Origin of the sequence: Burkholderia sp. Bp8998 (genome assembly GCF_003854235.1) — a bacterium.
Taxonomy (GTDB): Bacteria; Pseudomonadota; Gammaproteobacteria; order Burkholderiales; family Burkholderiaceae; genus Burkholderia.
This window is the reverse complement of sequence record NZ_QTQF01000045.1, coordinates 1-54896: the sequence shown is the minus strand read 5'-3', so window position 1 is coordinate 54896 and position 54896 is coordinate 1. Positions and strand designations below refer to the sequence as shown.

The window sequence follows — 54896 nt, the reverse complement described above, 5'->3', positions numbered from 1 at the left end:
GCCGTCCAGCGATACGGCGATCCCAAGGTGCTTCAGTTCATCGTTCGCTTCGATGACCTTGCCGCCATGGTCGGTCACGTCGCCAAGACGGACCATGTCGCGACCCCGTGCGTCTCGCATGACGTCTACCTCGCAAGAGAAATGAAATTTTTCTCTTGTACCTAACTTCAAATCGACACGCAATTTTTGAGATTGATTTCCAAGTTTTTCAGCCCATTGAATCAATCAATCGCGAAGGCTGTAGTACTTATACGAGCCCTAACACGCAGATTCAGACAACTCCGACCATGCTTGCTTCACCCCCTCGGCCTCACGCGTTTCGCCCGCACGATCGGATTCGATCGCGACGTCAGGCTCATCGCGCCGCGCAAATGCTCGAACGCGACATCCTCCTTCCGCCCGAAACGGCCGACCGCCGGCCATGCGAGCACTTCATCGAGCCACCTCCCCCATGCGTCGCCGTGAAAGCGGCGCGCGAATTCGCGCACCCTGTCCGGCGCGGAGATCACGATACCCGCCAGCAGGTAATACGCCCAGAAACTGCCCGCGCCGACGAGCCGGTCGAGCCGGCACACGGACACCGCCGCGAGCAGACCGTCCACCGACGCGAGATCGGCGCGCCGTTCGCGAATCGCGCGCGCAACGAGATTGTGCTGACCGCCGTACGCGGCGAAGGACATCCCCTTGCCGGCTGCAAGCGCCGCGCCGAACATCGCGAGCGCGGCCATCTCGTCAATGCGCGCGGCATCGTCGCGCGGCCCGCAGACGCGCAGCACGATCGCGTCGATGATCGCCCCGGGCCGGGCCGACGGCTCCACGCAGGCCGCCGCGACGGCCGCGCGTCGTTCTCTCAGGTTCTTCGCGGGCGGCGCTTCGCCGTTCGCGGATTGTTCTCGTCCTTCGGGTTCGTCGGCCTCATCGCCGCCGGGTGCGACGCCGACGGCAATCCGCTCGAGCGCGGCCCAGCCGTCGTCGGGATCGTCGAAGGCCCACGCATCGACGAATCCGTGCGCCGACTCGAATACCGCGCGCGATCCCCGGCAGCGTCGCTCGCCGTGCGCGAGCTGCCGCGCGTCGGGAACGTGCGTGCATGCGCCGAGCGGATCGCTCGCATCGCACGCGCACCCGCCGCCGTCCGTTGCAATCCACGGCGCGAGTTCGTGCAGGACGGCGGTCGCGTCGTGCGACAGGTTCACGCCGGCTCGCACGCGCGCCATGCGCGACGGCAGGACGGCCATTGCGCCGGCATCGTCCGTCGCCACGCAAGCCGCTTCGTCCAGGTGTTCGATCAGGTACTGCAGCCACGCGGCCGTGCGCAGCCGGTCAGGCGTCGCACCGCGGGCATCGCCATACTTCGCTGGGTCGGTGAGCATGGGGGGTCCGGAATGGTTGTTTGGTGTCGGCCGAAGCAGGCGGCACGGTGCGTCGCACCGGCCCCCTGCATGGCCGCCCGCGTCGGATCGCGAAGCAGGCGGCGAGCCGGTCGTCGCACCGATACGCGCGACGACGCACATGCATCGCGAAACCGGAACGCCCGCCGCGCATCCCTGCACGGCCCTCGTCCAAGGCAGGCGTCCGGCCTCGATCACGCGACGCTTACTGCACGTGGAACTTCGGCGACGTGGCGACCGTGCCGCTGACCGTACAGTCCGGCGTCAGCACCGCATTGTTGAACGTCAGCGACGAGTTCGGATCGCTCCACGTCGTCACGACCTTGCTCGGCCCGCAGGTGCCGAGCAGCGTCACGGTCACCTTCGCGTTGTTGATCGACAGCTGCGTCGTGCTGTCGGCCTGCCCCGTCCACGGCGCCGCGCTGGTCGCGCTGCCGCTGATCAGGCCGCACGTCGCGCCGCCCGCGAACGTCGTCGACGTGATGTTGACGATGCCGGTCGAGCTGATCGTGCCGTTGAACGTCGCGTTGCAGCTCGCGTTGATCGCCCCCTTGGCCAGGACCGTGAGGCCCGTCGCGGAGAACGGCTCCCCGTTCGGATTCATGGCCTGACCGTCGGCGCGCGACACGCTCACGGCGTAAGCAGGCGCGGCCGACACCGCGGTGAATGCCACTGCAGCCACAAGCGATACGATTTTGCGAATGCTCATTTGAACTGCCCCCTCTCTCTTCACAGATGGCGGCACGCCGCCAGGAACGCGACACCCCGGCCGGCGTGACCCGGCCGCCCGGTCGCAGGAAGCCGCCGGCGCGCGTGCTGCGCGCCGGACGGCTCAGAACTTGTAGGAAATCCCGACGAACGTGATCAGCGGGTCCGCCTTCAGCCGCGTGCGCGTGGTCGCGAGCGTCGACCCGTCGGCGGCCTTGATCACGAGCGACGAATAGGTCTTCAGCGGCATGTAGGTCAGCGTCGCCGTAAGCCCCCAATGCTTGTCGATCGCATAGCTCGCGCCGACGTTGTAGACCGGCGTGAACGACGACGACGCCTTGCCCTCCACCGACGTCGGCCCCGGCTTGCCGGCGCCGGCCGCGAGCACGCTGCCGAGGTTCTCGTTGATGTCCTTCGCGAAGTTGCCGTTCAGTTCGATGTTGCTGAACCAGCTGTAGGCCACGCCGATCCCGACGAATGGACGGAACTTCGCGGTCGGCGCATTGAAGTAGTACTGCAGGATGATCGTCGGGCTCCACTGCCGCGCATTCTTCACGGCCGGCTGGTTCGACGGGTTGTCCATGTCGACGCTGCCGAGCGAGCCGGCCGGGCCGGGCGGCCGGATCACGCCGTGCCCGGTCAGCGTGAACTCGGGCGGCACGCCGAGCACCGACGTCACCGCGATGTGGTCGGTGAAGAAGTGCGTGAGCGTGAGGCCGACCGTATCGGCGTTGTTGACCGTCAGGCTCGTGCCCGGCGACGTGAACGATCCGGGCAGCCGCAGCGGCCCGTTGATCGGCATGCTGGCGAGATTCGTCGTCAGCCCGTTGGTCGAGTCCTGCGGCATGATGTGCAGCCAGCCCAGCGTCGCGACGTTGTCGCCCGCCTGCTGGGCCGATGCGAGTGTCGACACGCCCGCGACGACCCCCGCGACAATCAGCTTCTTCATTGAGTCTCCCCCTCGTTCTGTCCGGGCGCCGCGCTGCCGCGCGCGACGCCACCGTGTCTCCATCCATGCGCGGTCACTGCACGAACGCGCCGACCGTGAAGTACGGACTGCTCGTATCGGCCATGTCGAGGAACCCGAACACGCCGCCGGTGAACACGAACTTGCCGGTCGCCGGCCCTGACGCCGCATCCGCATGCACGGTCGTCACGACGCCCGGCACCTGCTGCGTGTAATCGAGGTTCAGCGCACGCGTGAGCGCGGCCTGCGACGCGTTGAACGGATCGAGCAGCGTGGCCTGCGCGCCGACCAGTGCGGTCGCGCGATAGTTGAATGCGCTGTCGACGCCCGTGTACTCGCCGTTCTGCGAGCCCGGCGCGATCGCCGTTCGCGGGCTCAGGAACGAGATGCCCGATTCGTCGTCCGCGCTCGGCGGGCCCTGCGTGAGGTCTGCGTTCGCGGCACCGGTGCGGATGAAGATCGGCACGAGCTGGTTGCGCAGCTTGCCGACGATCATGATTCCCTTGCCGGCCTTCGCCGGATCGAGTGCGGCAAGCGTCGGCGGAATCTGCGGCTGGTAGTTCAGCGACTGGAACGCCGGCGCATCGGCACGCAGCGTGAACGGCTGGTTCACGGTCGCGCTCGACGCCAGCGGCTGGCCGCCGTTCTTCTTCCCGAAGTTGTCGGTCTCGACGTAGCTGCCGTCCGCATGGATCGTCACCTGCCGGTCGAGCGCCACCGGCTGGAAGCTCTGCGACGGCACCTGGTGGTAGCCGAGCTGGTTGTACGTGCCGGCGATCTTCGACAGATCGGTTTCGAGCGACGAGAAGCTGATGAACGGGTAGTAAGGGAACGTCGTCTTCGGAATCCTGCCGACGCCGATCACGCCGTCGAACTGGATCGTCGCGCCCGGAATCGCGCCGCCCAGCACGCCTTCGCCGAGGAACAGGCGCGCCGGCCGGCTCGGGTCGAGGCTCGCGTTCTGCATCCGGAACGTGCACTGGTTCAGCTTCACCGTCGGCAGGCCCGTCTCGTCGGCCAGCGTGCCGTCGACGACGTTGGCCGGCGCCGTGTCGCGCGTCGGCTGGACGGTGCCGGTGGTCGTCGGCACCGGCGACGCGAGGTAGGTCATGCGGTACGTCATCTTCGTCGTGTCGAGCTGCACCTTCACGAGTTCGCCCGAGCCGGAGCCGCCGATGAACACCGTGTTGTAGTCGATGGTCTGCGGGCACAGCCGGACCACCGGCGCGGGCGGCGGGTCGCCGTCGCCGCCGCAGGCGACCAGCACGGGCGCGAGCGACGCCGCGGCCATCCAATTCTTCACATTCATAGGAATCCTCTTGAATTTCGATTCGCCGGCGGCGACGCGTGCGCCGCCCGTGTTCCGTGTTCCGTGTTCAGTCCGCCGTTACTGGACGAACGCGCCGACCGTGAAGAACGGGTTGACCTTGTTGTTGTTGACGACCATCGCGTAGATGTTCCCGGCCGTCACCAGCCAGCCCGTGTCGCCCTTGCCGAAGATCGCGACGTTGCCGTTCGCCCCCTTCGCGTTGAAGTCCTGCGAGACCGTGACCTTGATCTTGCCGGGTGTGGCCTGCGTGTAGTCGAGCGCGAACCGCGACGTGACCGACGACGTCTGCGGATCGATGAACGCCGCGGTGGCGCCCTGGAACAGCGTCGACGTGTAGTTCGCGGCCATCGTCGACACGGCGGTGCCGTCGTTGCAGCTGCCCGCTTCCGGCATGAAGAACGTGCCGTTGAACGTGCCGGGCAGATCCGGATGCGGGATGTTCGGATTGAAGCTCGGGCCCGGCAGCGCGATGGAGTTCCCGACGCCGGTGGACGTCACGACGCCGCACGCCGACGCGCTGGTCGCGCCGATATAGCCGCCCTTCAGGGAATTCGCGGCGATCGCGGTGGTCGACGACAGCATCGAGATCCCGACTTCGGCATCGGCGACCGATGCGAGTGCATTGCTCTCGTCGACATGGGTGTAGCCGACACGAATCACGATCGGCACCCGCACGCCGTTCAGCTTGCCGACGATCATGATGCCCTTCGCCTGGCTCGGCGTCAGGATCACGATGCCCGGCGCCGGTCCGGCAACCGGATACACGATCGTGCCGAACTGGTTCGCCGCCGCATTGCTCACGAACACGTTGTCGGCCGATCCGTCGGCGTTCTTGCGCAGGGTCCACGGCGAACCGGTCGTCTGGCATGAGTAGTCGCTGCCTGGCGTGATCGTGCACGACCCGTCCGCATTGAACGTCTGGTTCCAGTTGACGACGTCCGGCTCCCAGCCGACGGCACCGTTCGCATCCTGCGCGGTACCGCCGACGGGCGACAGGTGAATGCCGACTTCGTTGTAGTTGCCCGCGACCTTCGTGAAGTCGGTTTCCGTTTCGGTAAAGCCGATGAACGGATAGAAATCGAACGTGCGTGACGGCACCACGCCAAGCACGAAGCCGGGGAACGGTTCGAGCCCCTTGAACGCGATCGTGGCGCCCGGAATCCCGCCGCCGACGACCCCGTTGCCGACGAACAGCATCGGCGGGTCCGCGCGATTGATCGTCACCGCATACGCGCCGTCGCTCGTCGCGCCGCTGTCGAGCACGAACGCGCAGCGGTTCTGCTCGGCCGTCGGCAGGTTGGTCGGATGATGGAACGCGCCGCTGATCGTCAGGCCCGCACGCGTGTTGTTGACCTGCCCCGCCGACGTCGGCACCGACGACTCGATGAACTGCATCTGGTAGGTGAGCTTCGTCGTGTCGAACTTCACCTTCACGTATTCGCCGCTGCCGGAACCGCCCGTGTAGGTCGTCGTGTAGTCGAGCGAATCCGGACACAGCTTCGTCACGACGGGCGGCGTCGTTTCGGCGCCGCTCGGCCCGCATGCGCTGCCCGAGCACTGCGGCACGTTGATCGGGCCCGGATCGTCGCCGCCGCCGCAACCGGCGACGAACGGCAGCGCCAGCACGGCGCACGACAGGATCGCCTTCCGCCATTCAGGAATGCAAATCATCAACCCCTCCTTTTGAGGTACGACAAGTCTCGCCCGGACGGGCTGCATGGCCCGCCGGTTGGTATCGCGCCGTCGCGACCGCGCGCGGCGCATGACGATGCGCGCCATGCGCGCCGCGTTGCCGGTCAGGCAGATGCGATCAGGACCGCCGCGGCAGGCAAGCGCTATCCGGCGGCGCCGTCATGCGGCAGGGCGCCATCGGGGAATTCGAAACGGAATGGGGTGCGTCGCTACAACGACAACGCGATGCGATGATGCAGGCATGCGACTCGCGTCGCGCCCGCATCCGGCGAAAAGCAGGAAAACGGCAGTCCGGCTGGCCCCTCGGATAGGACTCTCATGGTGTGGTCTCCATACGTACGCTTGATTCGTTATCGTGATGCGTCGTTTGTCGAGACTATGATCGGACGATACGCACAAGTAAATGGATGCAGAGTTCCAAACGCGCCGAACCGCGCGATCCAAGTGCGAGCAGGATGTTTGACAATTTTTCAAACAGCCTTCAATTTATTTGCTCAGACAAATACTCGGGCTGCACAACGCACGCGCGATCGCAGTCCGATCGAACGAGAACGACGCACATTGTTCGCTCGATTCAAATAAAGCACCGCATTGTTGAATGACGCCCAAGCATTTCCCGCAAATCCCGCACCGGCATCGCATGTCCTTGCCGTCGCAATGCATTTCCATCTTCCGATTGCTAATATGGCGGTCCTGCGATCCCGCACCACAACGCCGTTCGACATGACGCCCGTTCGCCATGCCGCCCCCGACACCGGCCGCTCCGCCGCGGCCGCACCGGGCACGCGCGGCGCGCAGCGTCGAACCGACCGGCCGTGCCATCCGTGAGCATGCAACCGATCCTTTCCGTCTCCGACCTCTCCAAGACTTACGCGTCCGGCTTCCAGGCGCTGAAGCACGTGACCCTCGACATCCGCCCCGGCGAGATCTTCGCGCTGCTCGGGCCGAACGGCGCGGGCAAGACCACGCTGATCGGCTCGATCTGCGGCATCGTCACGCCGACCGAAGGCCGCGTGACGGTCGGCGGCCACGACATCCGCGATCATTACCGCGCCGCTCGCGAAATGATCGGCCTCGTGCCGCAGGAACTGACGACCGACGCGTTCGAAACCGTCTGGGCGACCGTGTCGTTCAGCCGCGGCCTGTTCGGCAAGGCGCCCGATCCCGCGCACATCGAGAAGACGCTGAAGGCGCTGTCGCTGTGGGACAAGCGCGACAACAAGCTGATGACGCTGTCGGGCGGCATGAAGCGCCGCGTGATGATCGCGAAGGCGCTGTCGCACGAGCCGCGCATCCTGTTCCTCGACGAGCCGACGGCCGGCGTCGACGTCGAACTGCGCCGCGACATGTGGAAGCTGGTCGACTCGCTGCGCGAAAGCGGCGTGACGATCCTGCTGACCACGCACTACATCGAGGAAGCCGAGGAGATGGCCGACCGGATCGGCATCATCCTCGGCGGCGAGCTCGTGCTCGTCGAAGAGAAGCGCGAGCTGATGCGCAAGCTCGGCAAGAAGCAGCTGACCGTGCAGCTCGAGCATCCGCTCGCGAACGTGCCGGCCGATCTCGCCGCGTTCGGGCTCGAACGCGCGGACGACGGCGCCGCGCTCGTCTACACCTACGACTCGCAGCGCGACGACGCGAGCATCGCGAAGCTGATCAACGCGCTCGGTTCGGCCGGCATCGGCTTTCGCGACCTGCATACGACGCAGAGCTCGCTCGAGGATATCTTCGTCAGCCTGATCGACAACCGCCGCAACGGCGCACAAGGGGCGTAACGCACATGGCGAACTGGAATTTCCACGGCATCCGCGCGATCTACCGCGCCGAAATGGCCCGCACGCGCCGCACGCTGATGCAGAGCATCATCGCGCCGGTGATCTCCACGTCGCTGTACTTCGTCGTGTTCGGCTCGGCGATCGGCTCGCGCATCAGCGACGTGAACGGGATCGGCTACGGGTCGTTCATCGTGCCGGGCCTCGTGATGCTGTCGCTGCTGTCGCAGAGCATCTCGAACGCGTCGTTCGGCATCTACTTCCCGCGCTTCACGGGCACGATCTACGAGATATTGTCCGCGCCCGTGTCGTACTGGGAGATCGTGATCGCATACGTGGGTGCGGCCGCGTCGAAGTCATTGCTGCTCGGGCTCATCATCCTGGCGACGGCCGGCCTGTTCGTGCCGCTGCACATCCTGCATCCGTTCTGGATGGTGCTGTTCCTCGTGCTGACGTCGATCACCTTCAGCCTGTTCGGCTTCGTGATCGGCATCTGGGCCGACAGCTTCGAGAAGCTGCAGCTCGTGCCGCTCCTGATCATCACGCCGCTCACGTTCCTCGGCGGCAGCTTCTATTCGGTCGACATGCTGCCGCCCGCGTGGCGCATCGTCACACTGTTCAACCCGATCGTCTATCTCATCAGCGGCTTCCGCTGGTCGTTCTACGGGCTGGCCGACGTGCACGTGGGGATCAGCCTCGCGGCGACCTCGCTGTTCCTCGCGATCCTGCTCGCGATCGTCGCGTGGATATTCCGCACCGGCTACAAGCTGAAGAACTGACGCGGCTCGGCCGCGGGGTCACCCCGGTTCGCGGATCCGGGGCAGCGCTGCTAGACTGGATCGGAAGATCGACTGCTGCCGTTTGCCGCACCGCAACCCGCGGTGCGGCAAACGGCGCGGCTCCCCCTTCCCTGCGCGAGGATCCCCGATGAGCGCCTCCCGAATCGACGTCGTCAGCGGCGGCCTGTTTCGCGCCACCTCCTACGTCGACACGCTAAACCTGAGCTTCAGCCAGTTCTTCGTACGATCGCCGCACGGCGACGTGCTGTGCGTCGAAACGGGCACCCGTTCCAATTTCACGCAACTGAGCGCGGCGCTCGACACCGTCGGCATCGCGCCGTCGATGGTCAGCAGCGTGATCGTCCCGCACTTCGAGGCCGACGAAATGGGCGCGCTGCCCGACTTCCTCGCGGCCAACCCGGCGCTCGTCGCGTACGGACATCCGATGTGTACATGGGGGCTCGCCGACGTGTTCGGCGTGCGCGCGATTCCGTTGAAGGACGGCGAGCCGGCGACGCTGTCGGGCATCGACGTCGTGCCGGTCTTCACGAAACACGTGCATCAGTGGGATGCGCTCGTCGTGTATCTGCCGGCGTACAAGGCACTGCTGTCGTCGGACATCCTGATGCGCTTCGGCAGGGACGAGACCGACGACCCGCTGCCGGCGATCCTCGACGCGATCACGCGCTCGGACTACCTGCCGTCGCTCGCGCACCTGGCGAGCGCGCTGCGCCGCATCCAGGCGCTCGATCTCGACATCATCCTGCCGATGCATGGCCCGGCGATCACGCACGACATTCCGCGCGTGATCGCCAGTGTGATCGCTCATTGCGAGGCGGCCGCGGCGTAACGCACGCGCTGCCGCGTGCGGCCGCCGGCCGCCCGTCGCCCTTCAGACGCCGGTCACGACGAATTCAGCGGACGCCTTGCTCTGGATCGCGGCCATCACCGCGAGTTCGCGCTTGCTGCGCGGCTCGCCGGCCACGACGCCCGTCGCATGCTTGGCCTTCGCACCGAGCGGAAAGAACACGAACGACGCGCCGGCCGGTGCATCCGGTTCGGCCCGCAGGCGCTTGTTCAGAATCTTCAGGTACTTTTTCTTCGAGACTTCCTTCGTTGCCATGGCGCCCTCCACATGAACGTATTGCTGATCAGCATACCAGTTTTGACCCGCGGCACCGGCGCGCCGCCGCACGATCGATCTGCACCGGAATCGGTCGTCTTGCGCGACTTGCCGCGCCAGGCCGTGGCTGCCGTCCGCCCCGTCGTCGGTCGTCGACATTTTTTGCGCGCGATGTCGATTCGCGCGATCGTCACGCGTCGTAGTGTCGTAGCCGATCGATTTGCCGTCCGTACGGCCGGCCGATTGTGGACTCCCCCTTTCCCTTTCAAGGAGCAGCAACAATGCGCGTCATGGTGATCGTCAAGGCAACGGCCTCTTCCGAATCGGGCGCGATGCCCGATACCGCACTGCTGGCCGCGATGGGCCAGTACAACGAGGCACTCGTGAAGGCCGGCGTGATGCTCGCCGGCGAAGGTCTGCACCCGAGTTCGCGCGGCAAGCGCGTGCACTTCTCCGGCAAGGACCGGACCGTCATCGACGGGCCGTTCGCCGAAACCAAGGAACTCATCGCCGGCTACTGGCTGTGGCAGGTGAATTCGATGGAAGAAGCCGTCGAATGGGTGAAGCGCTGCCCGAACCCGATGCCGACCGAATCGGACATCGAGATCCGCCAGATCTTCTCGCCCGAGGATTTCGGCGAGGCCTTCACGCCGGAGCTGCAGGAACAGGAAGCGCGGCTGCGCGCGCAACTCGGCGACGGCCCGAAGGCGCCGCCGGCCGGGAACTGACGGATCGCACTGACCTGCCCGCCGGGCAGGCCGCCTCGCAGTCGTGCGCGGCGGCCCGCCCGGAAAGTCTCGGGTCGATCGCGCCCCGGCACCGCGCCACCCGCCGTTCCAGCCTGCCCCTCGGCGCTTTTTTTCACCTCCGTTGTCGATTTCCCTGGTTGCCGGCCGTCCTGAAGTCGTAAGCCGCGTTCGCCTTCCGGCGGACGACCATCCGACCACCCACCCCAAGGAGATGCGACCATGCGCGTCCCGGTAATCGTCAAGGCCACCGCCGATTCCGAATCCGGCCGGATGCCCGACCCTGAAATGATCGCCGCGATGGGCCGCTTCAACGAGGAGCTGGCGAAGGCCGGCATCCTGCTGGCCGCCGACGGGTCGCAGCCGAGCATGCGTGGCAAGCGCGTCCACTTTGCCGGCAAGAACCGCACCGTCATCGACGGCCCGTTCACCGAAACGAAGGAGCTCGTCGCCGGCTTCTGGCTGTGGCAGGTGAAATCAATGGAAGAAGCGGTTGAATGGGTGAAGCGCTGCCCGAATCCGATGCCCGGCGACTCCGACATCGAAATCCGCCCGCAGTTCGAAGCCGAGGATTTCAGCCCGGCATTCACGGCCGAACTGCAGGCGCTGAAAGCGACACTGAGCGCGCAAGCCGAGGCCGGGAAGCGCACGTAAGCCGTGCGGCGTCAGGCGACTCCACATGACCGCCGGGCGCCTTCGCTACCCGCCGACGCGTGCACGGCTCACGCGCGATTGCGCGGCACCGCGAGCCGCTCGACCGCCCCAGCGGTCACGTCCCTGAACATCCCGGCATTGCCGTACGCCCGCGCGGCAAGCATCGCGCCATAGACCAGCGACACGAACGTCGCGGCCTCGGTCTGCACCGACACGCCCGGCTGCACGACGCCGTCTTTCACCCCTGTGTCGAGCACGCGCACCAGCCACGCCGCAAGGTCGTCGAAATGCGCCGTCACCGCCCGCGCGACTTCGTCGGGCAGCGCCGGCAACTCCGCGCCGAGCATGCCGGCGACGCAGAACGGCGCGCTGTCGTCCGCGATGCAGCGTTCCCAGTAGCCGATGTATGCGCGCATCTGCACCAGCGCGTCGGCACCGCTCGCGTCGAGCAACGCCATGTCGGCATCGAATTTCGCCTGCGACTGCTGCAGCACGGCGACCGCCAGATCCGCCTTCGTCGGAAAGTGGTGGTGAATGCTCGCCTTCCTGATGTCGATCGCGTCGGCGATGTCGGCATAACTGAACCCGCTGTAGCCGCGCCGCATGATCAGTTGCCGCCCGGCTTCGAGTATGCGGCCCGCCGTACTGTCCCCCGATACCGTCATTTTTCCTACCATCTAGTCGGATGAAAAACATGAATAGTTTACCCCCTTGAGATACTCTTTTCCAGCCACGATTTCTTCTTGCATATCACCCTACCTACTAGTAGGATGACTTCATCGACGGAACAAGACGCCTGTCGATATCCGACGGTTCCTACCCTGTCTTCCCTCTGGAGAATGAAAATGAAGCGTTTTTCCCAAGTCGGCCAGATCGCCGCGGCACTTGCCCTGACCGCCGCCGCACTCGGCTCGCATGCGGCCGTCGCCGCCCCCGTCAAGAACGTCGTGCTGGTTCATGGCTACTTCGCCGACGGCTCGGGCTGGCAAGCCGTCTCGAACATCCTGACACGTGACGGCTACAAGGTTTCCGTCGTGCAACAGCCGGAAACGTCGTTCGACGACGACGTGAAGGCAACCCGGCGCGTCGTCGACGCGCAGGACGGCCCGAGCATCCTCGTCGGCCATAGCTACGGCGGCGCGGTGATCACCGAAGCCGGCAACGACGACAAGGTCGCGGGCCTCGTCTACGTCGCAGCATTCCAGCCCGACACCGGCGAAAGCCCGCTCGAACTGACCAAGAAGATGCCGCCCGCGACAAAGGCGATCAAGGCTACCGAAGACGGCCATCTGTATTTCGACGAAGCGTCGTTCCATGCCGACTTCGCGGCCGACGTGCCGGCCGCCCAAGCGAAATTCATGGCGATCTCGCAAGTCACGCCGGCCGCGCAGTCGTTCGGCGTGCCGATCACGCACGCCGCATGGCGGACGAAACAGAGCTGGGCGGTGGTCGCCACCGCGGACCGCGCGATCAACCCCGAGCTCGAACGCTTCATGACGCAACGCGCCGGCAGCAAGACGATCGAACTCAAGTCGAGCCACGTCGCCTACATCTCGCATCCCGCTGAAGTCGCGAAGCTGATCGAACAGGCGGCCCGGGGCACCGGCACGGAGTAATGCAGCGCGTTGCCCGAGGCGCCCCGGTTGACGCTGTCGGCCCAGTAACGTATCGTTTTGATACGTTACTGGGCCGACAAACGCTTTCCATCATGCATTCCCGTTTCGACCGTTTTCGCGCGACGCCGCTCGGCGCGCAACTCGAAGCGCTGATCGCGCGGCCTGAGCGCTATGTCGAATTCGCGGCGCTGTCGCGTGTCGGCGTCGCCGCGATCGGCGCAATCCAGCACGAAATCGCGCACAAATTCCCCGAAATCGAAGCCGATACGACGGCCCGGCAGTTCTGCGGCGCGATGGTCGCCGACGTGATGCGCCGCCACGGGCATGACGTCGTGCAGGCGCGCGGCCGGATCGGCGGCGCGCTGTTCAGCTACGGCGCGGTATTCAGCGCATTTCCGCAGGTGCTGCCGTTCGCCGACGTCGTCGCCGAGCTGGCCGCGATGCCTGCGCGGATCGCCGCGTATGCCGCGCACTTTCCCGCCATGCTCGTCACGCGCCGCCCGGCCGGCACGGGCTTCTCGCTCGTCGAGCATGCATGCCACCTGCGCGACCTCGACGCGGTGTTCGCCGAACGCATCGCGGTCGTGCGCGCGCACGAACTGCCGGTGATCGCCTCCGTCGACGGGACGGCACTCGCCGTGCAGCGCGACTACGTGGCACAGCCGCTCGACGACGCGCTTGCCGCGTTCCGCACCGGGCGCGCCGCACTGTGCGCGACGGCCACCGCGCTGCAACCGTCGGAACTGGCGCGCTGCGGGCTGCGCGACGGCATCCGCCGGATGTCGCTCGACGAACTCGTGCGCGAACTGCTCGACCACGATCGCACCCACGTGCTCGAACTCGACGAACTGCTCGCCGAACTCGAATTGCCGCCCATTCCGTCGTCGACCGCCCAATGAACCCGCCCGCCCCGCCCGTCGTCTTCGTCCACGGTTTCATCGGCGCGTTCGACGTGCCCGCATGGCCCGGCCCGCATCTCGCCCCCGACCTGCTCGGCTACGGCGTCCATCGCGACACGCCGTTCGACGCGATCACGCTCGCCGCGCAGGTCGAGCATCTGCGGCAGGCCGTCGACACGCACTACGGCGCGCAGCCGGTCGATCTCGTCGGTCACTCGGTCGGCGGCGCGATCGCGATGCTGTTCGCCCATGCCCACCCGGCGCGCGTGCGCCGGATCGTCAACGTAGAAGGCAACTTCACGCTCGACGACGCATTCTGGTCGGCGTCGGTCGGCCGCATGTCGCCCGCGCAGGCCGACGCGATGCTCGACGGCCTGCGCAGCGATCCATCCGGCTGGCTGCGCGGCGCGATCGACGAACCGTCACCGCGCCAGCTCGACGACGCGCGCCGCTGGCTCGCGCATCAGCCGGCGTCGACGCTGCGCGCGATGGGACGCTCGGTCGTCGCGACGACGGGCGAACCCGGCTATCTGCAGCTGCTGGCCGAAGTTTTCGAGCGCCATCCGGTGTGGCTCGTCGCCGGCGATCGCTCGCGCGCGGGCTGGCATGTGCCGGACTGGGCGCTCGCGCGCTGCGCCGGCTTCGAAACGATCGCCGGCTGCGGGCACCTGATACCGGCCGAGCGGCCCGCCGCATTCCGGGAGACGCTGGCGCGCTGCCTCGGCTGAACGCGAAGCCGGCCCGATCGCGCGCCGGCCACCTGACAACTCGTAGGATTCGCCGAAATTTGGCTGAAAGGCACGGTTGCTAGAGTCGACCAACAGGGTTTTCCCGATGCCCGACCGCCGAACGGAAACGACACATGCGAGGCTCCATGAACCTGGTACGCACGTTCTGGCTACTGCTGCTGCTCGCCGTCGCGGGCCCGGCCCTCGCCTTTCAGGCGCGGGTCGTCGCGATTCCGAGCGCGGCGATGAACGAGACGCTGAAGGCGACGGTCGTGCTGCCGGACGACTATGCACGCCTCCACCACGGCCCGGAACGCGGCGTCGAGCGCTTTCCGGTCGTCTACCTGCTGCACGGTTCCGGCGGCGACCACACCGACTGGACCGCGAACACGCGCATCGCCGCGCTGGCCGATCGCTATCACGTGATCCTGGTGATGCCCGACGGCGGACACGAAAGCTGGTACATCGACAGCCCGTTCGACTCGGGCAGCCGCTACGAAACCTTCGTCGGCGACGAAGTGGTGTCCTACGTCGACACCCATTTCAGAACGATCTCGGCCAAGGGCGCACGCGCGATCACCGGGCTCAGCATGGGCGGCTTCGGTGCGCTGCGCATCGCGCTCGACCGGCCCGACACGTTCGGCGCGGTCGGTAGCATCAGCGGCGCGGTCGATCCGCGCTGCTGCGAGGACGAGCCCGGCATCGACCACGTGTTCGGCGATCCCGGCCGCCATCCGTCGTTCTGGAACCGCAACGCGATCGTCGAAAGCGCGCGCGCGTTCGTCCGTGCGCATCTCGACCTGACGATCGACTGCGGCCGCGACGACTCGTTCGTCGGCTCGAACCGCACGCTGCATCAACGACTCGTCGCACTCGGCGTGCCGCACGACTATGCGGAGCGCCCAGGCGGTCACACGTGGGACTACTGGGCGCATGCGATCCGCTACCAGATGCAGTTCTTCGCGGCGTCGTTCCAGCACGGCGGCTACGCGTAGGATCCGCACACCCGCGTCGTACGCCATCCGCTCGGCATGGCGCGACGGAAGCGATGGCGGGTTCGTGGAGGATCAGTGACTGACACGCCGGACGCTATCGCCCGGCACGTTGGTACGTCGTCGGTCCGTTGACGTGCCGGGCGTCGAGCGACGCGGCAAGAATCAACACGAAAAACGGAAGACGACGGTGGCGGAAGCGAACGCAGAAGCCGCGAATTCAGTTGCCGTGCGCCGTGTCGGCGCTCACCACGCGATCGAAGAATTCCTGCGCACGCGCCAGTTCGTCGAGTGCGCGATCGAGGCGCGACATCGCCAGTGCATATTCGGCCGACGAGATGTCGTCGTCGCTTTCGCCGCGCACGGCGCGAAACGCCTGGTCGACGTTGCGCGTCGCTTCGACGAAGCGTTGCGCGGCCCGGGCTTCCCGCGAACAGATGTGGGTCGACATCGACACTTCTCCCTCAGGGTTGCTGTGTGAAGCAAGCCGACACCCAGTGTGCGTGGTGCGCATGTCGGTGGCGTGAACGACGGCAAGCAGCCGGTCGACGCACGGCCACCGCGCGGCACGCTTCGTGGCGATTGTCGCTCCACACTCGCCGATCCGCCATGGCGAGATTGCAACACATTCTTGCGCGCGCCGCGATGGCGGCTACATTCGTGCGTGCGTTGCACGCCCGTTCAGCCACCCTGCTTCGCGTCACGCGCCGCGCGTGAGCGGCGCGAACGTCATGCGCGCCCGATGCGCGGATGCGCGAGACCGCCGAACGCGGCCGCTTCGCCGGGCGACAGATCGAACAGATCGCCGGTGGGCTCGTGCGGATGCTCGGCTGCGGGCCGGCTGCGCAGCCGCGCGGCATGCGTGGGCGCGACATAGGCGGCCGCCGTTTCGATCGGCGGCACGTCGAACAGGTCGCGCGTGACACCGCGCACGGCATCCGTCGGCGACTTTCCGCGCAAGCGCGCGACCAGTTCGACGAAGCGATCGAAATCGCCGGCGCGCGTCGCCTTGTTCACTTCGGCGAGATCGCGTGCCTTCAGCACGCACGGCTGCGCGAGCCGCACGAAATACGGCGCTTCGAGTTCGACCGACAGCGCGAGCGGATAGCTCTTGCCGGTTTGTTCCTTCGCACGCCCGATGCAGTCGACCACGGCGGCGCCCTGCGCGACGCCGAGCGGCTTGCCCGTGCTCACGCTGCGCAGGTGATCGGGAAACACGCGCAGTTGCGTGCCGACCGTCAGCGCGGTAGACGATGCGCAGACGAGCGCGTAGTGCTGTTCGCGACGCCGGCCCGACGGCAGCGTCGAACGGCTCGCGATGAACGTGTGCGGGGGCAGCGGCCGCACCTGGCCGCTGGCGTCGACCCACGCATTCCACAGCAGTGCGTCCTCGCGCCTGCGCTCGCCCGGCCGCGTGCGCGATGCGACCGGCGAAAACAGCGCGAGCAGCGAACCCGTGCGATGCGCGGCGACTTGCGCGCTGCTGCCGAGCGGCTGGTTGATGCCCCACAGAAAACGCCCGCCCCCGAGCCGGCGCTCCCATTCCTTGCGGAGCACGACGGTCGGCAGTTCCTCGCCGGACTCGGTACCGATCTTCGTCCAGCAGAACGTGGGAGGGAGGTGTTTCAGTGTCATCAACTTTCTCGGAATACAGCCTCGCTGGTGACAGCAAGCCCATTCAACAACCGTAACTGTATAGGTATAATGCATCGCATGGAAGCCCCGGACCATGATTTTCCTGTACAAGACCTGTTACGCCGTCTGATGGCGGACACGCGATCGTCCAGCGAAATTGCACGGCTTTCCGGGGTCAGCCAGCCGACCGTATCGCGCCTGCGGCTGTCGAACGGGCATCGGCTGCGGCGCAGCGCGCCATTCAACAAGCTATGCAGTTTCTACGGTGTCGATACCGGCCCGGCGCGCCGCCGCTACAACGACCTGCTGCGCGACGCGATCGTCGACGCGTGGGACGGCTCCGACGAGCACGGGCGCGCGCTGCTGGTCGTGATTCAGGGGTTGAAGGATCTGCAGGCGAAGGCCGACGACGGGTGACGACGCGCAGGCGTTCATGGATGGATGGATGGATGGATGGATGGAAGACTGAAAGCACCCGGCGGGCGGTGGCGAATGCGATTCGTCATCGCCCGTTTTGCATCGGCGAGGCGACACGAAGCAACGGTCAGCATGTGGCCGAACACGTGCGACGCAATCGCACCACACGCTCCCCCGCATCGGCAACACGTCGAAACTTTATTTACCTGAGGTTAAAAAAGTTTGACACGCCGTTTTCACTGAGATAACTTTTGCGCAAGCTTCCGGAAAGCAAACGCGAACCGGCAAGCCATCACGATGCGCGGCGCGGCCGAAACCGCCGATCCGTTTCATTCCGTCGCCGCACGCGCGTCGCGTCGTGTTTTCCGCAGCGCAGCACCGCAGCTCGCAACATCTCCGCCTCATCGCATGATGTCGTTCCGTTTCATCTGGAAGGACGCACGGCATGCGCATATTTGATTTGCAGTCCTGCATGACCGCGGCGCTGCCGTTGTCCCGATGGTGCAGTTTCCTCTTCGTCACATGCAGTAATCGGCCCGGCCCGCAGGGGGCGTATCGCGGACCGGTCGTCTCAACACAATCAAAAGAACGAGGTCGGCAATGCAATTTCATCTCAGAGGATCGCGCCGCGCGTGGCTACCCGCACTCATTGCAGCCGCAGCGCTCGCCGCATGCGGCGGTGACGACGGCGGCAGCGTCGCGGGCGTATCCGCACTCGCGCAAGCTCAGGGCCAGGATCAACAGGACGACGGCGCCGAATCGGCGGCCAACGCACAAGCTCGCCTGTCGCCGTCGGGCGTCCCGTACGCGAATCCGGCCAGCGGCGGACGCTACAAACCGGTGATCAGCAACGGCCAGGTACAGCCGTCGCTGTCGGGCGGCACGATCGAGGAAAACGCGTGGGTCGACACGTCGGTCGATTCCGACGGCGACGGCACGCGCGACCGCATCCATGTGCGCATCGTGCGCCCGTCCGAAACCGCGAACGGCGCCCGCACGCCGGTCATCGTGCTCGCGAGCCCGTACTACGCGGGGCTCGCCGACAGCCCCAACCACGACGTCGACGTCGAACTCGACGGCACGGCGCATCCCGCGGCAGCGGCCGCCGGCGCCGCATCCGCCCGGATCATGGCCGCGATACCGCAAGTACGGATGCTGCAGCAGCTCGAGGCGGCCGCGGCCGGCCGTTCATGGATCGAAAGCTACTTCGTGCCGCGCGGCTTCACGATCGTCTATGCGGATTCGCTCGGCACCGCCGGCTCCGACGGCTGCCCGACGATCCTCACGCGCGACGAATCCGTCGCGATGGCGTCGGTGATCCGCTGGCTCGGCCGCGATGCGACCGCGAAGGATGCGAACGGCAAGGCAGTCGTCGCGAGCTGGTCGACGGGCCACGTCGGCATGTACGGCGTGTCGTACGACGGCACGCTGCCGAAGATGGTCGCGAGCCTGCGCACGCGCGGGCTCGACGCGATCGTGCCGGTGGCCGGGCTGACGAACATGTACGGCTACTACCGCTCGGGCGGACTCGTGCGCGCGCCGGAGGGCTATCAGGGCGAGGACGTCGACGTCTATATCAAGGCACTGCTGACGAATGCGCATCCGGAGCGCTGCACCCACCTGATCGACGAAGCGCTGCAGCAGGAAGACCGCAAGACGGGCGACTATTCGCCGTTCTGGGCCGCACGCGACATCCCGACCGCGCACGCGGTCGCGCCGGCACTCGTCGCGCAAGGGCTGACCGACGACAACGTGCGTGTCGACCAGTCGACGTCGTGGTATCTCGCGATGCGGCGTCAGGGCGTGCCGACGCAGCTTTGGCTGCATCGCCTGAAGCACACCGACCCGACCCGCGTGCCGGCGATGGCCGACGCATGGACCGCGGAGGTGAACCGCTGGTTCACACGCTACCTGATCGGCGTCGACAATGGCGTAGAACGCGATCCGCGCGCGGTGGTCGAGCAGGCCGACGGCACGCTGCTGAAGGAAGCCGACTGGGCCGCGCGACGCGCCACGCCGGTCGCGTATTTCGCGGGCGGCGACGGCACGGGCACCGGCACGCTGTTGCGGATGCCGAGCGGCGGCCCGCTCGCGCGCTTCACCGACGATGCGTCGATTCCCGCGCTCACGCTGGCGAACGCAACGACCGGCGAGCATCGCGGCCGCTTCGAGACGGCGCCGTTCACGGCCGCGACGCGCCTGTCCGGCACCGCGACCGCCCGCGTGCGGCTGACCTTCACCGGCGTCGCGAACGTGACGGCGCTGCTGGTCGACCGCGCGCCGGACGGCACGGCGACGATCGTCACGCGGGCATGGACCGATCCGCGCAATCGCGTGTCGGACTGGTTCTCGGCGCCCGTGTTGCCCGGGATGCCGTATGACCTGAAGCTGACGTTCATGCCGCGCGACTACAAGCTCGAAGCGGGTCACAAGCTCGGCCTCGTCGTGCTGTCGAGCGACAACGAGGCGACGCTGCGGCCGGCACCGGGCACAGGTCTCGCGCTCGATCCGGCAGGGACGTCGGTGATGGTGCCGCTGGTGTCGTCCTGACCCGGACCGCGCAAACGAGCGCGGTTGTTCGACGAATGCGCGTGTGGTCGTGAACGATCGCACGCGCCCCGAGGGCCACGTAACACGTACTGCAGGCGCCACGCGGCGATGCTTCACCGTCGCGCGGCGCCGTTCTTCATCGGCAACGCGGCTCAACCCGCCGCAAGACGCCTGAGCACGACATCCAGCAACACGTTCGCGCCGTCGACGAGCAGATCGTCGTCGGTATGTTCGCGCGGGTTGTGGCTGATCCCGCCACGGCTCGGCACGAAGATCATCGCGGCCGGTGCGATCCGGGCGATCATCTGCGCGTCGTGACCGGCGCCCGACGTCATCCGGCGATGCGAGAACCCCATCCGCTTCGCCGACGCCTCGATTTCGTCGGCAAGGCCCGCATCGAATACAACCGGCTCGGTGCGGAGCGCAACGTGCCGAACACGTTGCCGATCCGGTCGACCTGAACGTCGAGGTCGAGCGCGCGCATCCATTCGACGACGAGGTCGCGCCCGGCCCGCTCGTCGTCCGTCAGCGCGATGCGGGTCCGGCCGCCGGCTTCGGGATCGGCACCGATCTCGCCGAGTCGTCGCAGTTGGTCGAGAAGCAACGCTCCATCCAGCTCGAGCGCCGGCAGCGGTGCGGCAGGGGTGTTCATCGATCGTCTCCATGAGCGGCACGCGTCCGGCCAGTTGCCGGACGTGACGGAGTGAAATGTTATTTCAGCCGGATCGATATTTCGGCTCTGAATTGGCGGCTGACACGCAATTTTTTCTAATCTTCGCGCCCCGGTTGCGATAAACGCGTGCCGGTGCCGCTTCGCGCCGGCGCGCCCTTTCATGCGTTGCGCACGTGCCGCCCCGCGTCGCTCACACCGGCGTCAGCACCGGCTGCCCCGCAAAATGCCGCGCGGCGTTGTCGAGAAACTGCTGCACCGAGCGATCGAGCGCCTCCGGTGACCAGCCGCCCATGTGCGGCGTCAGCACGATATTGTCGAGCGCCGTCAGCGCGCGCGGCGGCTCCGGCTCGCCTTCGTACACGTCGAGCCCCGCGCCCCCGATGCGCCGTTCGCGCAGCGCATCCGCCAGAGCAGCGGTATCGACAACACTGCCGCGCGACACGTTGACGAGAAACCCTGCGGGCCCGAGCGCATCGAGCACCGCGCGATCGATCAGGTGGCGCGTGCCCGCGCCGCCCGGCGTCGCGACGATCAGGAAATCGGCCCACTGCGCGAGTGAGTCGACACGGTCGAAATAGCGATAGGGGACGTTCTTCTCCGACCGGTTGTGGTAGCCCGTCTCGATGTCGAAGCCGGCCGCGCGACGCGCGCACTTCTCGCCGATCTTGCCGAGCCCGACAATGCCGAGCTTCTTGCCCGATACGTTCGGCGGCATCGGCAGCCCCTCGCGCCAGACGCCCGCGCGGGTTTTCGCATCGAGCTGCACGACGTTGCGCACCGCGGCAAGCAGCAGCGCAAATGCATGATCGGCGACGCAATCGTCATTGGTGCCCGCGCCCGTCACCACGGTGATGCCGCGCGCCTTCGCATGCGCGACATCGATGTGCTCGTAGCCGGCGCCGAGCGCGCTGACGAACGTGAGTTGCGGCAGGCGATCGATCTCGGCGGCAGTGAGGCCCGTGCTGCCGTTGGTCAATACCGCGCGAATCGTGTTGCCATGCTCGGCGATCGTGCGCTCACGCGCCTCGGCCGTCGGTGCATGGTGGACGTCGTACGACGCGGCGATCTGCCGGTGCGCGTCGGCGCGCAGCGCGATAAGGACCAGCAGTTCGGGCTTCATGTCAGCAAGTGTCCGCAGGCGGGAATACGTTCCAGTGTAACAACGGCGCGTGACGTGTGCGGGTTACCCCCACGCGTGCTGTGGACGTGGCGCCGCACGCGGTTTGCCAAAGCCGGCTCAGTCAAGTAACTTTCGGCGTACGCCCCCCGTCCTGGAGAATGGCCCGTATGAAGCTCGCCCTGCCCGCCCGGATCCTGGGCCTCGCGTTCGCCGCCGCTGTCGTCGCACCCGGCGCGCACGCCGACACGCCCGTCGTGGTGTCGTCGAAGATCGACACCGAAGGCAACCTGCTCGGCAACGTCATCGCACAAGTGCTGAAGGCCCACGGCATCCCCGTCACCGAAAAGATCGCGCTCGGCACGACGCCGATCGTGCGCAAGGCGCTCACGAGCGGCGAGATCGACGTCTACCCCGAATACACGGGCAACGCGGCGTTCTTCTTCAACAAGGCCGACGATCCCCTGTGGAAGAACGCGAGCCAGGGCTACGACACCGCGAAGCAGCTCGACTACGCGGCGAACCATCTCGTCTGGCTGACGCCGGCGCCGGCGAACAACACGTGGGGCGTCGCCGTGCTCGCGCCGATCGCGCAAGCGCAGCACCTGAAGACCTTCTCCGACTTCGGCAAGTGGATCGCGGGCGGCGGCAAGCTGAAGCTCGCGGCGTCGGCCGAGTTCGTGAACAGCGCCTCCGCGCTGCCGTCGTTCGAGAAGGCATACGGCTTCAAGCTGAAACCCGACCAGCTCGTCGTGCTGTCGGGCGGCGACACGGCCGCGACGATCAAGGCCGCCGCGAACCAGACCGACGGCGTGAACGCGGCAATGGTGTACGGCACCGACGGAGGGATCTCGTCGAGCGGCCTCGTCGTGCTCGACGACGACAAGCACGTGCAGCCCGTCTATGCGCCGACGCCGGTGATTCGCGAAGCCGTGCTGAAGGCCCATCCGCAGATCGCCGACTTCCTGAAGCCCGTGTTCGCGAGCCTCGACCTGAAGACGCTGCAGACGCTGAACGCGCGGATCCAGATCAACGGCGAGCCGGCGGCCGGCGTCGCCAAAAGCTATCTGAAGTCGAAGGGCTTCGTTAAGTGACGGGTCGCGCGGTGGCGTCCGCGCGGCGCATCACGCTCGACAAGGTCGGTATCCTGATCGGTGTCCTGACGATCGTTGCGGTGTTCGGCATGCCGTTCATGGTGCTGCGGCCGAACCGCATCGCGGCCGGCACGGGGCTGTCCGTATTCGCCGCACTGCCCGCCGTGCAGGGTGCCGCGCTCGCCGCGCTGTGGGTCGTCGGCGCGCTGTGGGCGATGACGGCGAGCCGTCCCGCGTGGCGGCTCGCGGCCGGCTGCGCGTGGCTCGCGACGCTGGCCTACGCGGTCGGTGCGGCCGCGACGCACGCCGTCGCACCCGACGACATGCTCGCACGCGTGTCGCCCGCGGCAGGCGTCTGGCTGCTGCTGTTCGCATGGGCCGTGCTCGTCGCGGACGCGCTCGCGCGGCTCGCATTCGGCCCGTGGCGACGCCTCGTCGCGCTCGCCGTCGCTATTGCAGCGATATCGCTGCCACTCGCGAGCGGCTGGTGGGACGGCCTGTCCGTGATGCGCGAATACGCGGTGCGCGGCGACGACTTCTGGCGCGAGGCCACCCGGCACGTCGCGCTGGCAGGCGGCTCGGTCGCGGCCGCGCTCGTCGCGGGCCTGCCGCTCGGCATCGCGTGCGCGCGGATCGCACCGGTGCGCACCGTCGTGATGCCGGTGCTCAATATCGTGCAGACGATCCCGAGCATCGCGATGTACGGGCTGATGATGGCACCGCTCGGCCTACTCGCCGCGCACGTGCCGCTCGCGGCCGCACTCGGCATCCGCGGGATCGGCGTCGCGCCGGCCGTGCTCGCGCTGTTCCTCTACTCGCTGCTGCCGATCGCGTCGAGCGTCGCGGTCGGGCTCGAGCAGGTGCCGCCGCACGTGACCGAAGCGGCCCGCGCGATGGGCATGACGCGCGCGCAGCGGCTGCTGCGCGTCGATCTCGTACTCGCGCTGCCGGTGATCCTGAGCGGAGTGCGCATCGTGCTCGTGCAGAACATCGGCCTGACCGCGGTCGCCGCGCTGATCGGCGGCGGCGGGTTCGGCACCTTCATCTTCCAGGGGATCGGGCAATCGGCCGCCGATCTCGTGCTGCTCGGCGCGATCCCGACGATCGCGCTCGCGCTGGCGGCCGCCGTCGTGTTCGAAGCCGCGACCGCGCTCGCGAAGGGACGTACCGCATGATCGAGATCGAACGCATCGGCAAACGCTTCGGCGACGTCGTCGCCGTCGACGACGTGTCGATGACGATGAAGCAAGGCACGATCACCGCGCTCGTCGGCGCATCGGGCAGCGGCAAGTCGACGCTGCTGCGGATGATCAACCGGCTGATCGCGCCGACCGGCGGCACGATCCGCATCGACGGTGTCGACACCGCGAGCGTGCCGCCCGAGCAGTTGCGGCGGCGCATCGGCTACGTGATCCAGGGGCACGGCCTGTTCCCGCACTGGAGCGTCGCGCGCAATATCGCGACCGTGCCGCGCCTGCTCGGCTGGCCTGCCGAGCGCATCGACGCGCGCGTGCGCGAACTGCTCGACCTGTTTCACCTCGCACCCGCCGAATTCGCGGACAAGCTGCCGCACGAACTGTCGGGCGGCCAGCAGCAGCGCGTCGGCGTCGCGCGCGCGCTCGCGGCCGAGCCCGCGATGCTGCTGATGGACGAGCCGTTCGGCGCGCTCGATCCGATCATCCGCAACAAGGCGCAGGACGACCTGTACGCGCTGCAGCGCCGCCTCGGCATCACGGTCGTGATCGTCACGCACGATATCGAGGAAGCGCTGAAGCTCGGCGACACGATCGCGGTGATGGACGCCGGCCGGCTGCTGCAGGTCGCCTCGCCGGCCGAGATTCTCGGCAAGCCGGCCGCAGGTGTCGTCGAGCAGCTCGTCGCCGGCGTCGACCGGCCGCTGCGCCTGCTTGCGCTGACGGCGATCGACGCGGTGGCCGAACCCGGTCACGCCGACGGCGAACCGATCGCCGCGACCCGCACGCTGCGCGATGCGGTGTCCGAGCTGCTGTGGCGCGGCACGGATGCACTGCCGGTCGACGACGGCAAGGGTCGTGACGCAACGCGACGCATCACGCTCGACGCGATCCGCGCGCACGCGAGGAAGCCCGCATGACGACGCGGCCCGCGCGTTCACCCCTGCCGCGGCGGCTGCCCGCGCATGTCGCACGTGCGGCCGCGCTCGCGCTGCTGCTCGTGCTGCTGTTGCGCCCCGCGTGGCTGCAGGGCGTGTTCGCACCGTTCGCGGACAACGGCGCGCCGGTCATCTACGATCGCGCCAGCCTGCTCGATCTCACGCTCGCGCATCTCGGCACGGTCGCGCTGTCGAGCCTGATCGGCACGATCGTCGCGGTCGCGGCCGGCATCGCGGTCACGCGGCCGTGGGGCGCGGATTTCCTGCCGGTCGCGCGCAGCGTTGTCGACATCGGCCAGACCTTTCCGCCGGTCGCCGTGCTCGCGCTCGCCGTGCCGGCCGTCGGCTTCGGGTTGAAACCCGTGCTGATCGCGCTCGTGCTGTACGGGCTCCTGCCGATTTTCGAGAGCACGATCGCGGGGCTCGAGGACGTGCCGCGCGACGTCGTCGACGCCGCGCGCGGAATGGGGATGAACGGCTGGCAGCAACTGGTGTCGGTCGAGCTGCCGCTCGCGTTTCCGGTGATCGTGAACGGCATCCGGCTCGCGGTCGTGATCAATCTCGGCACCGCGACGATCGGGTCGACGGTCGCCGCGCGCGGGCTCGGCGACGTGATCATCGCGGGCCTGCAGACGTCGAACACCGCGTTCGTGCTGCAGGGCGGCGTGATCGTCGGGCTGCTCGCGGTGCTGGTCAGCGATGCGATCGGCGCGCTTGCAGGGGCGGCGAGCGCGCGGCGGGCGTAGCACGCACCGGCAGCCGCTGCCTCGCAGGGTGAAAAAGGGCACAAAAAAAATCCGGCCGCGCTTCCTCCGGACTCCGATGCGTGTTCGCGCAACGATCCCGTCTGTGCCCCGCGCACATCGATACAAGCCAACATCGTGCTTTCATTCGAGCCTGCGCTCGAACGCGCACGACAATTGGCCGATATACTATGCGCCTCCCATTTCCCCGCACTCCACCATGCGACGACGGTTTCTCTGGCTGATCGTGCTTTCGCTCGGCATTGCGCAACAGGCCACGGCGCAGCAAGCGCCCGCATTGCCTGCCTCCGCGCCCGCAGCGGCCGCATCCGCACCGATCGAAGCGTCCGCGCCATTCGCGAACGATCAGCCGAACGAAGAAAACCGCCGCATCACGTCCTACCTGACGAAGAAATTCGGTGTCGCGAAAGAGCGTGCCGCGAAGCTCGCCGATATCGTGAGCGTCACTGCGACGAAATATTCACTGCCTCCGGCACTCGTTTACGCCATTATCTCGATCGAATCGCGCTTCCAGGAAAAGGCGCGCGGCCAGCATGGCGCGACCGGGCTGATGCAGGTCGTGCCTTCCGCGCACCGCGGCATGCTGCACGACGTGAAGGACCTGACCGAGCCGAATGCGAACGTCGAAGCCGGCTCCAAGATCCTGTCGGGCTACGTGCGGGCGGCCGGCGGCAACGTGCAGGCCGGGCTGAGGAGCTATGGCGGGTCGAATGCGTACGCAGCGAAAGTGATGCAGCGGGTCGACGCGTTCCGCTTCGTGCTCGACCCCGAAGACGGCGCGAAAGGCGCGAACGATACGAACGCGCGCATGGTACCGGTCAGCGATCCGTCGACCGCGGCGCCCGCCTCGAGCCGCAACGCGAAGTAAGCGCGATTCATGAATCTCCCGGGTCGCGCACAACGCGATACGTTTTTCGGCGACGATGCGCGCGAGTACGTCGACGATCCGGTATTCGGGAGCGCGGCTACGGCGTGACGTAGTCGTTTGGGGCGATCGCCGCGAGCTGCAGCACCGGTGTCGCAGCGATTGCAGGCGAACCGTGAGATCAGAGCAGCCCGACGTTGACCTTGGGCACCATGGGCGCAATACGAAGCACCCGATCGGCCTGATCCCGCACGTAGTCCGAGATGCGGTGCACCCATGCATGCTCATCGTCCGTATACAAATCCGATTGCGCCAGCTCGGGAGCGAGTTTCGCAGCCGCCGTCGCCATCCGCGTCATTTCGCGCGCGACGAGTGCCGGCCGGATCTGTGCACGATGTGCGAAGTCAGCGAGCGCGAAAGCAGTCAGCTCCTCGGTACGGAACACATCCCCGTACGCCATCGCCATGTCCTGCACATAGGCGTCGCCGTACACGTTGACGCAGACGAGATCGTAAAGCGGCGCCGGATCGAGTCCGCCGCTGCCGACGAAAAACGAAATGTTCTTGCCGTGCGCGTCGCTGTTGCCGATCAGCAATTGCAGCAACGCCCAGCGCAGCATGGCCGAACGTGCGGCGGCTGGCGTCTCGAGGGACGGCGTCAACGAGAACAACTTCTCGAAGCTCACGCCTTCCCGGATATTGCGCACGTCCGCGTTGTTGCCGAGATTGCGTTCGTACTTGAGGGTCGCCGGCAGATCGAGCGCCTGGCATCCGTCGATGATATGCAGACGCCGCACCGCGCTCACGCGTTGCGGATCCTCCGGATCGGTCATCACGGTCCGGTCGAATCGCTCGATCAGCAGAATGGGTTCCGGGATGCGCCGAATCTCGACATGCGCGACCGGCAAACCCATGCGTGCAGCCAGCGCCATGCAGAAATGCTCGTTGGCCACCATGAACGGCGCCTGCGGACTGCGCGACTCGGGCTTCAGAATATGCGAGCTGCTGAGCGCGCCATCGACAAGCGCGAACCGCTCGCCCTCGACGAGCACCTGCAACTTGTCCTGATGACCGGCGATCGACAGGCGCACCTGATCGTCCCAGACGGCAAAGGGAATCGCATCGCGCTTTCGGATGCGGTCCGTCAGCTCTTCCGCCGAAATGTGCCGCCGCACGGGCTCGATGGTTTCGGGCACCCGCGCAGCCGAATCGTCGTCAGGAACGAAGCTCAACGCCCCGACCGGCTCCTTGCCGAGCATCCGGATCAGACCGAAGACGTTGTCCTTCGATATTTGATACATCGACGCAGCCACGTCGAGCGCGCGGCCCTCGGGCAGCAGGTTGCCCACGAAGCGCTGGATCGCGCCCGCCGGCGGGTTGCCGCCATCGAGCGGAATGCACGGCGACAACGCGAATGCGTCGTCACGCGCGAGCCACGCCGGGTCATATGAAAAGCCGTAATCGTCGCGGTGGGCATCGTAGGTCAACTGTCCGACAGGCGAGCCGTCGGTCGAAACGCGCAGACGATGGACCATTACGCGCCCTCGGACGAACCCGGCGACGCGACACGTATCGCTGCCCGGTCTCGCAATGCGTTGCGTGCTACCGGCACGTCGCGTTTCGGCACGACGAGCAAATTGAGGCCAAGACCGTCCAGTACCTTGAACAGCTTGTCTAGATTCACCGCGCGACCGTTCTCGAGCCGCGACAGCACGTCCTTGGAGACACCGAGCATATCGGCCGCGTCGTCGATCCGCATCTGGTTCTGCGCTCGCTGGTTGCGCACAAGCGCCCCCAGCGCTGCGATATCCAGCGCGAGCGGGTCGGGGACTGCAATGGGTTGCGGTAGAGTGCGCGCCATAATTCCGGAATTTCAGGAACAAAAGCTGTCGTTACGTCGTTGACAGCATAGTTATCAGAATATCGGAATTATAGGCGGTCAGAGGCTGAATGGCGAATAATTCCGATATATCAGGAACAATGTCGACGGCTGCAGCCCACGACCAATTATTCTGAGATTTCAGGAATTAAAACAGAACGCGGCGACGCATCCGCGCCGCCGCGTCCGGCGGATCGATGACCGTCCCGATCCGCCACCATCCAATCACAGCTGCCCCGCCGCCCCCGTCCACCGCAGGTAATCCCCGCGCGTCCAGTCGAGCGACACGCCGACGCGCTTCGTCCCCGGCCGGATCTTCGGCTTGTACATCGACAGCGTCAGCGACTCCAGCGCGGGCCATTCGCGGAACGACAGCACCGCGAGATCGGCGACGAGCGTTTCGAGCAGCCGCGTATGCGGCTTGTGCGACAGGAACGACGCGACGCGCGCGCAATAGCCGTCGTAATCGATCCACTCGCCCTGCTCGCTCGGCTCGCAGCGATACCCGAGGCGCGCATCGATCACGATCGGCTGCGGCGCCTCGTGTTCGTGCGCGTGGATCCCGATCCGCGCGGGCACCTTCAGTTCGTCGACGAACACGCTCCAGCCACGCCCGCGCAGGCGCGGCGCGTCGATCGCCACGAACGGTTCGTCGAACGGCTTCATGATGCGAGCGGCGCCGCGGCGTCGAGCATGATGCGCACGAAATAGTCGGCGAAGCTGCGACGCAGGACGATCTCGAACGTATCGTCGCCGGTCGGGATCAGCGTGATCGGCGACTTGAAGTAGTGCGACTGCGCACACTGGCCCGGTTTCAGCACGCGCGGATGCAGGTCGAGCGGGCAGCCGCGCGCGATCACGTCGCGCACGCGTTCGCCGCTGACCTCGACGACCGTGTAGCCGCTGCCGACGTCGACGGCCGCCGCATAAGAACCCTGCACGGCCTCGGCGAGCTGCGCCTCGAGCACGCCCGCCGGCACGGGCCCGTTCGAGCGCACGAGCCACTCGTCGGGGCCGAGCCACAGCACGTCGTACTCGGCGCCGCGCGCGACCGTGTTCGGCGCCGACGGCGGCCGGCAGCCGACCACGCGCTCGAACGCGCTGACGAATGCCGGGTCGCTCAGCTCGCCGCGCACGTTCACGAGGTCGAGGAACGGCCGCTCGCGCAGCATGAACTTCTTCGATGCGCGTGCCTGGTGCGGCTTCAGCACATCGGCCGCGCCGACGAACGGCGATTCAAGCGTCACGCCCGCGCCCGCCACCGGCGCCTGGTTTCTCGTTTCATTCCACATTCTGGCGCACCCCTTCGGTATCGTAGAAAACCGGGCTCGAGATCTTCGCGGTGATGCGCTTGCCGTTGGCCAGCGGAATCACGACGCTCTCGCCCATCTTGCTCAGGCCGCCCTTCACCACCGCCAGCGCAATCGAGCGCTTCAGGATCGGGCTGTAATAACTCGACGTCACGTGGCCGATCATCGGCGTCGGATCGGTCGCGGACACCTGCGTGTCCTTCGCGATGATCTGCGCGCCTTCCGGCAGCACGAACTGTTCGTCCTCGGTCAGCAGGCCGACGAATTGCTTGCGGCCTTCCTTCGACGTATCCGAACGCGACAGCGAACGCTTGCCGAGGAAGTCCTTCGACTTCGCGACGACCCCGCCCATCCCGAGGTCGTACGGCGTGATCGAGCCATCCGTATCCTGACCGACGATGATGTAGCCCTTCTCGGCGCGCAGCACGTGCATCGTCTCGGTGCCGTACGGCGTGATGTCGAACTCGGCACCGGCCGCCATCAGCGCTTCCCACACCGCGCGGCCCGCATTGGCCGGCACGTTCACTTCATAGGCGAGTTCACCCGAGAAGCTGATCCGCATCACGCGCGCCTTCGCGCCCGCGACGGTGCCGTTCCGGTAGCTCATGAACGGGAATGCGTCGTTGCCGAAGTCGATGTCCTGGCACACCTTCTGCACGACCTTGCGGCTCTTCGGGCCGACCACCGCGAACGTCGCCCAGTGATCGGTGACGGACGCGAGCCGCACCTTCATGTCGGGCCATTCGGTCTGCAGCCAGCGCTCGAGCCACGTGAGCACGCGCGCCGCGCCGCCGGTGGTGGTCGTCATCATGAAATGCTGGTCGGCGAGGCGCACCGTCACGCCGTCGTCGAACACCATCCCGTTTTCGTCGAGCATCAGCCCGTAGCGGCACTTGCCGATCTCGAGCTTGTTCCACGGGTTCGTGTACATCCAGTTCAGCAGCTTCACCGCGTCCGGACCCTGGATGTCGATCTTGCCGAGCGTCGACGCGTCGAGAATGCCGACGCTGTTGCGCACCGCGAGGCATTCGCGCTTCACGGCCGCATGGAGGTCCTCGCCCTTCTTCGGGAAGTACCACGGCCGCTTCCAGTTGCCGACGTCCTCGAACATCGCGCCGTGCTCGACGTGCCATTCATGCACGGCCGTCTTGCGGATCGGGTCGAGGAAGTCGCCCGTCTCGCGGCCCGCGAACGTACCGAACGACACGGGCGTGTAGTTCGGGCGGAACGTCGTCGTGCCCGTTTCAGGAATCGACTTGCCGAGCGCCTGCGCGAGGATCGCCATCCCGTTGATGTTGCCGAGCTTGCCCTGGTCGGTGCCGAAGCCCATCGCGGTGTAGCGCTTCACGTGCTCGACCGACTCGAAGCCTTCGCGCGCGGCCAGCAGGATGTCGGCGGCCGCCACGTCGTTCTGGAAGTCGACGAACTGCTTCGGCCCACGTGCGGCGGCCTCGCGGCTGCCGACGAGCCACAACGGCTGCAGCGCACCTTCGACGGTTTCCGCGACCTGCGGCGCGACGGGGCGCTGCGCGGCCGTGAAGCCCGCGGCCTTCGCCGCTTCGGCACCCGCGTCGACCGCGAGCCGCAGCGCACGGGCGAGACCGAACTCGCCCGCGGCCGCACCGATGCTGGCCTCGGCCTGCACGGGCTTGCCCGGCAGGAAGCACGCCTTCTCGTCGTTCCAGCACGCCTTGCCGCCCGACTGCGCGAACAGGTGCAGCACCGGGCTGAAGCCGCCCGACATCGCGACGAGGTCGCACGGCAGCGACTGCATCTTGCCGCCGGTCTGGCCGTTCGAGTAGGACGCGACGTCGACCGACGATACGCGCCACTTGCCCGAAGCGGCCGTCACGACCGCACCGCTCATCACCGTCACGCCCTGCCGCTTCGCAGCTGCGGGCAGCGCACCGTTCGACGACGCCCGCGAATCGACGACCGTCACCTTCGCGCCGCACGCCTTCAGGTCGAGCGCGGTCTGGTACGCGCGGTCGTTGTTCGTGAACACGACCACGTTGCGGCCCGGCAGCACGCCGAAGCGATGGATGTAGGTGGACACCGCGCCCGCGAGCATCACGCCCGGCAGGTCGTTGTTGCCGAACACGATCGGACGCTCGTGCGCGCCGGTCGCGAGGATCACGCGCTTCGCGCGGACCTTCCACAGCAGCTCACGCGTGCCCTTGCGCATCGACACCGGCTGGTGATCGGTCAGGCGCTGCGTAACCGTCACGAGGTTGTGGTCCTGGTAGCCGAACGCGGTGCTGCGCGACAGGATCGTCACGTCGGGCAGCTTGCGCAGTTCGGCTTCGATCTTCTCGACCCACTGCAGCGCCGGCTTCGCGTCGATTTCCGCGCGGCACGACAGCAGGCTGCCGCCGAGTTCGCGCTGGTCGTCGACGAGGATCACGCGCGCGCCGGCCGTCGCGGCCGCATGCGCGGCGGCGAGGCCCGACGGGCCACCGCCGACCACGAGCACGTCGCAGTGCGCGTAGCATTTGTCGTAGCGATCGGCGTCGAGCACCTCGGGCGCCTTGCCGAGGCCGGCGGCCTCGCGGATCTTCTCTTCATACTTCGGCCACATGTTGCGCGGCCACATGAAGGTCTTGTAGTAGAACCCGGCCGGCATGAAGCGCGAGAACTTCTGGTTGATCGCGTACTTGTCGTTCTCGAGCGACGGCTCGGCGTTCACGCTCGTCGCGACGAGGCCCTGGTACAGCTCGATCTCGGTCGCGCGCGCGTTCGGCACCGTGTAGGGGCCGGTCTCGAGCTGCACGACGGCATTCGGTTCCGCGACGTCCGCCGTCACGATCCCGCGCGGACGGTGGTACTTGAAGCTGCGCGCGACGAAGTGCACGCCGTTCGCGAGCAGCGCGGACGCGAGCGTGTCGCCCTGGAAGCCCTGATACGTGCGGCCGTTGAACGTGAACGTCAACGGAATCGCGCGATTGATGCGGCCACCGGTGCCGAGGCGGTCTTTCTGGCTCATTTGCTCGTGCCCTCTTCGTGTGCGTTGCCGGCAGCTGCGCCACCGAACTTTTCGTAGCCCTTGATATCGTAGGTGACCGTGTCGCGCGTCACCTTGAACCAGCGGCGGCAGCCCTGCGTGTGCAGCCACTGCTCGCGATGGATACCGCGCTTGTTCTCGCGCATGAACACGTATTCGCCCCATTCGCGGTCAGTCATGTTCTCGTTCGCAACCGGGCGCACGATGTCGGCTTCACCGCCGCACGTGAACTCGGATTCGGCGCGCGGCCCGCACCACGGACATTCGATCAGCAACATGTTTCTTTCTCCAGGTGTGGTCGGGTTTAGTGCGCGACCGCGGCAGCGCCGTGCTCGTCGATCAGGTGGCCCGTGTAGAAGCGGTCGAGCGCGAACGGCGCGTTCAGCGGATGCGGTTCGTCGCGCGCGATCGTGTGCGCGAACACCCAGCCCGAGCCCGGCGTCGCCTTGAAGCCGCCGGTACCCCAGCCGCAGTTGAAGTAGAGGCCCTTCACGTCGGTCTTGGTGATGATCGGGCATGCGTCCGGCGACACGTCGACGATGCCGCCCCACTGGCGGTTCATCCGCACGCGCGAGAACACCGGGAACATCTCGACGATCGCCTGCAGCGTGCTTTCGATGATGTGGAAGCTGCCGCGCTGGCCGAAGCCCGTGTACTGGTCGATACCCGCGCCGATCACGAGGTCGCCCTTGTCGGACTGGCTGATGTATGCGTGCACCGCGTTCGACATGATCACCGAGTTCACCACCGGCTTGATCGGCTCGGACACCAGCGCCTGCAGCGGGTGGCTTTCGATCGGCAAACGCACGCCGGCCATGTCGGCGAGCGTCGTCGTGTTGCCGGCAGCCACCACCGCGACCTTCTTCGCCTTGATGAAGCCCTTCACCGTATCGACGCCGACCACCGCGCCGCCTTCGCGGCGAATGCCCGTCACCTGGCAGTTCTGGATGATGTCGACACCGGCGCGGTCCGCGCCGCGCGCGAAGCCCCAGGCCACCGCGTCGTGACGCGCGACGCCCGCACGGCGCTGGATCGATGCGCCGAGCACCGGGTAGCGGCTGTTCAGGTTGATCGTCGGCTCGATTTCCTTGATCTGCTCGGGCGTCAGGAATTCGGCGTCGACGCCGTTCAGCCGGTTCGCGTTCACGCGACGCTCGGTGTCACGCACGTCCTGCAGCGTGTGCGCGAGGTTCATCACGCCGCGCTGGCTGAACATCACGTTGTAGTTCAGGTCCTGCGACAGGCCTTCCCATAGCTTCATCGCCTTCTCGTACAGCGCGGCCGATTCGTCCCACAGGTAGTTCGAGCGCACGATCGTCGTGTTGCGCGCGGTGTTGCCGCCGCCGATCCAGCCCTTCTCGAGGATCGCGACGTTCGTGATCCCGTGCTCCTTCGCGAGGTAATAGGCGGTCGCGAGGCCGTGGCCGCCGCCGCCGACGATCACGACGTCGTATTCCTTCTTCGGTTCCGGGCTCTTCCACTGCTTTTCCCAGTTCTCGTGATACGAGAGGCCGTTGCGGAACAGGCTGAATATCGAGTAGCGGCTCATGTTAGTGATCCTTCGTTAGCATTCGATGACGTTCACGGCAAGACCGCCGCGCGACGTTTCCTTGTATTTCGTCTTCATGTCGGCACCCGTCTCGCGCATCGTCTTGATCACCGAATCAAGCGAGACGTAGTGCTGGCCGTTACCCTTGAGCGCCATCCGCGACGCGTTCAGCGCCTTGATCGCGCCCATCGCGTTGCGTTCGATGCACGGGATCTGCACGAGCCCGCCGACCGGGTCGCAGGTCATGCCGAGGTTGTGCTCCATGCCGATCTCGGCCGCGTTCTCGACCTGATCGGGCGTGCCGCCCATCACCGCGGCGAGTGCGGCGGCCGCCATCGAGCACGCGACGCCCACTTCGCCCTGGCAACCGACTTCCGCACCGGAAATCGACGCCGTTTCCTTGTAGATGATCCCGATCGCCGCGGCCGTCAGCAGGAATTCGACGATACCGGCTTCGTTCGAGCCCGGCACGAACTTCACGTAGTAGTGCAGCACCGCGGGAATCACGCCGGCCGCGCCGTTCGTGGGCGCGGTGACGACCCGGCCGCCCGCCGCGTTTTCTTCGTTGACGGCCATCGCATACAGGTTGACCCAGTCGAGCATCGACAGCGGGTCGCGCAGCGACTCCTCCGAACGCGCACGCAGGCGCCCGTTCAGTTCGGCCGCGCGGCGCTTCACGCGCATCGGGCCCGGCAGTTCGCCCTCGACCTTGCAGCCGCGCTCGACGCATGCGGCCATCGTGCGCCAGATCGCGAGCAGACCGGCGCGCACTTCATCCTCGGGACGCAGCGCGCATTCGTTGCGCAACATCAGTTCTGCGATCGACAGCCCGTGTTCGCGGCACTGGCGCATCAGGTCGTCGCCGGTGCGGAACGGATACGGCACCTCGACCGCCGCGCGCACGCCGTTCACGCGATCGCCGTCGCGATTCACGACGAAGCCGCCGCCGACCGAGTAATACTCTTTCTCGACGAGCAGCTGGCCGTGCTCGTCGAACGCCTGGAAGCGCATCCCGTTCGGATGCACGATGCTGGTGCCGCTCATCAGCTTGCGATAGAAGCCGATGTTTTCCTTCTCGTCGAAGCGGATCGCCTGCTTGCCGAGCAGCGTCAGCGACTTCTCCGCGCGGATCCCGGCGAGCCGCGGCTCGATCAGGTCCGGATCGATCGTGTCCGGCAGGTGGCCCTCGAGGCCGAGCAGCACCGCCTTGTCGGTGCCGTGGCCCTTGCCCGTTGCACCGAGCGAGCCGTATAGTTCGACCCGCACGCGGCGCACGAAGCCGAGCAGGTTCGCGTCCTCGATGTGCGACGCGAAGCGGCAGGCGGCGATCATCGGGCCGACCGTATGCGAACTGGACGGGCCGATACCGATCTTGAACAGGTCGAACGCGCTGACGTTCATCTGGCTTCCTCTGGGTGGGCGTACGTGAAATGTCGTTGGCGTCAGTACATCAAAGCGTAAAATTGGCCGATAGAACAAAAACGGCATCGGCGTGGGATACCGGCGCCAAGCCCCGCGCAGGACGGCCGGAAAGTGCGTTTTGACGATGGTTGGCGACGAAAAACCACAAGTCGGCCGGCGTCCGCGCCCGCCGGCAGCCGTGCCCGCAAGCAGTGTGAAACGAGTGAGACCCGCCTTCCCGGCGTGACGAGATTGACCGCGATGACACCCGACGTACCCGCTTCCCCCCTCGCCGAACCGGCGCCGCGGCGCATCCGCTTCGGCATCGTGCTGCTGCCGAACTTCACGCTCACGGCCTTCTCGGGTTTCGTCGACATGCTGCGGCTGTCGGCCGACGACGGCGACTACAGCAAGCCGGTGCGCTGCGCGTGGAGCGTGATCGGCGAGACGCTCGCGCCGGTGCGCGCGAGCTGCGGGATCCAGATCACGCCGTGGGAAACCTTCGATGGGGCCGAACCATTCGACTACGTGGTCGTAGTCGGCGGGCTGCTGCATTCGGGGCCGCAAGCCGGCCCCGAAACGCTCGAGTTCGTCCGCCGCGCGGCGGCAGGCGGCGCGACGGTGGTCGGGATCTGCACGGGGGTGTTTACGCTGATGCGCGCGAACGTGCTCGACGGCTACCGCACCTGCGTGAGCTGGTTCCACTACTGGGATTTCATCGAACGCTTCCCGAGCGCCGATCCCGACCTGCTGATCGCCGATCGCCTGTTCGTGATCGACCGGCGCCGGATCACCTGCTCGGGCGGCCGCGCGTCGATCGACGTCGCCGCCGCGATCCTGCTGCGCCACTTCGACCATGCGACCGTGCAGAAGGCACTGCGCATCCTGCTCGTCGGCGAGATGCAGAAAGGTAATGCGCCGCAGCCGCATCCGCCGGGCCTCGAGCCGGCCACGCATCCGAAGGTCAAGCGCGCGATTCTCCTGATGGAACAGCATGTCGGGCGCGCGCTGCCGCTCGAGGAACTCGCGTGCAAGCTCGACATGTCGACCCGCCAGCTCGAGCGGCTGTTCAAGGCCGAGACGGGCAAGAGCCCGCAGGCGTTCGCGAAGCAGGTGCGGTTGCGCACGGCCGCGTGGCTGCTGACCAGTTCCGACCGCACCGTCGCCGATATCGCATCGAGCTGCGGGTTCGCCGACGCGTCGCACCTCGGCCGCGAGTTCCGCAAGCAGTTCGGCGTGCCGCCGGCGACCTATCGCGAGCGCGGCGGGGAAGTCGCGGAAGCCGGTGTCCCGGTGACGGTCGATCCCGATCCTGTCGAAGACATCGCCGACTGACGACGATCGCGCGCCGTCGCAGGCGCGCGCCTCCATTTCGTCCCTTTCCGTCCCCCTTTCCGCCCCTACCGCGCGTTGAACCCCGCACGATCGCGCCATTTTCGCGCCTATTTGGAACCGGTTCCAGTCAATTTGACCGACGTTTCCTCTCCTTGATCGAGGGTTATTCCGGATGCTGACGCACATTCAAATTTGTATGATGACCACATCACCTTACAAGCCAGAGCGCCATGTTCGAGAAAATTCCCGCCCGCGCGATGAGCGACCACGTCGCGCAGCAGTTGCTCAAGCAGATCGAAGTCGGCAGTTTCTCGGCGACCGGCAAGCTGCCGACGGAAGCCGTGCTCGCGCAGGAATTCGGCGTGAGCCGCACCGTGATCCGCGAGGCGATCTCGCGGCTGAAGAACGAAGGCGTGGTCGAGCCGCGCCAGGGCAGCGGCGTGTACGTGAACCAGCACGGCGCGATCCGGCCGCTGCGGATCGACTACGCGGAAGCCGTCGAGGCGAGTTCGCTGCCGCACCTGCTCGCGGTGCGTCGCGCGATCGAGGCTGAAGTCGCGGCCGAAGCCGCGCTGCACCACACCGCCGACGACATGGCCGATATCGACGATGCGCTGCGCAAGCTCGACGACGCGGTGGCCGAAGGTCGCGACGGCGTCGCGGAAGACGTCGCGTTCCACCGCACGATCGCGGCCGTCACCGGCAACCCGTATTTCCTGAAGACGCTGCAGTTCCTGAACCAGTATCTCGAGGCCGGCGTGAAGGTCACGCGGCGCAACGAAGCGACGCGCGAGGATTTCTCGCGGCAGGTGCGGGAGGAACACGCGGCGATCGCCGACGCGATCCGCGCGCGCGATCCGATGGCGGCGCGCAACGCGGCGCGCACGCACATGTACAACGCCGCCCGCCGACTCGCGGAAGCCGGCATTTGCTGAAGGCTGTGGCGCGTGAGCGCCGCGGCTGTCCCGAACCTCTCCCGAATCGATCAAGGTTGACCATGTCACGAAATGTTGGAGTCATCGGCCTCGGCGCGATGGGCCTCGGCGTCGCCCGCTCGCTGCTGCGCGCGGGGTTCCGCGTGCACGCATGCGACGTGCGCGACACCGTGCTGCAGGCGTTCGCGGCCGAAGGCGGCGTCGCCTGCGCGAGCCCGGCCGAACTCGGCGCGCAGTGCGACGTCGTCGTCACGCTCGTCGTCAATGCCGCGCAGACTGAAACGGTGCTGTTCGGCGAGCACGGCGCGGTCGCGGCGATGAAGCCGGGCGGCGTCGTGATCGCGAGCGCGACCGTCGCACCCGACTTCGCGGTCGCGCTCGGCGCACGCATCGAGGCCGCGGGGCTGCAGATGCTCGACGCGCCGGTGTCCGGCGGCGCCGCGCGCGCGGCGTCGGGCGAGATGACGATGATGACGTCGGGCCCCGCCGCCGCGTATGCGGCCTGCGACGACGTGCTCGCCGCGATCGCCGGCAAGGTGTACCGGCTCGGCGACACGCACGGCATCGGCTCGAAGGTGAAGATCATCAACCAGCTGCTGGCCGGCGTGCATATCGCGGCGGCGGCCGAGGCGATGGCGCTCGGCCTGCGCGAAGGTGTCGATGCCGACGCGCTGTACGACGTGATCACGCACAGCGCCGGCAATTCGTGGATGTTCGAGAACCGGGTGCCGCACATCCTGAACGGCGACTACGCGCCGCTGTCGGCCGTCGACATCTTCGTGAAGGATCTCGGCCTCGTGCTCGATACCGCGCGCCGCAGCAAGTTCCCACTGCCGCTGTCGGCCACCGCGCACCAGATGTTCATGAGCGCATCGAGCGCCGGCCACGGCGGCGAGGACGATTCCGCCGTGATCAAGACTTTCCCCGGCATCACGCTGCCGCCCGCCCGCTGATTCGAACGACGTTCCTGCCATGACCGCTTCCGCTTCCCGTCCCCTGCTCGGCTGCATCGCCGACGATTTCACCGGCGCGACCGATCTCGCGAACATGCTCGTCAAGAGCGGCATGCGTACCGTGCAGACGATCGGCGTGCCCGCCGGCGGCGCCGCGGTCGACACGGCGGTCGACGCCGATGCGATCGTCGTCGCGCTGAAGTCACGCACGATTCCCGCCGCCGACGCCGTCGCGCAATCGCTCGCCACCTACGAATGGCTGCGCGCGCAGGGTTGCCGCCAGTTCTTCTTCAAGTACTGCTCGACGTTCGACTCGACCGACGCGGGCAACATCGGGCCCGTCACCGACGCGCTGCTCGATGCGGCCGGCGGCGGCTTCACGATCGCCTGCCCGGCGTTCCCGGAGAACGGGCGCACGATCTTCCGCGGCCACCTGTTCGTCGGCGACGTGTTGCTGAACGAATCGGGGATGGAAAACCACCCGCTCACGCCGATGAAGGACGCGAACCTGGTACGCGTGCTGCAGCGGCAAACGAAGTCGCCCGTCGGCCTGATCCGCTACGACACGATCGCACTGGGCGCGGCGGCCGTACGCGCGCGGATCGGGCAGCTGCGCGCGGAAGGCGCACGCTTCTCGATCGCCGACGCGCTGTCGGATCACGACCTCTACGTGCTCGGCGAAGCGTGCGCGGACCTGCCGCTCGTCACAGGCGGCTCGGGTGTCGCGCTCGGCCTGCCGGAGAATTTCCGTCGCGCGGGATTGCTGCCCCAGCGCGACAACGCGGCCTCGCTGCCGCGCATCGACGGGTTGTCGGCAGTGCTCGCCGGTAGCGCGTCGAAGGCGACCAACGCACAGGTCGCCGCATGGCGCGAAAGCCGGCCGAGCTTCCGCATCGATCCGCTCGCGGCCTCGCGTGGCGAACCCGTCGTCGACGCAGCACTCGCATTCGCGCGCTCGCACCTGCCGCAGCCCGTGCTGATCTATGCAACCGCGACACCCGACGAAGTGAGGGCCGTCCAGCAGGCGCTCGGCGTCGAAGCAGCCGGCCATCTCGTCGAAAGCACGCTCGCGGCGATCGCCCGCGGCCTGCGCGACCTCGGCGTGCGCAAGTTCGTCGTGGCCGGCGGCGAGACGTCCGGCGCGGTCGTGCAGGCGCTCGACGTGAAGTCGCTGCAGATCGGCGCGCAGATCGATCCGGGCGTGCCTGCGACCGCCACCATCGACGCGCAGCCGCTCGGCCTCGCGCTGAAATCCGGCAACTTCGGCACGGTGGACTTTTTCGACAAGGCGCTGCGCGCGCTCGACGGAGCCGCATGATGAGCCACGAAGCGAAACTGCGCGAAGAGATCTGCGTCGTCGGCGCGAGCCTGTATGCGCGCGGCCACGCGGTCGGCAGCGCCGGCAACATCAGCGCGCGTCTGGACGACGGCTGGCTCATCACGCCGACCGACGCGTGCCTCGGCCGCCTCGACCCGAACGACATCGCGAAGGTCGGCCTCGACGGCCAGCCGGTATCGGGCGGCAAGCCGTCGAAGACGCTTGCGCTGCATCGCGGGATCTATGCGCGCAACGCGGAAGCGCGCGGCGTCGTCCATACGCATTCGACGCACCTCGTCGCGCTGACGCTCGCGGGCGTGTGGCGCGAAACCGACGTGCTGCCGCCGATCACGCCGTACTACGTAATGAAGGTCGGCCACATTCCGCTGATCCGCTATCGCCGCCCGGGCGACCCGGCCGTCGCCGCCGAAGTCGCGGCGCTCGCCGACCAGGTGCGCGGTGTGCTGCTCGACCGCCTCGGCCCGGTGATGTGGGGGCCGTCGGTGTCGCACGCGTCGTATGCGCTCGAGGAACTCGAGGAAACCGCGCGGCTGTGGCTGATGACGCACCCGAAGCCCGAACCGCTGTCCGACGCCGCGCTCGACGAACTGCGCCAGACCTTCGGCGCGCGCTGGTAACGCACCGCGTCACGCACGAATCACGCAGGACTACGTACCGATTCTCATGCCCGCCGTGTGCGCGGGCCCTTCCGTCAGCACACACACGATCCGGCGGCGTACGCGCCGCCGGCACACAATATCCTGGAGACGACGATGACTGCTCTCGACGCGGCCGCAAGCCGCTCGCCCGCCGCGCCCGCCCAATCGGGCGAGCTCGACCGCACCTACAAAAAAGTATTCTGGCGCATCGTGCCGTTCCTGATGCTCTGCTACGTGGTCGCGTATCTCGACCGCGTGAACGTCGGCTTCGCGAAGCTGCAGATGTCGCAGGATCTCGCGTTCAGCGAAACCGTGTTCGGCCTCGGCGCCGGCATCTTCTTCCTCGGCTACTTCCTGTTCGAGCTGCCGAGCAACCTGCTGATGCACCGCATCGGCGCGCGCATCTGGATCGCGCGGATCATGATCACGTGGGGCCTGCTTTCCGCGGTGTTCGCGTTCGTGAAGACGCCGACGCAGTTCTACGTACTGCGCTTTTTGCTCGGCCTCGCGGAAGCCGGTTTCTATCCCGGCGTGATCCTGTACCTCACGTACTGGTTCCCGTCGCATCGCCGCGCGAAGATCATCGCGGTGTTCATGTCCGCGATTCCGGTGTCGGGCATCTTCGGCAACCCGCTGTCGGGCTGGATCATGGAGCGCTTTCACGGCGGCTCGGGCTTTCACGGCTGGCAATGGATGTTCGTGATCGAAGCCGTGCCGGCCCTGCTCATCGGCATCGCGACGATCCTGTATCTCGACAACGGCATCCGTAGCGCGAAGTGGCTCGATGCGCGCGAGAAGCAACTGCTCGAGGACGAAATCGCCGCGCAGCCGCAGGAACAGCAGCAGCACGGCCATTCGCTGAAGGCCGTGTTCTCCGACCCGCGCATGTGGTGGATGTCGCTGATCTACTTCGCGTTCGTCACCGGCCAGTATGGCCTCACGTTCTGGATGCCGACGCTCGTCAAGTCCACCGGCATCACCGATACGTTCCAGATCGGCCTGCTGTCGGCGATCCCGTTCGTCGTCGCGATCGTCGTGATGAACCTGTTCGGCCACAGCGCGGACAAGCGCCGCGAACGCCGCTGGCACCTGATCGTGCCGGCGCTGATGGGTGCGGTCGGGTTTGCGGTCGCCGCGTCGTACTCGCACAATACGGCGGTGTCGATCGTGTTCCTGTCGCTCGCGGCGGGTGGCGTGCTGACCTGCGCGCCGCTGTTCTGGTCGCTGCCGACCGCGTTCCTCGCGGGCTCCGCGGCCGCCGCCGGGATCGCGATCATCAACTCGGTCGGCAACCTCGCCGGGTTCGCGAGCCCGTACGTGATCGGCTACCTGAAGGACGCCACGCACAGCACGTCGTCCGGCATGTACGTGCTCGCGGCGATGCTCGTGATCGGTGCGATCGCCGTGTGGCTCACGCCCGCGAAACTCGTGAACCGCTGATTCATCATTCGACGCGGGGCGCCGCGCGCCCCGCCCCATTCATTCACAGGACCCGCTGCCATGCCCCGCTTCGCCGCCAACCTCTCGATGATGTACACCGAGCACGCATTCCTGGAACGCTTCGCCGCTGCCTCGTACGACGGCTTCAAGGCCGTCGAGTACCTGTTCCCGTACGACTTCGCCGCCGAGGACATCCGCGCGCGCCTCGATGCGCACAATCTCGAGCAGGCGCTGTTCAACGCGCCGCCCGGCGACTGGGCCGCAGGCGAACGCGGGATCGCGTCGCTGCCGGGCCGCGAGGACGAATTCCGGCGCGGCATCGACCAGGCACTCGACTATGCGCGCGTGCTCGGCAACAAGAAGCTGCACGTGATGGCCGGGATGGTCGCGCCGGGCGCCGACCGCGCGCGCCATCGCGACACCTACGTGGCGAACCTGCGGCATGCGGCGCAGGCCGCCTTCGCGCACGGCATCACGGTCCTGATCGAGCCGATCAACCAGCGCGACATGCCCGGCTATTTCCTGAGCCGCCAGGACGATGCGCACGCGATCTGCGCGGAAGTCGGCGCGCCGAACCTGAAAGTGCAGTTCGACTGCTATCACTGCCAGATCGTCGAGGGCGACCTCGCGATGAAGCTCAAGCGCGATTTCGCGGGCATCGGCCACATCCAGATCGCCGGCGTGCCCGAGCGTCACGAGCCGGACATCGGCGAGCTCAACTACCCGTACCTGTTCGCGCTGATCGACGCGCTCGGCTACGACGGCTGGATCGGTTGCGAATATCGTCCGAAGGCCGGCACGTCGGAAGGCCTCGGCTGGCTCAAGCCGTACCTGTAATTCAAGCATTCCTAAGAGGGCTACCAACATGAAAGTACTGATCACCGGCGGCGCCGGCTTTCTCGGCCAGCGTCTCGCGCGCAAGCTGCTCGAGCGCGGCGAACTGACCGGCCCCGACGGCCGGAGCGAGAAGATCGACGAGCTGGTGCTGCTCGACGTCGTCAAGGGCAGCGATTTCGGCGATGCGCGCGTGACGTCGATCGTCGGCGACATCGCCGATCGTGCCATGCTCGACAGCGCGATCGACACGCGGACGGGCGCGATCTTCCACCTCGCGGCGATCGTCAGCGGGCAGGCCGAGGCCGATTTCGATCTCGGCATGCGGATCAACCTCGACGCGTCGCGCACGCTGCTCGAAGTGTGCCGCGCGCGCGGCCATCGTCCGCGCGTCGTGTTCACGAGCTCCGTGGCCGTCTACGGCGGCGTGCTGCCCGACGTCGTGCAGGACGACACCGCGCTGAATCCGCAATCGTCGTACGGCGCGGAAAAGGCGATCGCCGAGCTGCTGCTGTGCGACTACGCGCGGCGCGGCTTCGTCGACGGCCGCGTGCTGCGGCTGCCGACCATCAGCGTGCGGCCGGGCCGCCCGAACGCGGCCGCGTCGTCGTTCGCGAGCGGCATCATCCGCGAGCCGCTGAACGGCGAGGAAAGCGTGTGCCCGGTGCCGGGTTCGACGCGGCTGTGGCTGCTGTCGCCGCGCGGGGCGATCGAGGCGCTCGTCGCCGGTTGCGAACTCGACAGCGAACAGCTCGGCAACAAGCGCGTGATCAACCTGCCGGGCCTGTCGGTGTCGGTCGACGAGATGATCGCGGCGCTGCGCGAGGTCGCGGGCGACGACGTCGTGAAGCTGATCCGCCATGCGCCGGACGAACGCGTCGAGAAGATCGTCGGCAGCTGGCCGGGCCGCTGGGACACGACGCGCGCGGAAGCACTCGGGCTGAAGGGCGACACGTCATTCGCGGACGTGATCCGCAGCCATATCGCCGACGAACGGCGTTGATGGTCGCGCCGCCCGGCGGGCTGGCGGCCGTGTCGGCACCACCGCTGCCCGCCCGGCAGGCCGGCAACGTCGGGCCGCATCAGCGCGGCCCGACGGACTCCCCGACGGGTATCGACGCGCGCTTCGCGCCGGACGACGGGCGCGCCGCGCCGGCCGCGTGCTGCCATGCCAGCAAGCCCGGCAGATAGAACAGCAGATCGCGCACGCGCCGCGCGCCGGCCAGCGCCAGACAGGTCGGTGCGTCGAACCCGAGCAGCCCGCCGATCAGCACGAACCCGCCCTCCTGCACGCCCAGCCCGCCCGGCATCAGGAAAGTGATGCTGCTCAGCAACTGGATCAACGCTTCGATCGCGAGCGCCTGGGCAAACGTCGGATCGGCGCCGAGGAAATGCAGCGCGAGCCAGATTTCCAGCGCATAGCCGGCAAACTGCAGCGTCTGCCAGATCGCCAGATAGCGGACGACGATGCCCGTCTTCCGCCAGATCATCCGGATCGACTGATCGGTGCGCGCCGATTCGCCGACCAGCGCAACCACCTTTCCGCTCGTGATGCGGTTGAGCGCGCGCATCGCGCGCTCGAACGGCCGCGCATGCTGCACCAGCGCGAACAGCAGCAGCACCGGCACCAGCGCCGCCATGCCGATGGCGAGCTGCGCGGCCACGCGGGCGGCATCGGACGACACGCGCTCGAGCACGTAGCCGATCGCGACCAGCGCGAACACGAGCTGGCTGATCAGCGTCAGCTGCATGTCGGCGACGAGGCTCGCCACGACGGTGGCCGGCCGCACGCCCGCCTGCCGCAGCAGGCCGAACGACACGATTTCGCCGCCGATCCGCGCGACCGGCAACAATCCGTTGATCGATTCGCGGATCCAGACGAGCCGCAGCATCGTCGCAAACGACGGCCGGCGCCGGCCCCGGATCAGCATCCGCCAGTCCCACGCATTGGCCAGCATCGGCAGTAAATGGGCCAGCGCGGCGACCAGCAGCCCGACACCTGCGGCCTGCAGCCGATGCAGGATCTCCAGCGGATGCTCGCGCCAGATCAGCCACACCGCGATCGCCAGCCCGGCGAGCGCAGCCAGGCGTCCCGCATGCCGGAGCCGCGCGTCGCGACGCACGGATAGCCGGCCCGCGCCTTCGTCATCGGAATGCGTGTCGTGCGTCATGGTTTCCCCGCCGGCGACAGCAAGCCCTCGCGGTCGACGCGAAAGCGCGTGCCGCGCCAGATGACATGCGACGAGAAGAAGCTCGATACGAAGATCAGGAACTGCAGCAGATCGACGAACGGCAGCCAGAACGCGCCGCGCAGGCTCGCGCCGATCGCGTGCGCGGTTTTCACCATCAGCAGCGCCCGCGCGGCAAGCGCGGCCACTGCCAGCCCGCAGGCTGCGGCCGCGCCGCCCGACAGCAGCATCGCCAGCAGCGCCAGCGGCAGCGGATGCATCAGCACCGAACCGGCATGACCGATCCGGTCCGCCGCCCGGATGGTGCAACTCCAGCGCAATTCGTGCGTGTACAGCGTCGCGAACGTGTCGTCGACGCACGCATGCCCGACGACGAACGGCGGAACCACGACCCGTGCCCCGATCTGCCGCACCGCTTCGCCAAGCGCGTGATCCTCGGCGAGATGATGCGCGAAACGCGCCAGGCCGCCGATGCGTTCGAGCGTCGCACGCGTGATCGCGATCGTCTGGCCGAAGCACGGGCGCGCGCGACCGATGCAGAGCCCGGTAATCACGCCCGGCAGGAAATGGTAATTCGTCATCGCGACGGCAACACCGGGCCAGAAACCGGGCGATGCGACGCCGCGATACACGCTCGTCACGATGCCGACCTCCGGCTCCTGCAGCGCGCCGACCACAGCACGCAGATAATCGCGGTCGACCACCACGTCGCTGTCGGCCAGGCAAAGCACCGCATGCTCCGCGTGTTCGAGCATGTTCACGAGATTGGCGATCTTGCGGTTGGGCCCGTACAGCCGTGCATCGGCGACGACCGTGATATTGGCATCCGGGTAGCGCGCCCGCAGCGTCTCGACGGCGTCGAGCGCGGCGTCGTCCGCGTCATGCACGCCGAACAGGTGCTGGACCGGCCCCGGATAATCCTGGACGAAGAAGCTTTCGAGATGCTGTCCGAGCTGCCATTCGTCGCCGTGCAACGGCTTCGCGACGGTGACGCCCGGAAAATCGCGCGGCTTCGGCGCCGCGCGGGAAAAGAACCGGCCGACCAGCACGCTGGCCGAGATCGTGTAGGCCATGCCCAGCAGCACGCCCAACTCGCAAACGAGCGCCATTGCCCGCGCCAGCGCGTGCACCACATGCAGCAAAACCATGCTTCTCCCCTGTGGTTTCCCGTACGACCGCGATGCCGGGGGCCGGCCGCGCGCGCACGGGCTCACCCGTGCACGCGGCCGGACCGATTTCCATCGAGCCGGATGCGAAGGATGAGCTACAGACGTTACGCGCATTCAGATGACACGACTACCGTGCGGTGATCGATCCCGGTCATGCGCATGGCCGCAGACGAACGCGGCCGCGCATGCCGCGCCGGCAACCTTACGGACCGACAGGATCGCCGTCGCGATCGCATTGCCGTCGGTCGAATCCGTTCGGGTCGACGACACGCAGGTTTTGCCGCACACATCCGTTGCGCGACCGTACGCTTAACGCTTCGTTAAGAATTCGGCCGTAGAATCCGCCGGAAGATACGATCCCCACCGCTTGCCAGGAGCTTACATGTCTACACCCGCCCGATATGACGGAGTCGCACGCCTTCTTCACTGGCTGATCGTGGCGCTTGTCGTCGCGCAATATGCGATCGGCTGGACGATGCCCGACGTCCATCGCGATACGCAACCGGTCGGGCTGATCGCCGCGCACCTGATCGTGGGCACCGCGCTGCTTGCCGCGATGGCTGCTCGCGTGCTCTGGCGCGTGACGCATCGTCCGCCCGCCGACGAACTGTCGCCCGCGATGCGCACCGTGTCCGGCGCCACGCACTTCGGGCTCTATGCGCTGCTGATCGCCGTGCCGTTGCTCGGCTGGATCAATGCGTCGTCGCGTGCATGGGCCGTGACGCTGTTCGGCGTCGTGCCGCTGCCGGCGCTGTCGGCGGCCGGCTCGGGATTCGGGCACGCGATGGGCGACGTGCACGGCATCCTCGCGTGGGTACTGTTCGGCGGCATCTGCCTTCACGTCGCGGCCGCGGTCGCGCATCGTTTCGTCCTGCGCGACCAGGTCATGCAACGGATGATGCCCTGGTAATCCGGGCACCCGCATCCGGGCATGCCATCGCGGGCACACGTCCGGCGATGGCGGATCGCGATCCCGTCCGCATCGCGGCTCACCCTGCGATCAACCTGCCCGCCCATCGGAATCGGGCAACGAGATGATCGCGGCGCCGCGCGAAGCGGCGCGCGATCGACGGCATGGCCGTCCGCGCGGTTCGACCCGGTCGCGTGCCGCGAACGGCATGCGGTTTGCCGTACCGTGAACACGACGGCCTGAAGGCGCACACGATCATGTCGACACCTAGTTGTCGGTCTGTGCCGGCAGCGCAGGAGCCGGCGCCGGCGCGGCGGCCGAAGCCGCCATCCTCGCCCGATCCTGCTCGGCGAGCTTTGCCTGCGCGGCCTGAATGTCCGCCGGATATTCGCCGTCATCCCCCTTCGATGGGTCGTACCCGGCCGCTTCCAGACGAATCAGCTCCTCGCGAACCTGTGCACGCGTGAGCGGCGCATTCGATTGGGCGAATGCGGACTGACCGGCGATCGTGCCGATCATAATCAGTAGTGCGATACAAGTTTTCATCATGAACTCCTTCGATGTTTGGTACCGGTCAACCTTCGTGAATTTCGAACCCGCCGCGGCGGTCCGCTACGTCAGCTTCCGAAATACGGCGTGCAGAAGCTCTCGGGGCCCACGCACGCGGCCGGGCGCGGACGGGTCGGCTGCGCCGCCGGCTTGCCCACCCCGGACGTCCCCGCCGGATCGCTGCCGACCGCGGTCTCGGCCTGATGCTGCGGCATCTGTTCGGCCTGCCGCTGGAACAGCGGGCTCACGTCCGGATACGACGTGTCGGTCACGAAGCGCAGCCCGCTGTTTTCAGCGTCGATCAGTTGCTGCCTGACCTGCGCGCGCGTCAGTGCCTGTGCCGACGCAGGCGCCGCGACACCCGCGACGGACATCGACGCCACCACGGCAGCCACCAGCCAATGCGTATTCATGTTCCACTCCTTGTGAAGTCAACGAGACGACGTGCTACACCCCGTATGACGACGCGGGGTGGTCGTTTATTCCCGGCGTCCCGGGTCGCGCGCACCGGACGTTCACCAAGCTGTCATTCTTTCGTCAGCCGGCGTAACCTGACGTAACGCAGCCCCCACCGCGCGTGGGGCAGACTGACGACACCTTGTGGATCGGCCCTCGATCATGTCCGTCGCTTACGACTATGCAGCCGGCCTGCTTCGCACGCTGTACGACCGCCATATCGACGGCGGTGCCGTGCTCGACACGGCCGTGTTTCCCGACGCCGAGCGGTTCGTCCGTGCGTGGCCGGCCATTCGTGCGGAAGCGCTGGCCGTCGCGCGCGAGTTGCCGCGCATCCCGCGCTTTCACGAGATCATGCGCGAGCAGCACGACATCTCGGCCAACGATGCGCGCGACTGGCGGATGTTCATCATGCAGGCTTACGGCCAGCCATTCCCGCGCAACCTGTCGCGCTGCCCGACCGTCGAATCGATCGTCGCGGCGTCGCCGGACGTGCTGTCCGCGTCGCTGTCGTTCCTCGCGCCTGGCAAGCACATCCCGCCGCATCGCGGGCCGTTCCGCGGCATCCTGCGCGGCTATCTGGTGCTGTCGATGCCGAAGCGCGCGGACGGCACGCCGGCCGCCGTACTGAAGGTCGACGGCCGCGAATACCGGCTCGACGAAGGCCGCTTCCTGCTGTGGGACGATACCTTCGTGCACGAGGTGTGGAACGACAGCGACGAAGTGCGGATCGTGCTGCTGCTCGATATCCGCCGGCGCGACATGCCGCGCTTGCTGACGTGGCTGTCGAATGCGGTGATCGGCATCGTGCGGCTGGGCATCCGGGTGCGCGGGCGGTCGATTCCGGTTTAGCAAACCGCCCGGCGCGCACCCGCCGCGGTCAATCCTCGCGCGCGAGACGCGTCAGGACTTCCGCGAGCGCTTGAATCGCGGGTTGCGCGGCGCGCTGCGCCGGGTAGACGAGGTAGTAGCCCAGACCGTTGCGCACCACCTCCGGAAACGGCGTGACCAGCGTTCCGGCCGCCAGCCGATCGGCCGCCATGCGCGGATCGCCGATCGCGACGCCATGCGCCTGGGCCGCGGCCGTCAGTGTCAGTTCGAGCGTATCGAATACGAGCCCGGTGCCCGGGTCGATCCGCGTTGCGCCGACGGCCGCCAGCCAGCATCGCCATTCGTCGCGATTGCGCGCGGGATGCAGCAGCGTCGCATGCGCGAGATCGGCGATCGACTTCAACGACGCGCCTGCCTCGCGCGTACACATCGGCGTAAGGCATTCGTCGAACAGCGGAACCGCCACCATGCCCGCCCAGTTTCCGGTCCCGCGCACGACGATGGCATCGACATCGGCGTCGGTGAAATCCGGTGTGTCGTCCGCCGACGTGTGAATGCGCAACTCGGTCCGCGGCAGCGCGTGATTGAGCGCCGACAGCCGCGGCAGCAGCCAGCGAATCGCGAACGTGGAAGGCAGGCGCAACGTGAGGATCGACGCGGAATGCGCATGGGCGTGCGCGTGTTGCGCCAGTTGCGCGAGCACGTCGACGGCCACCGTCAGCAATGCGCCGCCTTCCGGGGTCAGCGTCAATCCCGAAGGATGCCGGATGAACAACGCACATCGGTAGTGCGCTTCCAGTTGCTGCACCTGACGGCTCACCGCGCCCTGGGTCCGGCACAGATGCTCGGCTGCCCGGTTGAAGCTGCCGAGTTCGGCGGCGGCGACAAACGCCTGGAACGCCGTCAGCGGCGGCAGCGCACGGGTGAGATCCGCCAGCGGATATGCGCCGGCGGCATACCCGGGTTGCGGATTATTCGTTTGTTCGGTCATCGCTGCATCGCTATCGTGGTTGAACCCGTTCGCGACGACTGTCGCGGATGGCTCGTCAACAATCAGCGGAGAAATATCATGGTCTCGTCGTCCGACGCACTATACACGCGGCAGGTCGGTACCTACCTGAAAGCGCTCGAACACGGCGACGTCGCCGCGATCTGTGCATTGTTTGCGCCGGATGCACGGATATTTTCGCCGTTTCTCGGCTGGATGGCGCCGCAGCCCTTCTTCGAAAAAGTCGCGGCGGCATCCGGACAAAGCCGCATCACGCCGATCGACATCTGCGTCAGCGCGACGGGCGCACGGCGGGCCACCGGCTATTTCGTCTACGACTGGGGACTGAACGACGGCACCGCGGTGCGGTTCGAATGCGTCGACGTATTCGAATTCGACGACGACGCGCGCATCGAGCGCATGATCATCGTCTACGACACGCATCCGGTGCGAAGCACGGTCGGCGACAAGTACGCCTAAGCGCGCGAGCGGGCGCGCCGGCCATTGCGCGGCGCAGCAACCTCGCCGCGCCGCCGGACGGACGGCAATCTCGCTGCCGCCCCGATCGATCGCCTACACTACAGACCGTTCCCCCGCGCGGCTCCGGCCAGCCACCGCCATGGCACACCTATTCTTCGCGGCGTCGATCCAGCGCCATATCGACACACCCGAGCGCGACATCGACGCACGGACGCTCGGCGAAGCGCTTGAAACCGTCTTCGGCGAACAGCCGCGGCTGCGCGGCTATATCGTCGACGACCAGGGCGCGCTGAGAAAGCACCTGTCGGTGTTCATCGACGGCCAGCCGGTACGCGACCGGCAGCACCTGTCCGATGCGCTCGGCGATGCCAGCCGCGTCTATGTCGTACAGGCGCTGTCCGGCGGATAAGGGGACGCATCGACACCCCAACGAGCACCCAGACGCGCCCACAGGAGACACCCGACATGAACGATCGACTGCTCGTCGCGACCCGCAAGGGCCTGTTCGTGCTGCACGCCGACGGCAACGGCGGCTGGTCGCTCGGCGAGCCGCACTTCATCGGCGAACCGGTCAGCATGGCGCTGGCCGACCCGCGCGACGGCACGCTGTATGCGGCGCTCAATCTCGGCCATTTCGGCGTGAAGCTGCATCGCCAGCGCGCCGGCGCGGCCGCATGGGAAGAATGCGCGGTCCCCGTGTATCCGCCGCAGCCCGCCGACGAACCGCGCGCGGATGTCGGCGCCCATGCGGGCACCGGCGACGCGGACGACGCAGCGCCCGCCCCGCCGCGCCCGCCGTGGACGCTGCAGCAGATCTGGTCACTCGAAACCGGCGGCGTCGACGAACCGGGCGTCCTGTGGGCTGGCACGATACCCGGTGGACTGTTCCGCTCCGACGATGGCGGCGATTCGTGGGTGCTGAACCGCGCACTGTGGGACCGCCCGGAGCGCCCCGAATGGTTCGGCGGCGGCTACGATGCGCCGGGCATCCATTCGGTGATGGTCGATCCGCGCGATAGCCGGCACGTGACGATCGGCATTTCGTGCGGGGGCGTCTGGCAGACCTTCGACAGGGGCGCGACCTGGCGCGTCACCGCCGACGGCATGGAAGCCGATTACATGCCGCCGGAACGGCGCGGCGAACCCAACGTGCAGGACCCGCACCGCGTTGTCCAGTGTGCAGCCACTCCCGATGTGCTGTGGACCCAGCATCACTGCGCGATCTTCCGCTCGACCGATGGTGCCGCACACTGGCAACGGATCGAAGCGCGGCCGTCGAGCTTCGGTTTCGCGGTCGCCGTGCATCCGGCCGATCCCGACACCGCGTGGTTCGTGCCGGCGGTGAAGGATGCGTGCCGGATTCCGGTGAACGGCCGGTTCGTCGTCACGCGCACGCGAGACGGCGGCCGCAGCTTCGAGAGCCTGTCGAACGGGTTGCCGCCTGCGCCGGCCTACGATCTCGTGTATCGACACGGGCTCGCGGTGGACGACTCCGGCACGCGTCTCGCGATGGGGTCGACGACGGGCGGCTTATGGACGTCCGGTGACGGCGGCGAAAACTGGCGGCAGGTCTCCGCGCATTTGCCGCCGGTGTATTGCGTACGTTTCGGGTAACGAACGACCCGCACGCATCGACATGCAAGCGCCCTGAAAAAACGACAAAGCCGCCGAAAGCAGGACATCAGCCCTGCCTCCGGCGGCTCGAGATCGACATCGGGCTTCCGGCCGCAACCGGGAAGCCCGCGCGCGTCGCTCAGTGCACGCCGAGATACGCCTTCACCGCCGGCAGGCCCGGCTTGCCGTCGAGCGTCGTCACACCGGCCAGCCACTTGTCGAGCGATTGCGGGTTCGCCTTCAGCCACTCGGCGGCGGCCTTGTTCGGGTCTTGCTTGTTCATGATCGGCACCATCACGTGGTTCTCGATCGACGTCGTGAACTGCAGGTTCGACACGAACTTCGCGACGTTCGGGCAACGCTGCGCGTAGTCGGGCGGCGTGGCCGTCAGCACCTTCGCTTCGCCGTAGTTCGGGCCGAACACGTCGTCGCCGCCGGTCAGGTAATCGATCTTCATCTGTACGTTCATCGGATGCGGTTCCCAGCCGAGGAACACGATCCACTGCTTGTCGCGAATCGCGCGATTCACCTCGACCAGCATCCCGGCCTCGCTCGACTCGACCAGCTTGAACTTGCCGAGGCCGAACTGGTTGCCATCGATCATCTTCTTGATCAACGCGTTGCCGTCGTTACCCGGTTCGATCCCGTAGATCTTGCCGTTGAGCTTGTCCGCGTACTTCTGGATGTCGGCGAACGACTTCAGGCCGCCCTGGTACACGTAGTCGGGCACCGCGAGCGTATATTTCGCGCCGGTCAGGTTGGGCGTGGCGAGCACCTTGATCGTCCCGGCCTTCGTGAACGGCTGGATGATCGGGTCCATCGTCGGCGACCAGTAGCCGAGGAACACGTCGATCTGCTTGCTCTTGATGCCGGCGAACGTGATCGGCACCGACGCGATCGTCTTGGTCGGCGCATAGCCGAGCCCCTGCAGCATCGTCGCTGCAAGGCCCGTGGTGGCCGCGATGTCGGTCCAGCCGACGTCCGCGAAGCGCACGTTCTTGCACACGGGCGGGTCGGCCGCATAAACCGCCGACATCGGCGCGGCAATCCCGATCCCGCATACCGCTGCGATCAATAGGCGCTTCATCTGTCTTCTCCTCAAATAGACGTCGTTTTTCATGGACGGGATCGATTGTTGAAGCCGCGCGCCGCGATCCCGGCGGCGTCACGGACCGAAGGTTGCGCGGGTCGCGTCAGCGCCCCGGCAGCCGGCGCTCGTAGCTCGGCGCGTGACCGAATTGCGCGCGGTACGCCTTGCTGAAGTGACACGGCGAATGGAATCCGCACGTCGTCGTCACGCGCGCGATCGACGCGTCGGTCGTGCGCAGCAGGTCGCGAGCGCGTTTCAGCCGCAACGTCAGGTAATAGTGGGTCGGCGATACGTTCAGGTACACCTTGAACATCCGCTGCAGGTGCCGCTGCGACAGTCGCACGAGCCGCGCGAGTTCCTCGAGCGACAGCGGCTCCTCGATGTTCGCCTCCATCAGCCGCACGACCTCGATCAGCTCCGCGCGCGAGAAGCCGACGCGCGCATCCACGGGAATCGGCTGCGTGTCGGTCGAGCTGCGGATGCGCTCGAGGATGAACTGCTCGGACACCTGCGCGGCGAGCTGCTGGCCGAAGCGCATGCCGACGAGATTCAGCATCAGGTCGAGTGGCGCGGTGCCGCCGGTGCAGGTAAGCCGGTCGCGGTCGACGACGAACAGCTCGTCGGCGAACCCCACCTGCGGAAACTCCGCATGCAGCGCGGACAGGTTCTCCCAGTGCACGGTGCAGCGATAGCCGTCGAGCAGCCCGCTCGACATCAATGCATACGCGCCGGTGCAGATGCCGCCCAGCGGCAGCCCGCGTTCGGCGAGCGCCGCGAGCGTGTCGCGCGCGCCGTCGTCGACCACGTCGCGGATGCGGATGCCGCCGCACACGATCATCACGTCGGGCAGGTTCGTGTAGTCGAGCGCCTGGGTCGGCCGCACCGCGATGCCGTTGCTGGCATGCGCGGGCGCGCCGTCGAGCGAATAGATCGACCACTGGTAATGGTCCGCGCGTCCGACATAGTTCGCCATCCGAAGCACTTCGACCGCGCTCGAGAACGCGATCATCGAGAAGTTCGGCAGCGTCAGGAAGCCGAAATGGGCAAGGGACGAAACCGGTGAAACGCGAGCGGCGGGCACGGCGGCAGCGGCGGCGGACGTCACATCGGGCTCCTGGCAAACGGTTGGGCAGGTTGCAAGCAGCCAGCCCCGTGGGCAAACGCCACGGAAGCCGGTATCGAATCGGGGGAGGCGGCCGGAAGTCGAACCGGCCGCCGGTTGCTTACGCTTGCGCGGGGGTGGCCTTCGCGCGGAGCAGCTGCTTCAGGCCCGCGAACAGCGGGGCTTTCGCGGTGCCCGGCGCGCGGCCGAAGCTCTCGGTGATGCGGTCGAGAATGATCGCGAGCAGCACGACCGACAGACC

Annotated in this window: 57 protein-coding genes and 2 pseudogenes (1 of these 59 running past the window's edge); 30 read left to right on the top strand and 29 right to left on the bottom strand. The window is 67.2% G+C overall.

The window, feature by feature from the left end:
- From DIE06_RS31965 to DIE06_RS31940, 6 genes are all read right to left on the bottom strand, one after another.
- Window positions 1–120 carry the beginning of a PAAR domain-containing protein gene (locus DIE06_RS31965; protein WP_124664858.1) on the bottom strand. It extends 132 nt beyond the left edge of the window, so the window shows 120 of its 252 coding nt (coding positions 1–120); it begins with the start codon at window positions 118–120; its stop codon lies off the left edge, out of view.
- A gap of 176 nt (window positions 121–296) precedes the next feature.
- Window positions 297–1373: a hypothetical protein gene (locus DIE06_RS31960; protein ID WP_124664854.1), complete on the bottom strand. Its 1077-nt coding sequence runs from the start codon at window positions 1371–1373 to the stop codon at window positions 297–299.
- 223 nt (window positions 1374–1596) lie between these two features.
- Window positions 1597–2100 (bottom strand): activator protein, encoded by a 504-nt coding sequence (locus DIE06_RS31955; protein ID WP_124664853.1) that lies wholly within the window; start codon window positions 2098–2100, stop codon window positions 1597–1599.
- Window positions 2101–2223: 123 nt separating this feature from the next.
- Window positions 2224–3048 (bottom strand): OmpW family protein, encoded by an 825-nt coding sequence (locus tag DIE06_RS31950; RefSeq protein WP_124615598.1) that lies wholly within the window; start codon window positions 3046–3048, stop codon window positions 2224–2226.
- Between the two features lie 73 nt (window positions 3049–3121).
- Complete coding sequence (locus DIE06_RS31945) at window positions 3122–4375, bottom strand: DUF2957 domain-containing protein (RefSeq protein ID WP_124664852.1); 1254 nt, start codon at window positions 4373–4375, stop codon at window positions 3122–3124.
- Between the two features lie 78 nt (window positions 4376–4453).
- The gene (locus DIE06_RS31940) at window positions 4454–6067 is read right to left on the bottom strand and encodes a DUF2957 domain-containing protein (protein ID WP_124664851.1); all 1614 of its coding nucleotides are present in this window, start codon (window positions 6065–6067) and stop codon (window positions 4454–4456) included.
- A gap of 851 nt (window positions 6068–6918) precedes the next feature.
- Here DIE06_RS31940 and DIE06_RS31930 point away from each other — a divergent pair.
- The 3 genes from DIE06_RS31930 to DIE06_RS31920 all read left to right on the top strand — a co-directional run bounded on the left by DIE06_RS31930 (window position 6919) and on the right by DIE06_RS31920 (window position 9489).
- Window positions 6919–7863 carry an ABC transporter ATP-binding protein gene (locus DIE06_RS31930; protein ID WP_124664849.1) on the top strand — a complete coding sequence of 315 codons (945 nt, stop codon included), beginning with the start codon at window positions 6919–6921 and terminating at the stop codon, window positions 7861–7863.
- Between the two features lie 5 nt (window positions 7864–7868).
- Window positions 7869–8639, top strand: coding sequence for an ABC transporter permease (locus tag DIE06_RS31925; RefSeq protein ID WP_124615603.1), 771 nt, complete (start codon window positions 7869–7871; stop codon window positions 8637–8639).
- 148 nt (window positions 8640–8787) lie between these two features.
- A complete protein-coding gene (locus DIE06_RS31920) occupies window positions 8788–9489 on the top strand; it encodes an MBL fold metallo-hydrolase (protein WP_124664848.1) in 702 nt (233 codons plus the stop codon).
- Between the two features lie 42 nt (window positions 9490–9531).
- On the opposite strand, the gene DIE06_RS31915 is transcribed toward DIE06_RS31920, so the two are convergent.
- Window positions 9532–9762 carry a hypothetical protein gene (locus DIE06_RS31915; RefSeq protein WP_124664847.1) on the bottom strand — a complete coding sequence of 77 codons (231 nt, stop codon included), beginning with the start codon at window positions 9760–9762 and terminating at the stop codon, window positions 9532–9534.
- Between the two features lie 12 nt (window positions 9763–9774).
- Between DIE06_RS31915 and DIE06_RS31910 the strand changes: the two genes are divergently transcribed.
- The 3 genes from DIE06_RS31910 to DIE06_RS31900 all read left to right on the top strand — a co-directional run bounded on the left by DIE06_RS31910 (window position 9775) and on the right by DIE06_RS31900 (window position 11162).
- Window positions 9775–10059, top strand: a complete 285-nt coding sequence (locus DIE06_RS31910) for a hypothetical protein (protein ID WP_124664846.1) — start codon at window positions 9775–9777, stop codon at window positions 10057–10059.
- Window positions 10044–10490 (top strand): YciI family protein, encoded by a 447-nt coding sequence (locus tag DIE06_RS31905; protein WP_124664845.1) that lies wholly within the window; start codon window positions 10044–10046, stop codon window positions 10488–10490. Before DIE06_RS31910 ends, DIE06_RS31905 begins: the two co-directional genes overlap by 16 nt.
- Window positions 10491–10730: 240 nt before the next feature.
- A complete protein-coding gene (locus tag DIE06_RS31900; protein ID WP_124664844.1) occupies window positions 10731–11162 on the top strand; it encodes a YciI family protein in 432 nt (143 codons plus the stop codon).
- A gap of 68 nt (window positions 11163–11230) precedes the next feature.
- Here the strand turns inward: DIE06_RS31900 and DIE06_RS31895 are convergent, their stop codons facing one another.
- The gene (locus DIE06_RS31895; protein ID WP_124664843.1) at window positions 11231–11827 is read right to left on the bottom strand and encodes a TetR/AcrR family transcriptional regulator; all 597 of its coding nucleotides are present in this window, start codon (window positions 11825–11827) and stop codon (window positions 11231–11233) included.
- A gap of 180 nt (window positions 11828–12007) precedes the next feature.
- Here DIE06_RS31895 and DIE06_RS31890 point away from each other — a divergent pair, with 180 nt between their 5' ends.
- From DIE06_RS31890 to DIE06_RS31875, 4 genes are all read left to right on the top strand, one after another.
- Window positions 12008–12778: an alpha/beta hydrolase gene (locus tag DIE06_RS31890; protein WP_124664842.1), complete on the top strand. Its 771-nt coding sequence runs from the start codon at window positions 12008–12010 to the stop codon at window positions 12776–12778.
- Between the two features lie 92 nt (window positions 12779–12870).
- Window positions 12871–13677: a DinB family protein gene (locus DIE06_RS31885; protein ID WP_124664841.1), complete on the top strand. Its 807-nt coding sequence runs from the start codon at window positions 12871–12873 to the stop codon at window positions 13675–13677.
- Window positions 13674–14405 (top strand): alpha/beta fold hydrolase, encoded by a 732-nt coding sequence (locus DIE06_RS31880; protein WP_124664840.1) that lies wholly within the window; start codon window positions 13674–13676, stop codon window positions 14403–14405. Before DIE06_RS31885 ends, DIE06_RS31880 begins: the two co-directional genes overlap by 4 nt.
- 146 nt (window positions 14406–14551) lie before the next feature.
- Window positions 14552–15400 carry an alpha/beta hydrolase family protein gene (locus tag DIE06_RS31875; RefSeq protein ID WP_185733521.1) on the top strand — a complete coding sequence of 283 codons (849 nt, stop codon included), beginning with the start codon at window positions 14552–14554 and terminating at the stop codon, window positions 15398–15400.
- Window positions 15401–15617: 217 nt separating this feature from the next.
- Here the strand turns inward: DIE06_RS31875 and DIE06_RS31870 are convergent, their stop codons facing one another.
- Together DIE06_RS31870 and DIE06_RS31865 are read right to left on the bottom strand one after the other, a co-directional pair.
- Window positions 15618–15848 carry a hypothetical protein gene (locus DIE06_RS31870; protein ID WP_124664838.1) on the bottom strand — a complete coding sequence of 77 codons (231 nt, stop codon included), beginning with the start codon at window positions 15846–15848 and terminating at the stop codon, window positions 15618–15620.
- Between the two features lie 278 nt (window positions 15849–16126).
- Complete coding sequence (locus DIE06_RS31865) at window positions 16127–17032, bottom strand: hypothetical protein (RefSeq protein ID WP_124664837.1); 906 nt, start codon at window positions 17030–17032, stop codon at window positions 16127–16129.
- A 78-nt stretch (window positions 17033–17110) separates the two neighbouring features.
- On the opposite strand from DIE06_RS31865, the gene DIE06_RS31860 reads away from it, so the two are divergent.
- Both DIE06_RS31860 and DIE06_RS31855 read left to right on the top strand, forming a co-directional pair.
- On the top strand, window positions 17111–17449 hold the full coding sequence (locus tag DIE06_RS31860; RefSeq protein ID WP_044844401.1) for a helix-turn-helix transcriptional regulator: 339 nt from the start codon (window positions 17111–17113) through the stop codon (window positions 17447–17449).
- A 600-nt stretch (window positions 17450–18049) separates the two neighbouring features.
- Window positions 18050–19999 carry a Xaa-Pro dipeptidyl-peptidase gene (locus DIE06_RS31855; protein WP_124664836.1) on the top strand — a complete coding sequence of 650 codons (1950 nt, stop codon included), beginning with the start codon at window positions 18050–18052 and terminating at the stop codon, window positions 19997–19999.
- Between the two features lie 152 nt (window positions 20000–20151).
- On the opposite strand, the pseudogene DIE06_RS39630 reads toward DIE06_RS31855, so the two are convergent.
- The 3 genes and pseudogenes from DIE06_RS39630 to DIE06_RS31845 form a co-directional block, all read right to left on the bottom strand.
- Window positions 20152–20418, bottom strand: a pseudogene (locus tag DIE06_RS39630) (M20/M25/M40 family metallo-hydrolase); the annotation flags it as partial.
- A complete protein-coding gene (locus DIE06_RS39625) occupies window positions 20331–20834 on the bottom strand; it encodes a hypothetical protein (protein ID WP_409364527.1) in 504 nt (167 codons plus the stop codon). The pseudogene DIE06_RS39630 and the gene DIE06_RS39625, both read right to left, overlap by 88 nt.
- 28 nt (window positions 20835–20862) lie before the next feature.
- Complete coding sequence (locus tag DIE06_RS31845; RefSeq protein WP_124664835.1) at window positions 20863–21792, bottom strand: 2-hydroxyacid dehydrogenase; 930 nt, start codon at window positions 21790–21792, stop codon at window positions 20863–20865.
- A 167-nt stretch (window positions 21793–21959) separates the two neighbouring features.
- Between DIE06_RS31845 and DIE06_RS31840 the strand changes: the two genes are divergently transcribed.
- The 5 genes from DIE06_RS31840 to DIE06_RS31820 all read left to right on the top strand — a co-directional run bounded on the left by DIE06_RS31840 (window position 21960) and on the right by DIE06_RS31820 (window position 26646).
- Window positions 21960–22883: an ABC transporter substrate-binding protein gene (locus DIE06_RS31840; protein ID WP_124664834.1), complete on the top strand. Its 924-nt coding sequence runs from the start codon at window positions 21960–21962 to the stop codon at window positions 22881–22883.
- Window positions 22880–24058: an ABC transporter permease gene (locus tag DIE06_RS31835; protein ID WP_124664833.1), complete on the top strand. Its 1179-nt coding sequence runs from the start codon at window positions 22880–22882 to the stop codon at window positions 24056–24058. The genes DIE06_RS31840 and DIE06_RS31835 overlap by 4 nt, the downstream gene beginning before the upstream one ends.
- Window positions 24055–24996 (top strand): ABC transporter ATP-binding protein, encoded by a 942-nt coding sequence (locus tag DIE06_RS31830; RefSeq protein ID WP_124664832.1) that lies wholly within the window; start codon window positions 24055–24057, stop codon window positions 24994–24996. Before DIE06_RS31835 ends, DIE06_RS31830 begins: the two co-directional genes overlap by 4 nt.
- Window positions 24993–25760, top strand: a complete 768-nt coding sequence (locus DIE06_RS31825; protein WP_124664831.1) for an ABC transporter permease — start codon at window positions 24993–24995, stop codon at window positions 25758–25760. Before DIE06_RS31830 ends, DIE06_RS31825 begins: the two co-directional genes overlap by 4 nt.
- Window positions 25761–25977: 217 nt before the next feature.
- Complete coding sequence (locus DIE06_RS31820; protein ID WP_124664830.1) at window positions 25978–26646, top strand: lytic transglycosylase domain-containing protein; 669 nt, start codon at window positions 25978–25980, stop codon at window positions 26644–26646.
- 178 nt (window positions 26647–26824) lie between these two features.
- On the opposite strand, the gene DIE06_RS31815 is transcribed toward DIE06_RS31820, so the two are convergent.
- From DIE06_RS31815 to DIE06_RS31780, 8 genes are all read right to left on the bottom strand, one after another.
- The gene (locus tag DIE06_RS31815) at window positions 26825–28177 is read right to left on the bottom strand and encodes a HipA domain-containing protein (RefSeq protein WP_124664829.1); all 1353 of its coding nucleotides are present in this window, start codon (window positions 28175–28177) and stop codon (window positions 26825–26827) included.
- Window positions 28177–28503, bottom strand: coding sequence for a helix-turn-helix domain-containing protein (locus DIE06_RS31810; protein ID WP_124664828.1), 327 nt, complete (start codon window positions 28501–28503; stop codon window positions 28177–28179). Before DIE06_RS31810 ends, DIE06_RS31815 begins: the two co-directional genes overlap by 1 nt.
- Window positions 28504–28746: 243 nt before the next feature.
- On the bottom strand, window positions 28747–29187 hold the full coding sequence (locus tag DIE06_RS31805) for a dihydroneopterin aldolase (protein WP_006749884.1): 441 nt from the start codon (window positions 29185–29187) through the stop codon (window positions 28747–28749).
- Window positions 29184–29813 (bottom strand): sarcosine oxidase subunit gamma, encoded by a 630-nt coding sequence (locus tag DIE06_RS31800; protein ID WP_124664827.1) that lies wholly within the window; start codon window positions 29811–29813, stop codon window positions 29184–29186. Before DIE06_RS31800 ends, DIE06_RS31805 begins: the two co-directional genes overlap by 4 nt.
- Window positions 29803–32814, bottom strand: a complete 3012-nt coding sequence (locus tag DIE06_RS31795) for a sarcosine oxidase subunit alpha family protein (RefSeq protein ID WP_124664826.1) — start codon at window positions 32812–32814, stop codon at window positions 29803–29805. Before DIE06_RS31795 ends, DIE06_RS31800 begins: the two co-directional genes overlap by 11 nt.
- Window positions 32811–33110: a sarcosine oxidase subunit delta gene (locus DIE06_RS31790; RefSeq protein ID WP_059534095.1), complete on the bottom strand. Its 300-nt coding sequence runs from the start codon at window positions 33108–33110 to the stop codon at window positions 32811–32813. The genes DIE06_RS31795 and DIE06_RS31790 overlap by 4 nt, the downstream gene beginning before the upstream one ends.
- Before the next feature lie 26 nt (window positions 33111–33136).
- Window positions 33137–34381: a sarcosine oxidase subunit beta family protein gene (locus DIE06_RS31785; protein WP_048242597.1), complete on the bottom strand. Its 1245-nt coding sequence runs from the start codon at window positions 34379–34381 to the stop codon at window positions 33137–33139.
- 15 nt (window positions 34382–34396) lie between these two features.
- Window positions 34397–35782 (bottom strand): L-serine ammonia-lyase, encoded by a 1386-nt coding sequence (locus tag DIE06_RS31780; RefSeq protein WP_124664825.1) that lies wholly within the window; start codon window positions 35780–35782, stop codon window positions 34397–34399.
- A 261-nt stretch (window positions 35783–36043) separates the two neighbouring features.
- Here DIE06_RS31780 and DIE06_RS31775 point away from each other — a divergent pair, with 261 nt between their 5' ends.
- The 8 genes from DIE06_RS31775 (at window position 36044) to denD (ending at window position 44259) form a co-directional block, all read left to right on the top strand.
- A complete protein-coding gene (locus tag DIE06_RS31775; protein WP_124664824.1) occupies window positions 36044–37117 on the top strand; it encodes a GlxA family transcriptional regulator in 1074 nt (357 codons plus the stop codon).
- A 230-nt stretch (window positions 37118–37347) separates the two neighbouring features.
- Window positions 37348–38052, top strand: coding sequence for a FadR/GntR family transcriptional regulator (locus DIE06_RS31770; protein ID WP_124664823.1), 705 nt, complete (start codon window positions 37348–37350; stop codon window positions 38050–38052).
- Between the two features lie 5 nt (window positions 38053–38057).
- Complete coding sequence (gene ltnD, locus DIE06_RS31765; RefSeq protein WP_409364526.1) at window positions 38058–39005, top strand: L-threonate dehydrogenase; 948 nt, start codon at window positions 38058–38060, stop codon at window positions 39003–39005.
- A gap of 19 nt (window positions 39006–39024) precedes the next feature.
- Window positions 39025–40323: a 3-oxo-tetronate kinase gene (gene otnK / locus DIE06_RS31760; protein WP_124664821.1), complete on the top strand. Its 1299-nt coding sequence runs from the start codon at window positions 39025–39027 to the stop codon at window positions 40321–40323.
- A complete protein-coding gene (locus DIE06_RS31755; protein WP_124664820.1) occupies window positions 40320–40961 on the top strand; it encodes an aldolase in 642 nt (213 codons plus the stop codon). The genes otnK and DIE06_RS31755 overlap by 4 nt, the downstream gene beginning before the upstream one ends.
- A 135-nt stretch (window positions 40962–41096) precedes the next feature.
- Window positions 41097–42422: an MFS transporter gene (locus DIE06_RS31750; protein WP_124664819.1), complete on the top strand. Its 1326-nt coding sequence runs from the start codon at window positions 41097–41099 to the stop codon at window positions 42420–42422.
- Between the two features lie 60 nt (window positions 42423–42482).
- Window positions 42483–43259, top strand: coding sequence for a 2-oxo-tetronate isomerase (gene otnI / locus DIE06_RS31745; RefSeq protein WP_124615649.1), 777 nt, complete (start codon window positions 42483–42485; stop codon window positions 43257–43259).
- Between the two features lie 28 nt (window positions 43260–43287).
- Window positions 43288–44259 carry a D-erythronate dehydrogenase gene (gene denD / locus DIE06_RS31740; protein ID WP_124664818.1) on the top strand — a complete coding sequence of 324 codons (972 nt, stop codon included), beginning with the start codon at window positions 43288–43290 and terminating at the stop codon, window positions 44257–44259.
- 79 nt (window positions 44260–44338) lie between these two features.
- Here denD and DIE06_RS31735 read toward each other — a convergent pair whose 3' ends face one another.
- Entirely contained in the window at window positions 44339–45427 is a 1089-nt protein-coding gene (locus DIE06_RS31735) for a lysylphosphatidylglycerol synthase domain-containing protein (protein WP_124664817.1), read from the bottom strand.
- Window positions 45424–46593, bottom strand: a complete 1170-nt coding sequence (gene hpnI, locus DIE06_RS31730) for a bacteriohopanetetrol glucosamine biosynthesis glycosyltransferase HpnI (RefSeq protein ID WP_124664816.1) — start codon at window positions 46591–46593, stop codon at window positions 45424–45426. Before hpnI ends, DIE06_RS31735 begins: the two co-directional genes overlap by 4 nt.
- Window positions 46594–46996: 403 nt before the next feature.
- On the opposite strand from hpnI, the gene DIE06_RS31725 reads away from it, so the two are divergent.
- Entirely contained in the window at window positions 46997–47524 is a 528-nt protein-coding gene (locus DIE06_RS31725) for a cytochrome b (protein ID WP_124664815.1), read from the top strand.
- Between the two features lie 267 nt (window positions 47525–47791).
- Here the strand turns inward: DIE06_RS31725 and DIE06_RS31720 are convergent, their stop codons facing one another.
- Together DIE06_RS31720 and DIE06_RS31715 are read right to left on the bottom strand one after the other, a co-directional pair.
- The gene (locus DIE06_RS31720; RefSeq protein WP_124664814.1) at window positions 47792–48070 is read right to left on the bottom strand and encodes a DUF4148 domain-containing protein; all 279 of its coding nucleotides are present in this window, start codon (window positions 48068–48070) and stop codon (window positions 47792–47794) included.
- Window positions 48071–48141: 71 nt separating this feature from the next.
- Window positions 48142–48486 carry a DUF4148 domain-containing protein gene (locus tag DIE06_RS31715; protein ID WP_124664813.1) on the bottom strand — a complete coding sequence of 115 codons (345 nt, stop codon included), beginning with the start codon at window positions 48484–48486 and terminating at the stop codon, window positions 48142–48144.
- 205 nt (window positions 48487–48691) lie between these two features.
- On the opposite strand from DIE06_RS31715, the gene DIE06_RS31710 reads away from it, so the two are divergent.
- Window positions 48692–49381 (top strand): aspartyl/asparaginyl beta-hydroxylase domain-containing protein, encoded by a 690-nt coding sequence (locus tag DIE06_RS31710; protein ID WP_124664812.1) that lies wholly within the window; start codon window positions 48692–48694, stop codon window positions 49379–49381.
- A 28-nt stretch (window positions 49382–49409) separates the two neighbouring features.
- On the opposite strand, the gene DIE06_RS31705 is transcribed toward DIE06_RS31710, so the two are convergent.
- Window positions 49410–50351, bottom strand: coding sequence for a LysR substrate-binding domain-containing protein (locus DIE06_RS31705; protein WP_124664811.1), 942 nt, complete (start codon window positions 50349–50351; stop codon window positions 49410–49412).
- A 78-nt stretch (window positions 50352–50429) separates the two neighbouring features.
- Here DIE06_RS31705 and DIE06_RS31700 point away from each other — a divergent pair, with 78 nt between their 5' ends.
- The 3 genes from DIE06_RS31700 (at window position 50430) to DIE06_RS31690 (ending at window position 52442) form a co-directional block, all read left to right on the top strand.
- Window positions 50430–50828, top strand: a complete 399-nt coding sequence (locus DIE06_RS31700) for a nuclear transport factor 2 family protein (RefSeq protein WP_124664810.1) — start codon at window positions 50430–50432, stop codon at window positions 50826–50828.
- Between the two features lie 139 nt (window positions 50829–50967).
- Window positions 50968–51237 (top strand): MoaD/ThiS family protein, encoded by a 270-nt coding sequence (locus tag DIE06_RS31695; RefSeq protein ID WP_006749905.1) that lies wholly within the window; start codon window positions 50968–50970, stop codon window positions 51235–51237.
- 56 nt (window positions 51238–51293) lie between these two features.
- The gene (locus DIE06_RS31690) at window positions 51294–52442 is read left to right on the top strand and encodes an exo-alpha-sialidase (RefSeq protein ID WP_124664809.1); all 1149 of its coding nucleotides are present in this window, start codon (window positions 51294–51296) and stop codon (window positions 52440–52442) included.
- Window positions 52443–52581: 139 nt separating this feature from the next.
- Here the strand turns inward: DIE06_RS31690 and DIE06_RS31685 are convergent, their stop codons facing one another.
- The 3 genes and pseudogenes from DIE06_RS31685 to DIE06_RS31675 form a co-directional block, all read right to left on the bottom strand.
- Entirely contained in the window at window positions 52582–53529 is a 948-nt protein-coding gene (locus DIE06_RS31685; RefSeq protein ID WP_124664808.1) for a choline ABC transporter substrate-binding protein, read from the bottom strand.
- A 106-nt stretch (window positions 53530–53635) separates the two neighbouring features.
- Window positions 53636–54637 carry a GlxA family transcriptional regulator gene (locus tag DIE06_RS31680; protein ID WP_124664807.1) on the bottom strand — a complete coding sequence of 334 codons (1002 nt, stop codon included), beginning with the start codon at window positions 54635–54637 and terminating at the stop codon, window positions 53636–53638.
- 118 nt (window positions 54638–54755) lie between these two features.
- A pseudogene (locus tag DIE06_RS31675) lies at window positions 54756–54896 on the bottom strand (choline ABC transporter permease subunit); the annotation flags it as partial.

Bases quoted from the DNA above. Each gene is read 5' to 3' on its own strand.
- DIE06_RS31960 (WP_124664854.1), bottom strand. From the start codon at position 1,373: ATGCTCACCGACCCAGCGAAGTATGGCGATGCCCGCGGTGCGACGCCT.
- DIE06_RS31955 (WP_124664853.1), bottom strand. From the start codon at position 2,100: ATGAGCATTCGCAAAATCGTATCGCTTGTGGCTGCAGTGGCATTCACC.
- DIE06_RS31950 (WP_124615598.1), bottom strand. From the start codon at position 3,048: ATGAAGAAGCTGATTGTCGCGGGGGTCGTCGCGGGCGTGTCGACACTC.
- DIE06_RS31945 (WP_124664852.1), bottom strand. From the start codon at position 4,375: ATGAATGTGAAGAATTGGATGGCCGCGGCGTCGCTCGCGCCCGTGCTG.
- DIE06_RS31940 (WP_124664851.1), bottom strand. From the start codon at position 6,067: ATGATTTGCATTCCTGAATGGCGGAAGGCGATCCTGTCGTGCGCCGTG.
- DIE06_RS31930 (WP_124664849.1), top strand. From the start codon at position 6,919: ATGCAACCGATCCTTTCCGTCTCCGACCTCTCCAAGACTTACGCGTCC.
- DIE06_RS31925 (WP_124615603.1), top strand. From the start codon at position 7,869: ATGGCGAACTGGAATTTCCACGGCATCCGCGCGATCTACCGCGCCGAA.
- DIE06_RS31920 (WP_124664848.1), top strand. From the start codon at position 8,788: ATGAGCGCCTCCCGAATCGACGTCGTCAGCGGCGGCCTGTTTCGCGCC.
- DIE06_RS31915 (WP_124664847.1), bottom strand. From the start codon at position 9,762: ATGGCAACGAAGGAAGTCTCGAAGAAAAAGTACCTGAAGATTCTGAAC.
- DIE06_RS31910 (WP_124664846.1), top strand. From the start codon at position 9,775: ATGAACGTATTGCTGATCAGCATACCAGTTTTGACCCGCGGCACCGGC.
- DIE06_RS31905 (WP_124664845.1), top strand. From the start codon at position 10,044: ATGCGCGTCATGGTGATCGTCAAGGCAACGGCCTCTTCCGAATCGGGC.
- DIE06_RS31900 (WP_124664844.1), top strand. From the start codon at position 10,731: ATGCGCGTCCCGGTAATCGTCAAGGCCACCGCCGATTCCGAATCCGGC.
- DIE06_RS31895 (WP_124664843.1), bottom strand. From the start codon at position 11,827: ATGACGGTATCGGGGGACAGTACGGCGGGCCGCATACTCGAAGCCGGG.
- DIE06_RS31890 (WP_124664842.1), top strand. From the start codon at position 12,008: ATGAAGCGTTTTTCCCAAGTCGGCCAGATCGCCGCGGCACTTGCCCTG.
- DIE06_RS31885 (WP_124664841.1), top strand. From the start codon at position 12,871: ATGCATTCCCGTTTCGACCGTTTTCGCGCGACGCCGCTCGGCGCGCAA.
- DIE06_RS31880 (WP_124664840.1), top strand. From the start codon at position 13,674: ATGAACCCGCCCGCCCCGCCCGTCGTCTTCGTCCACGGTTTCATCGGC.
- DIE06_RS31875 (WP_185733521.1), top strand. From the start codon at position 14,552: ATGAACCTGGTACGCACGTTCTGGCTACTGCTGCTGCTCGCCGTCGCG.
- DIE06_RS31870 (WP_124664838.1), bottom strand. From the start codon at position 15,848: ATGTCGACCCACATCTGTTCGCGGGAAGCCCGGGCCGCGCAACGCTTC.
- DIE06_RS31865 (WP_124664837.1), bottom strand. From the start codon at position 17,032: ATGACACTGAAACACCTCCCTCCCACGTTCTGCTGGACGAAGATCGGT.
- DIE06_RS31860 (WP_044844401.1), top strand. From the start codon at position 17,111: ATGGAAGCCCCGGACCATGATTTTCCTGTACAAGACCTGTTACGCCGT.
- DIE06_RS31855 (WP_124664836.1), top strand. From the start codon at position 18,050: ATGCAATTTCATCTCAGAGGATCGCGCCGCGCGTGGCTACCCGCACTC.
- DIE06_RS39625 (WP_409364527.1), bottom strand. From the start codon at position 20,834: ATGAAAGGGCGCGCCGGCGCGAAGCGGCACCGGCACGCGTTTATCGCA.
- DIE06_RS31845 (WP_124664835.1), bottom strand. From the start codon at position 21,792: ATGAAGCCCGAACTGCTGGTCCTTATCGCGCTGCGCGCCGACGCGCAC.
- DIE06_RS31840 (WP_124664834.1), top strand. From the start codon at position 21,960: ATGAAGCTCGCCCTGCCCGCCCGGATCCTGGGCCTCGCGTTCGCCGCC.
- DIE06_RS31830 (WP_124664832.1), top strand. From the start codon at position 24,055: ATGATCGAGATCGAACGCATCGGCAAACGCTTCGGCGACGTCGTCGCC.
- DIE06_RS31825 (WP_124664831.1), top strand. From the start codon at position 24,993: ATGACGACGCGGCCCGCGCGTTCACCCCTGCCGCGGCGGCTGCCCGCG.
- DIE06_RS31820 (WP_124664830.1), top strand. From the start codon at position 25,978: ATGCGACGACGGTTTCTCTGGCTGATCGTGCTTTCGCTCGGCATTGCG.
- DIE06_RS31815 (WP_124664829.1), bottom strand. From the start codon at position 28,177: ATGGTCCATCGTCTGCGCGTTTCGACCGACGGCTCGCCTGTCGGACAG.
- DIE06_RS31810 (WP_124664828.1), bottom strand. From the start codon at position 28,503: ATGGCGCGCACTCTACCGCAACCCATTGCAGTCCCCGACCCGCTCGCG.
- DIE06_RS31805 (WP_006749884.1), bottom strand. From the start codon at position 29,187: ATGAAGCCGTTCGACGAACCGTTCGTGGCGATCGACGCGCCGCGCCTG.
- DIE06_RS31800 (WP_124664827.1), bottom strand. From the start codon at position 29,813: ATGTGGAATGAAACGAGAAACCAGGCGCCGGTGGCGGGCGCGGGCGTG.
- DIE06_RS31795 (WP_124664826.1), bottom strand. From the start codon at position 32,814: ATGAGCCAGAAAGACCGCCTCGGCACCGGTGGCCGCATCAATCGCGCG.
- DIE06_RS31790 (WP_059534095.1), bottom strand. From the start codon at position 33,110: ATGTTGCTGATCGAATGTCCGTGGTGCGGGCCGCGCGCCGAATCCGAG.
- DIE06_RS31785 (WP_048242597.1), bottom strand. From the start codon at position 34,381: ATGAGCCGCTACTCGATATTCAGCCTGTTCCGCAACGGCCTCTCGTAT.
- DIE06_RS31780 (WP_124664825.1), bottom strand. From the start codon at position 35,782: ATGAACGTCAGCGCGTTCGACCTGTTCAAGATCGGTATCGGCCCGTCC.
- DIE06_RS31775 (WP_124664824.1), top strand. From the start codon at position 36,044: ATGACACCCGACGTACCCGCTTCCCCCCTCGCCGAACCGGCGCCGCGG.
- DIE06_RS31770 (WP_124664823.1), top strand. From the start codon at position 37,348: ATGTTCGAGAAAATTCCCGCCCGCGCGATGAGCGACCACGTCGCGCAG.
- otnK (WP_124664821.1), top strand. From the start codon at position 39,025: ATGACCGCTTCCGCTTCCCGTCCCCTGCTCGGCTGCATCGCCGACGAT.
- DIE06_RS31755 (WP_124664820.1), top strand. From the start codon at position 40,320: ATGATGAGCCACGAAGCGAAACTGCGCGAAGAGATCTGCGTCGTCGGC.
- DIE06_RS31750 (WP_124664819.1), top strand. From the start codon at position 41,097: ATGACTGCTCTCGACGCGGCCGCAAGCCGCTCGCCCGCCGCGCCCGCC.
- otnI (WP_124615649.1), top strand. From the start codon at position 42,483: ATGCCCCGCTTCGCCGCCAACCTCTCGATGATGTACACCGAGCACGCA.
- denD (WP_124664818.1), top strand. From the start codon at position 43,288: ATGAAAGTACTGATCACCGGCGGCGCCGGCTTTCTCGGCCAGCGTCTC.
- DIE06_RS31735 (WP_124664817.1), bottom strand. From the start codon at position 45,427: ATGACGCACGACACGCATTCCGATGACGAAGGCGCGGGCCGGCTATCC.
- hpnI (WP_124664816.1), bottom strand. From the start codon at position 46,593: ATGGTTTTGCTGCATGTGGTGCACGCGCTGGCGCGGGCAATGGCGCTC.
- DIE06_RS31725 (WP_124664815.1), top strand. From the start codon at position 46,997: ATGTCTACACCCGCCCGATATGACGGAGTCGCACGCCTTCTTCACTGG.
- DIE06_RS31720 (WP_124664814.1), bottom strand. From the start codon at position 48,070: ATGAAAACTTGTATCGCACTACTGATTATGATCGGCACGATCGCCGGT.
- DIE06_RS31715 (WP_124664813.1), bottom strand. From the start codon at position 48,486: ATGAATACGCATTGGCTGGTGGCTGCCGTGGTGGCGTCGATGTCCGTC.
- DIE06_RS31710 (WP_124664812.1), top strand. From the start codon at position 48,692: ATGTCCGTCGCTTACGACTATGCAGCCGGCCTGCTTCGCACGCTGTAC.
- DIE06_RS31705 (WP_124664811.1), bottom strand. From the start codon at position 50,351: ATGACCGAACAAACGAATAATCCGCAACCCGGGTATGCCGCCGGCGCA.
- DIE06_RS31700 (WP_124664810.1), top strand. From the start codon at position 50,430: ATGGTCTCGTCGTCCGACGCACTATACACGCGGCAGGTCGGTACCTAC.
- DIE06_RS31695 (WP_006749905.1), top strand. From the start codon at position 50,968: ATGGCACACCTATTCTTCGCGGCGTCGATCCAGCGCCATATCGACACA.
- DIE06_RS31690 (WP_124664809.1), top strand. From the start codon at position 51,294: ATGAACGATCGACTGCTCGTCGCGACCCGCAAGGGCCTGTTCGTGCTG.
- DIE06_RS31685 (WP_124664808.1), bottom strand. From the start codon at position 53,529: ATGAAGCGCCTATTGATCGCAGCGGTATGCGGGATCGGGATTGCCGCG.